The organism is Haloarchaeobius salinus, from assembly GCF_024464185.1.
In the GTDB taxonomy this organism is placed as follows: Archaea; Halobacteriota; Halobacteria; order Halobacteriales; family Natrialbaceae; genus Haloarchaeobius; species Haloarchaeobius salinus.
Genome location: NZ_JANHAU010000008.1, coordinates 1 through 56,803 on the forward strand (window position 1 = coordinate 1; position 56,803 = coordinate 56,803).

Genomic DNA, 56,803 nt, shown 5'->3' on the forward strand with positions numbered 1-56,803 from the left:
CGAATTCGAGTGCGGGATATACCAGGGTGGAGGCCGCTCGACAGACCTGTGTTGCTTCGGCTGTCTCGACCATTCCTGAGACTACGAGCTACAGCCTCAGTTAGGTTCGGCAACTACTGTGAAGGGCGGGGAGGATGTCAACCGTAAGCGACAACGTCGGGGGTCTGTCAGATACCGAGAACGAGGCGGGGGTCAGGTGCCGGGACGGTTCGGGAGTGTGTGGACCCGATCAGTCGCCGGTCAGTGCGTCCTGGCTGGCGGCGCAGTTGTTCGGGCCGAGTTCGAGCTCGAAGGCCTCGTCGTCGTCGGCCGACTGCTGGCCGAGGTTCGTCGCGATGATGTCCTGGTAGTTGGCCGGGCGGGGCGGCATATCGGCGAGGACGGTCTCGACGAAGTCCGCCTCGTCCATCGTGAGCGCGTCCATCTCCTCGCGGAGCTGGCCGATGGGGGCGGTGTAGGTGCCGTCCTCGGCGGGCTCGGCCGCGTCGCTGAAGTGAGCGCCGCCGACGAGCACGTCGTCGTCCTGCGTCAGCACCTTCGTCTGGAGCGTCTCGTAGAGCAGGCGTGCGGCGTCGGGTGCGCCCTCGTCGCCTTCCTCGAGGTCCGGGCGTGCGACACTCTCGACGAACAGGCCGTCGCCGGTCGCGAGCAGGCTGTCGCCGAGCAGGTACGAGGTCATGCCGCTCGTGTGCCCGGGCGTGTGGATGGTCTCGACGGTCGCATCGCCGACGGCGAACTCGTCGCCGTCCTCGGCGGAGACGAGCTCGTCGATGTAGGTGACGTCGCGCTGACGGGCGGCCTCCGGGATGACACCGGTGACGCCCTCGTCGTCGAGTGCGCGGACGCCTGAGATGTGGTCGGCGTGGATGTGCGTGTCGAACGCGTAGGTCAGCTCGGCACCGAGCTCCGCGGCGTCGTCGAGGTAGCGGTCGGTGAACGCCCGGAGCGGGTCGACGACCGCCGCCTCGCCGTCGGAGACGAGCAGGTAGCCGAGACAGCCGCTCGAGGGACGCTGGTACTGGTAGAGCGTCCCGGGTCCGTCGTAGCGAGAGACCTCCACGCGCTCGTAGATGCGAGCCCAGCCGTTCATGCCGTCGACCAGGTGGACGACGTCACGGCCGTTCTCGGCGAGCTTGCTGGCGACGTACTCGCTCGCGCCGCCCTTCGCACAGAGGACGACCAGCGGCTCGCCCTCGGGGACCTGCTCGAGGATGTCCTCCTCGAGCTCGTCCTCGAGGAAGTGGAAGTACGGGACGTTGGCGATCTCGACGTTCTCACCGTCGATGTGCCACTCGTCGAAGTCCCCGTTCATGCGGGCGTCGAGGATGGTGACGTCCTCGCCGGCGTCGATCTGCTCTTTCAGTCCGCTCGGTTCGATCTCGTCGACCTCGACAGCGGGTGTCGGGAAGTCGTCTGCATCCATGTTACACTCCACGGTTGGGGACTGGAGACCTTATATCTTGTGAATACTGTGCAATACAGTGGATTGTATTCCGGTGTGAACTCGAGAATACGGGGTTTTCGGGCAGTTTAGAGGCCACTATTGGAGATGAGGGCAGGAATAGAATTTCAATATTTGAGCAATACAGACGGGTGGCGGTCAGTCGCCGGCTGGTGCGGCGGGGCTGGACGCTGCCTCTTCCTTGCGCAGCTCGTGGATGGCGCTGTAGGTCACCGCACCGCTGACCAGGAGCGCAGCACCGAGGATGATGACGAGGCTGACGGTGTCGAGGATGGGCATCTCGAGGACACCACCGATCTCGCGGACTGCGACCGCGATGGCACCGAGTAACAGCATGACACCGAAGTACACCTTGATGTCGTCCTCGTTCACGAGACTCGTCGCAGCCGCACCGAGGCGCGCACCGAGGGCACTACCGGCGAGCAGCGGGACGACGATGCTCAGGTCGACCGCGCCCGACTGCGCGTAGAGGAAGCTGCCGAGACCGCCCGAGAAGACGATCTCGAACAGGTCCGTCCCGACCGCGACGGGGACGGGGACCCCGATGAGATAGAACAGCGCGGGCATCCGGATGAAGCCCCCACCGACGCCGAGGAACCCGGAGAGCAGCCCGGTGGCGAACGCCACGACAAGGATGAGCCAGAGCGAGACCCTGACGCCGCCTCGCAGCTTCATCATCGGCGGCACGCGGTAGGACTGGATCTTCTTCGCGATGTCGGGGATGTCGTCCGCATCGATCTCGCCCTCCGCGTCGTGGTCGACGCCACCGCCACCACCGCCCTTCAGCGCCTCGCGCGTGACGAACACACCGATGCCGCCGAGCAGGAGGACGTAGGCGACGCTGACGACCGTGCCGGCGAGCCCGATGTGCTGCAGGTACTCGAGCCCGACCTTCCCGACCTCGATGCCGGCCGTGGTGCCGGCGATCATCAGGATGCCGAGCTTGTAGTCGACCTGGCCGAGGTCTCGGTGTTTCAGGGTCGCGATGACCGAGGTCCCGAACACGAACGCCAGGCCGGACCCGACCGCGACGTTGGGCTCGTACCCCATCACAAGCAGCGCGGGCGTGACGAGGAACGACCCACCCATGCCGAAGAAGCCGAACAGGATGCCGATGAGCAGGCCGAAGCCGGTGAACAGCAGGAGCAGGTCCACGCCCACTCCCATCAGCTCCATCATCGGTCAGCACCCCCGGTGGAGGCCGAGCAACGGCGTCGCAGCAGGTCCGCGACCTTGCACTCGCCAGCGAGGACCCGGCGGACTGCACCGCCGACCAGGGACTCGAGTGCCCCGTAGCCGACGTACAGCAGGAGCGCCTCGAAGAGGACGATGCCGACGAGTGCCGCCGCGAGCGCGTTACCGCTGAGAGACTCAATACCTAGCATCTCTACTCACCCATCCGAACGGTCTTGTGTGGATATTGGATTTCTGCACGGTAGCACGTAATCGAGGAGGGTAGATAACGGTTTTGGGATTACCGCACAATACTATATCGCCATAACCGACTCATACGTATGCATAAGTTATGGGTGGCTATATCTGTCGACGGGCGGTAATGTCGGGCTGGGAGCGCCTCGAGTCGGTCCCGCACCGACAGTCACCGACCGGAGCTACGCCTCGAGGACCGACGCCAGCGCGTCCATCACGTGGTCGACCTTCTCGATCTCCGCGTTGTAGCCCATGTGCCCGACCCGGAGGATGTCGTCCGCGAGGTCGCCGAGTCCGGTCGAGAGGACGACGTCGTGCTCGTCCGCGAGCTCCGCCTGAATCGCCTCGGCCCGCCCGGGAAGGTGCAGTGCGGTGACCGTCGGTGCGCTGCGTTCCTCGTCCGGGTACAGCTCGAGCTCGAGTTCGTTCGCGCGCTCGCGGCAGTGTGCGGCCACGCGCTCGTGACGCTCGTAGACGGACTCGAGACCCTCATCGAACAGCGACGTGAGCGATTCGTCGAGGGCTGCGACGTTCGCCACGAGGTGCGTGTAGGGGAACATCTCGCTCGTGTCACGCCAGGGGAGCAGGTTCGTGTACAGCGAGTCGGGGTCCCGTTCGGTCGCCACCTCCCACGCACGGTCGCTCACCGCGACCGTCGTCAGTCCCGGTGGCGAGCTGAACGCCTTCTGGGATGCCCCGAGGTTGATGTCGATGTGTTCGCTCGGTACCGGCGCTCCGCCGAGCGAGGAGACCGCGTCGACGACCGAGAGCACGCCGTGGTCGTCCAGCAGTTCGAGCACCGGTTCGATGTCGTTGAGGGTCCCGGTCGGGGTCTCGCAGTGGACCATCGTCGCGAGCTCGTACTCGCCGACTTCGAGCGCGGCCTCGACACCCGCCAGGTCGAGCGGGGCCGTGTACTCGGCACCGACGAGCGTCGGGTTCCCACCGTAGCTCTCGACGAAATCCGCGAAACCGTCGCCGTAGAGACCGTTCGAGATGCACAGCACGTCGTCACCGGGCGCGACGGTCGACGCGATAGCCGCCTCCAGCCCGAGGATCCCCTCGCCACCCATCACGATGACGTCGTCGTCGGTACCGTACACACGCCCGAGATTCTCGCAGACGCCGTCGTAGAGTTCGACGAACGCGTCCTCGACGTCCGGGTTCGGCATCGGGTCGCTCATCCGCTCACGCACCCGCGGCGGAACCGCCGTCGGGCCGGGTGTCATCTGCATGGACCGATGTTCCCTCCGGCGGGGCTTAGCAGTGCGGGTCATCGGCGAGCCTGGTCAGCCATCGCCGGGGACGGGAAGGCACAAGGGCGCACCCCACACAGGAACAGCCATGAGCAAACTCTCTCCAGACGCCCTTGAGCGATACATCTTCTCGCGCACTGGCGCGCCGAACGGGTCCCTCCTCGCCGGCCCCGGCTACGGGGAGGATGCAGCAGCCGTCGCGACCGACGGGTCGCCGATGGTCGTCAGCACCGACCCCATCTCCCTGGCCGCGGACCGCATCGGCACGCTCGGCGTCGCGATCGCCAGCAACGACGTCGCCGCCTGCGGGGGGATACCGGAGTGGCTGGTCGCCACCATCTTCCTGCCGACGGCGGACGAGGGCCTGCTCGACGACGTGACCGCACAGCTGGACGCAGAGGCCAGGCGGCTCGGGATCTCCATCGTCGGTGGCCACACGGAGACGCTGGCCGCGCTCGAGCGACCACTCCTGTCGCTCACCTGTATGGGCCCCACCGACCGCTACGTCCCGACCTCCGGGGCCGAGCCCGGCGACGCGGTCGTACTCACGAAGGGGGCCGGAATCGAGGCGACCGCCGTGCTCGCGACCGACTTCCGGAGCGAGCTCGAAGCCGCAGGAGTCGACGCGGCGACACTCGAAAGCGCCGCCGATTTCTTCGACGACATCAGCGTCCTCCCCGAGTCGGCGGTGCTGGCCGCGACCGCGACCGCCATGCACGACCCCACCGAGGGCGGTGTCCTCAACGGCCTCGTCGAGCTGGCCTGTGCCGCCGAGGTCCGGATAGAGCTAGACCGCGAGGCGGTGCCCATCAGACCCGAGACGGCGGCCTGCTGTGCCGCGATGGACGTCGACCCGCTCCGCGTCCTCGGGTCGGGGGCGATGCTCGCGACCGTGCCGGGCGACGATGCCGAGCAGGTCGTCTCGACGCTCCACACCGAGGGTATCGACGCGACGGTCGTGGCGACTGTCGACGACAGTCCCCAGACCGACGAGGCCGGCGTCGTCTTCGACGGAAGCCACTACACCGGGAGTGTGGACGACGAGATGTACGGACTCTGGGAGTGACCGGCCCCCTCCAGTCCGCCCCACGTCAGGCCAGTCCCCAGCGTCGTCGGTGAAAACGATTAGGGGGACGCCGAACGTAGCCACCCGTAACGAGCCATGTACGATACGATACTCCTCCCGTTCGACGGAAGCGACAGCGCATCCGAGGTGCTGCACCACGCCGGTGAGATCGCCCACTGGGCCGACGCCACCATCCAGTTGCTCTACGTCGCCGACACGACACGCGACAGCGTCACCGTCATCGAGGGGCAGACCGTCGACGTGCTCGAACGGGAGGGCGAGGATATCGTCGAGGAGGGCGCAGAGATACTGGAGACGTTGGGAGTATCGTACGAGACCGATATCGTCCAGGGGAACCCGGCTCCGACGATCGCCGACTACGCCGAGCGGTACGACCAGGACCTCATCGTGATGCCGACCCACGGACGCGAGGGGCTCTCACGCTTCCTCGCCGGAAGCGTCTCCGAGAAGGTCGTCCGGCTCTCCCCGGTTCCCGTCCTCTCCGTCCGCATGCAGCCCGACGAATTGCTCGAGTTCCCCTACGAGAGCCTCCTCGTCCCGACGGACGGGAGCTCCGCCGCGGCGTACGCCGCCGACCATCTCGTCGAACTCGCAGCGTCGCTCGATGCCACCCTCCACGTCCTCTCGGTCGTCGACGACTCCGCCCTCGGAGCCGACATCCGGTCGACAGTCTCCGGAAGGGAGAGCGAACAGGCCGCTGACGACGCCATCGAGACAGTCGTCTCGGCGGCCGAGGACCGAGGACTGACGGACATCGTCACCACAGTCGAACACGGGCAGCCCGACGAGGGTATCCTCGACTACATCGAATCCAACGAGGTCCACGCCGTCGGGATGGGAACGACCGGTCGACGGGGGACGGACCGCATCCTGCTCGGCAGCGTCGCCGAGAAGACCGTCCGCTCCGCACCGGTCCCCGTGATGACCGTCGCAGAACCGGAGTGAGAACGGTCCCCGACGACATCTGGGTGTCCGCTGGCGTCGTTTCCACGCGGCCGGACTGGCTCTCTGGAGCGGCGAGGAGCAGACGTATCGACACCGACCGAGTAGCCGCTGGTGCCGTCCGTCACGCTGCTTGCTGTGACTCTCGCTGGCGGGACCTGACACTGAACCGCTCGCCGAGTCCGCAACCCCTCCATTCTAGTTTAGATACTATTCAAGTGGATGACTAGCGGATTGCCCCCGACTGTTGAATATCACTGCACTTGTTGGGCATATTCAGGATAACTTCCCACCATACCGAAATCGTTAATTGAGAATCCGTTCAAGTCGACGTCGATGGCACAAGCTACAGGCCGACTGCGACGCTATCTCGACGACGAACTCGGGGAGTGTCGCAGCGAGGACGTCGAACGCCGGCTCGACGAACTCGGCACGCTCGAAGCCGCAATCGGGACCGCGCAGGTGGATGCCGAACTCGATGTGCTCTCGGCACTCTCCAACGAGACACGATATACGCTCGTCCGCGTCCTCGTCGCCGCACGGGAGGAGCTCTGCGTCTGTGAACTGAATGCGGTCGTCGACGTGACCGAGAGCGGGCTCAGCCACGCGCTGTCGAAGCTCGTGGATGCGGGACTGGTCGACGGTCGGAAAGACGGCCGGTGGAAGAAGTACCGTGCGACGAACCGGGCTGTTGCGCTCGTCACCGTCCTCGAGGGGAGCGTAGGCGATGAGTAGCGTCGACGCCCACGAACACGGGCCGAACTGCGACTGTGAGAGCTGTGGTGACCCACGGTCGATGGACTTCCTCGATAAGTACCTCACCGTCTGGATCCTCGGTGCGATGGCCGCCGGCGTCGGACTCGGGTTCGTCGCCCCGTCGGTGACCCAGCCGATCCGGGACTTCCACCTCGTCGAGATCGGCCTCGTCGCGATGATGTATCCGCCACTCGCGAAGGCGGATTACTCACAGCTCCGCGCGGTGTTCAGCAACTGGCGCGTCCTCGGGTTGAGTCTCGTCCAGAACTGGTTGATCGGGCCGACGCTCATGTTCGGGCTCGCCGTGTTCTTCTTCAGCGGACTCGTCCCGGGCCTGCCCGCGCGTCCCGAGTTCTTCCTGGGACTCGTGTTCATCGGGATGGCCCGGTGTATCGCGATGGTCCTCGTCTGGAACGAACTCGCGGAGGGCTCGACGGAGTACGTCACCGGCCTGGTCGCGTTCAACAGCCTCTTCCAGATCGTCACCTACGGGGTGTACGTCTGGTTCTTCGGACTGTTCCTTCCGCCGCTGCTCGGTATGGAGACGCTCGTCGCGGGCATCGAGACGTTCAACGTGACGCCGATGCAGGTGTTCCAGGCCATCGTCATCTTCCTCGGCATCCCCTTCGTCGGCGGGTTCCTCACGCGGTACGTCGGTACCCGAACCAGGGGCGAGGAGTGGTACGAGGAGAAACTGGTCCCGAAGGTCGACCCGGTCACCCTCGTCGCGTTGCTGTTCACGGTCGTCGTCATGTTCGCCACACAGGGCGAGAACATCGTCGCCTCACCCGGTGACGCGCTCCTGATCGCCGTCCCGCTGACGATCTACTTCGTCGTGATGTTCCTCGTCAGCTTCGGGATGGGCAAGGGTATCGGTGCGGACTACTCGACCACGACGGCCATCGGCTTCACCGCCGCCTCGAACAACTTCGAACTCGCAATCGCGGTCGCCGTCGCGGTGTTCGGCGTCGGCTCCGGCGTCGCGTTCACGACCGTCGTCGGCCCACTCATCGAGGTCCCTGTCCTGTTGGCGCTGGTCAACGTGGCCCTGTACTTCCAGCGCAGGTTCGACTGGCGTGGTGCCACGACCGGACAGCTCAGCACGTCCCCCTCCAGCCCACCCGCTGAAGACGACTGAGGAGCGGATACCCGGTGGCGAGAAGCGAACCGAAGGTGGTCTTGAGACGATTTCGTCCGCTGGTTCAGCCGGTTGCGTCTCGAACCGACCGTACACTTTGAGGATTCGGGTTAACGACACGGGTTTCCGCTGGGTCCGTGAAGTATCTAGTCCATGTTCGTGCGAGCCGATGTCCCGACTGGACATGGTGGGACCACCCATGAGCAACTCAGAACAGCGGATATCGACCGAGACTGCACTGGAGCTGCTGACCAAGAAGCAGCGACGGGAGATCCTCCGCCGGGTGGCTGACACACCCGACGGGACGACTCTCGACGAACTCACGCAGCATCTACGAGGGACGGATCAACTGCAAGCAGACGGCAACGGTACCGTGCAACATCGAGGTATCGAACTCCACCACGTTCACCTGCCGAAGCTACAGGAGGCGAACGTGATCGAGTACGACGCCGACCAGGGCACCGTGCATCGAGGCCGGGAGTTCCAAGACGTTCTCGCACTGCTTGCGGCCGTCGACGGTCACCCAGAGAATTAAACGTCGGCTGTCTCCTGATCGCTCGTTCGCTCGAAGGGCCGCAGAACCTATCTGTTGCCTTCCGCTCCGGGGTCTCCATCGACGTGGATCTCCATACTCCCGTTCCCGTTCACCGAGACGGTGGTGTCCGCGTATCGGAATGAGACTGTTACTGGTGACGGCTGTCCGTCGAGTAGTGTATCGAGTGCATCCGCATCGAGAGTTCCCTGTAGCGGTGGGAGTTCGGTCATCGGTCGGTTAGTGGCTGCAGCAACTGCCTCCACGACCATCACACTGGGCTGGTCCGACTGCTGCCAGTTGCGACGAACCGTCGTGTGGCCCGCAGCCGTACTTTCGGTCCGATCTGTCGTCTCCGAGTCACCAATCCTGTTCGTTTCGTCACACATGTACTATCACCAGTTGTCGCGGAATGACCGACTGCGGGAGTAACCACAACCGCTTCCAGTTCCGGATAATGGACTCGGGCCGCTATAGCGTTGTCGTGAGTATCCGAGTTACAGCTCGTTGGGCGAGTCACGGTTGTCGTCGAGTTGCCAGGTGAACAGCGCTCGCAGGACGACCACCAGGCTGTTCGTCGAGCCTGCTCCCCAGATAGCGGTTTCGTCGCGCGGCTCGGGTGGGTGCTCTCCGTCACCGTCGACGAAGCCGCGGTCACGAAGTTCGTCGACCGCGTCGTAGACGCGCGTTCGGGGCACATCGGCGAGTTCACTCACATCCTGGGCGGTTCCTTCACCGAGACTGACGAGTGCGACGAACGTCCGGGCGGCGTAGGTACTGAGTCCAAGTGCTGTAAGCTGTTCGACGGCCGGACTGTGCGTGGTCGGATACGTCGTCGGACATTAACTCGTCTTCAGTCCCGTGAAAACCACCAAGTACGGTGGTTTGGCGTGTAGCGACAGAGAGGTTGGGACCAAATCTGTGACTACACGCCACCCTACTGTCCGTGCTACCAGTACATAGATGTACTGTGATTAAGTGGGTGAATTGAAGAAACACACCGCCTCTGCTGGTCTCAGAACCTCCGGATATCCAGTGATAGTGTGATTATCTGAATTACACCGCTGACTCTCGGTACGACGTACTAAACACCCAGGGGTCGAACGGGACACTCGCAGTCGAGGTTGGGACCAATGGACGACATTTCAAACCAAGAACGAGCGATCGAACTGCTCCAGCAACTCGGGCTCAAAGAGTACGAGGCGAAGTCGTTCGTGGCACTCGCCCGCCGGCAGCGTGGGACAGCCAAGGACATCAGCGAGACCTCCGAGGTGCCCCGAACGCGCGTCTACGACGCGATACGGGTATTAGAAACGAAAGGGCTGGTGGAGACCCAGCATTCAAATCCACAGCTGTTTCGGGCGGTCTCCATCGACGAGGCCGTCAACACCCTCCAGTCGGAGTACGTCGAACGGACCGAGTCCCTCCGGAGCACCCTGAGCGGGCTCGAGCCAGTCGATGATGGAGAACAGACGGAGTCCACCCACGAGGTGTGGTCAATCTCTGGGGACCAAGGCATTACGAGCAGGACACGACAGCTAATCGAGGGGGCGACAGAGGAGGTGATCCTCGTGATCGGCCACGAGGGTGTCTTCACCGACCAGTTGGTCGAACAGCTGCAGTCGGCCCAGGAACGGGATGTGACCGTCGTCATCGGGACTGTCGACGAGGAGCTTCGGACCGCAGTCCAGGATGCCCTCCCGAACACCGAGGTGTTCGTGTCGGGACTGGACTGGTTGAGCCGGTCAACGCTTCCAGGTGACGATACCGAGATCAGTCGGCTGTTGCTGGCCGACCGTGAGGCGATTCTGGTGAGTTCGTTCACCGAAACGATGGCGGACGGCCGTGAGCACGAACAGGGTGTCTTCGGCCAGGGATTCGACAACGGACTGGTCGCGATCACTCGACGGCTGATGGCGACGGGGTTGCTGTCCGTGAACGACCCCGAAACTGAGAAGACTTGAGTCCCGCTCGTGGGCGGCGTAGAGAACGGCAGATTTGTCGCCGATGCTACCGACTGCCGTCTCTCGGGGCGATGTCTTCAGTTCGATAGTACGACAGGAACGGCCGCTTGCGGTCGATTTGCAGCGTTTCTGATCGCTGATTCAGTTGAAATCACACATCACAGGCTCGCCAACCAAGTGTGGTCTTACCTTCACAACCCCGGAGGATGGTTTTGATGCGTGGCTTCTGTTCTTCCTTATGTACCGTGCAACCACCCCACTCGTCTGGGTCGACATCACCCCCAGCTCGAACCACAATTCGGCTGGGGAGTTCGTGCAATTGGCGCAATCGCCAGTAAGGAGCCTAATTATTTCTATTCCGTCGTTTCGAACTCGAACCGCGCCCCACCTTCAATTCCGTCGGACACAGTCACTCCCCACCCATGGGCTTCCAGGATTCGTTTGACGATGGTCAGTCCGAAGCCGGTGCCACCACTGGCTGACGAATGCCCTGGTGCGAACACGTCGTCGCGCTCGTCCACTGGAATGCCGGGGCCGTCGTCTTCGACATAGATTCCCTGTTCAGCGTGGCGTCCGACACGGACGGTCACGTCTGGGCCACCGTGTTCGATTGCGTTCCGGAATAGGTTCTCGAAGACGTGCCGCAACCGTTCCGGGTCGCCCTGGAACGTCATCTCATCGACGATCTCGATGGTCGCGTCGCGTGTGTCTACCGTCGCCCAGCACTTCCCGACGAGGTCGGTCAAACTGACCGTCCGCTTCTCGTCTATCGTGTTGCCCTGGCGAGCGAGCGTCAGTGTATCCTCGACGATTGCTTCTATCCGGTCGAGCGATTCCAATAGGGGGTCCAGATGCTCGCTCTCTACTTGCTCGGCGAGGAGCGTTGCACGAGCCTCCGCGACGTTGAGCGGGTTCCGCAAGTCGTGCGATATGACGCTTGCAAACTCGTCGAGTCGCTCGTTCTGCTGTCGTAGCTGTCGCTCCCGTTCGACGCGTCCGGTCACGTTCCGCGTGACTCCAACGAGACGGGTGATCTCGTCGTCGGAGACCACGGGAGCGAGCTTCGTCTGCCAGAAGCGTGCTCCGTCGTCGACCCGAAGCTCCTCTTGGTACGAGATTGGTTCGCCAGCGTTCACGCAGCGGTGATAGTTCGCCGCTAACGCAGCGCCGTCCGCCTCGCCGAACACGTCTCGTGGCGTCTGCCCGCGGACCTCCTCTGTCGTGATGCCAGTCTGGCGCTCGTAGGAAGGACTGAGGCGCTCGAACTCGAATCGGACGCTCTCACCCTCCCCTTCGACATTGATGAGGAAAATGGCGTCCTCCACGTTGTTCAGGAGCGCTTCGTACTCTTCGGCCAGTTTCCGAGTTTCGGCCTCGAACGACTTCCGCTCCGTTATGTCCCGACTACTCAACAGGACGCCATCGACGACGTCGTCGTCGAGGCGATTCCGTATCGTGGCCTCGATCCACCGCCACGATCCCTCAGCGTCTCGGAACCTGACCTCGACGGTCTCAGCTTCCGAATCGTTGGAAAGCACGGCTTCCATCGCTTCGGCGTTCCGGCCCCGGTCGTCGGGATGCACGAACTCGTACCCCTGGTGGCCGATCAGTTCGTCGGGCTCGTAGCCCAGTATTCGCGTGACAGCAGGACTGACGTAGGTGATCGTTCCGTCGGGATCGGCGACCGTCGCGAGGTCGTTGACCTCCTCCACGATCGTCCGATACCACTCGGTGTCGTACTCAACTTGGTCCTCGCGATTCGCACCGTCTTTCATTGGTCGTTGAAAAGACGGTGTATACAAAAAAGGACATTGCCACCGGTATGGTCCGAACAGTCTGACCGCGATGAGACGCATGGCACGAGTTGCTCGGGAGTCACGACATCCGCCGAAGTGCGCTAATCTGATGTAGTTCTCGAGGCTTCCAGGTTGAGATGCGTGGCGACCGCGGTCCGGAGGAGCTTGAAAAGCACCGCAGCGAACGCGGTCTCGTCGCTCCAGATGGCAGTCTCGACGGGCGCGCAAAAGGGCTCGTTCGTTCCCGCGGACGCTCAGCGGGAGCGATAGTTTTCGACGAAGAGCGCACGACCGGACTGTTCCCGCGGCGGCTGGAGGCGCTCCAGGAACCGGACCGTCTGGACCGCGTCCCGGACCGCGCCGAAATCGCGGACGACCGTCTTCGCCCCGAAACTCCGAATCGGCTCAGAGGAAGCGGAGTCATTGTGCCGGCGCTACACCGCCGCTGATAGATCGAAAACGAGTAGAAGAGCATCAAGAACGATTTCTTTGCGAAGATCTCCTCGGATGACTACGTCTCAGGCTACTCTACTTCGTGTTCGCGGTCTTGCTCTACAATTCCGGGGGGCTGCTGATTTCCTGCTGAAAGCTGGCGCTGACGGGGAGATGGACTACGAACCCGTGTTGACACCAGGTGAATGCGTCCAGATCGTCGTCTCGGCAGTGACTCCGACCGACTGACCGACTACTCCCCTGCTGGGTAACACTGTTCTGCAACACCAGAACTCGCACAATTTCGTACTTCCCTTGCTAGCTAGTGGCGTAGGGGTTCGGAATCTATGGTTGATCGGTGAGTAGAACCACGGGCGGACGGCGATCCGGCCTAGAACTGGCTCATCCCCCGAAACTCTGGAACGCCCCATGTGATCTGGTAGTTGAGACTAATGGTTTCGAAGCATACGGCGACACAGTATCGGGGGTGGGACAGGCATAACCGTCCAGCGCCCCTCCTAGTAGAGAGTCACACATGGATATCTCAGAGATTCTCACCCGAACGTTCACGGAGTTCGACATCGGCACACCGCTCTCGAAGGTTGCCGGGGCGTTCGAGAATCAGGAACTCGATGCCGTCGTCGTAACGGACGGTGACGAGTACCGCGGCCTCGTGAGTCGCCGCCAGCTGGCGTCCTCGTCCAACCAGCCGTCTGCGAAGGTCGGCTCGCAGGTACAGCACGTCCCGACTGTCGAGCGCACCGAGGACGTCCGCGAGGTCGCACGGCTCATGATCGGGAGCGACGCCAAGACGCTCCCCGTGCTCGACGACGGCCGTGTTGTCGGTGTGGTGACCGGCGATGCCGTCCTCGAAGCTGTGCGGCAGTTTCTCGACGCGGTGACTGTCGACGACGCGTACTCGACGGAGCTGATCAGTGCGACGCCCGAGACAACGATCGGGAAAGCACTCAATTTGCTTCGAGAAGCCGGGGTTGCCCATCTCCCAGTCGTCGACGGGAACGAGCTCGCGGGAATGGTGAGCCTGTACGACGTCATCGAGTTCACGACGCGAGGCGGAAGCAAGAGCCAGGGTGGGTCGTCGAGCGGCTTCGGTGACCGCGGTGGCGGGGGGCAGAACCGTGGCGGGTTTGGTGCGCGCGAGGGCGATGCCGACCGGATGCTCGACCTGCCAGTCCGGGACCTGATGTCCGACGCGGTGGTGACGGTAGAGCGGAACGCACCGCTCGACGAGGTCGTCGAGACGATGTTCGACCAAGAGATCTCTTCGCTCGTCGTCACGGCCGACGACACCGGTGAGCCGGTCGGTATCATCACGAAAACGGACGTCATCGAGGCGCTCACCTGGGAGCGTGACGACCGGAACGCCGTGCAGGTGTCCGGGCTCGACCTGCTGGAGGGGATGACCTACGACGACGTCTCGGCGTTGATCGAGAGCATGACCTCGAAGTACGGCGAGATGAGCGTGATCAAGGCCAACATCGAACTCCAGGAGCACAAGGAACAGACTCGAGGCGTCTCGCTGGTGCTAGCACGGATCCGACTGGTCACCGACCGTGGCTACTTCACTGCGGACGGTGAGGGATACGGTGCCTCCCACGCGCTTCGTCTCGCGGCGAACGCGGTCGAACGGCAGCTGCTCAAGGGGAAGACCTACGGCCAGTCGAAGAAGCGGCCGGACGCGGAGGAGCAGGAACGGCTCTACGGCTGGTGGCTCGGTGGATGAATACGCCAGGTTCAGCACACCTCCCGTTGGCTGTCCAGAGTAGTCGGTGATTGTACAATCGGAGACACGGATCGATGGGCCCAGCAGCGCGACCGTGGCCACAGTTCGGATCATCCCCTGGCGTCGTGTATCATTTGATTCCTTCTGACACTACCTGCGTGTGAAGGTGTTGATGACACGGCCCGTGCGATTCGAATGGGTCGACCACGAGTGGTCGGGAAACCCGCACCCGCACGAAAGTCACAGAGGAGCGCGTGCGAATCCGAAAGTTGCCTCGGTCGGTAGCCGGACTCCCAACGGAGTACTCCTCGCGCTTTCGCGCGCTTGTGGACTCGAAGGTCCGGATACCGACGTACTCGATTCGGGATGGAACTACAGATTCGTCTCTTGTCCCCCGTACAGACGGTGGCTGTTGGGTTCCGAGAGGCTTGAATCCGTTTCCCGCGGGCAGTGCTCTCAGTCGTGTGGGACGCTACTGTCGACCAGTCGGCCCCCACAGCGGGGGCAGGTGGACGCGTCTCTGGGCTCTTCGATGCCGTCTCCACAGTCACGACACACGTAGAGTGTCGACTTGGAACCGGGGTAGGTAGTGGGTTTCATGGGCTTGGAACCGCAATCGGCTGTCTCTGGGGCTGTACACCGGACATCCGGATCTGGGACCGTTCGTGTACTCGGTCGATAGCCGATACCGGGGTGCTGGACGCGCCAGTCCGGTATCGAGCGTGATGCCGTCTGTTGTGTCACGTGTCGTCCCGTGACGCATTTCCCTCGACCAGTGCTGTGAGTGACAGACAGCTCTGGCAGCCGTAGATGTCGTCCTCGTTGTCCCCGAAGACACGGGCAAATCGTGACGTTGCGAACGCACCGCAATCGTTGCATACTGGCATTGTTCAATCACTTGGGAGGGCCTGGCAGGGACGAATCTGTGGTCGGTCGTTATCGGCCTCGCCCACGTTCTTCGCGGTCTCGATGTCGTTCGTTGGCCTGTGCCACGTCCTCGGAAGTGAGGTCGCTTCCACCGCTGCGGCGGGCACGGCGAGCCGCTGATTCGGCGACTTCCGCAGGTTCCTCGGTTGCCGCCTCCCGCAGTGCCTCTGCAGCCTCCGCATCTGGATCGACGTCGTCCTCAGCGGCTTCCGAACGGACCTTCGTCGCCTTCCCGGCGTCGACTGCTTCCCGTGCTCGACGCCGCGTTTCTCGACGGGATCGGAACGGATCTCGTACCATGTGTACTCTCTCCGCTGCTGAGCGGACACCGGAACTAACGCTCTCCGACTGCATCAAGTGCGAACATTTTAACGAACGAACAATTTCTGATTAACTGGGTGACGTCGGCCTCGGGAGCCTCCAACGACCGATGTACTGGTACGGTAGACACGTGCACTCGGTGGGTGTGACTCACATAATCAAAATCCCCTCACGTATTAAAATCGCCACAATTGATGGGTCTCGGTGGAGAGTAACCCAGTATGACGAACCACGATCTCGACAGGTGTCTCCAGCTCGTCTCCGACCAGCACCGACGTCGAATCATCCACCACCTGCGCCACGGGGCTACCGAAACCACGACGTTCGACGACCTCGTCGAGCAGATATCCAGTCAAACTCCCGACTCCAAAAACGGTCCACTACAGGACCGTGAAGAACTCGCCATTCAACTCCAACACACTCACCTGCCGAAGTTGGCAAACCACGGTGTTGTCGACTTCGATCACAGGAACGGGACAGTCCGGTACCGTCCTGACGAACAGGTCGAGACGGTACTCGACTCGCTCCCTGAGGAAGTGTCGCTGCCGAGTCCCTGACGCCAATACTCCCCGCGAGAGACACCGAGTCTTCCGGGTCGATGACTCGATATCGGATTCGGCCGGTGGTACTCTTGGCCAGCGAACTCGACCGAAACGGTAGCGACTCCATCAGACGAGTGGTGCCCGTCGGAATCGAAGAGCGCATCTAGTGCGTCCGTATCGACCGAGATGTACAGCGGTTCGAGTTTCGTTGGCTCACTGAACGACGCCCTTCGCGTCGGTAACCGGCCGTGACCTCCCCCTCTAGCGGCGGCAATCGTGAGTGAGACCGCCAAAACGTTGCTACGGGTACTCGGTCACGTCGGTTCTGATGGGACGGACTCGTGTGGATGGTTGGTCTGCTGGATCGGATACCGTCGAGTTCACTCCACAGAGTCGAGTCGCCAGGTGAAGATAGCCCTCAGCACCACGACCAGACTGTTCGTATCGCCCTCGCCCCAGATGGCGGTCTCCGACCGCGGATCGGACGGGCTCGCGTCCGTGCCGTTGACGAGCGCACTCACGAGGGTTTTTTGCCCGTCGACCAGCATGAGCCGTCCTGCCGACGTGTCCGACCAGACCCACAGCGACTCGAACATCGTTGCACCGGGGATCTCGTCCTGGATACGTTCCTGGACCTCCGTCGACACGCCACCGAGTTTGATCGAAACGCCCCGGTCGGCGGCCTCACCTAACCCCTCTATCAGGTCCTCGGTGAGCAGTTCTTCGACGGTCATGTAGACGATTTCCTCCTCCGCGCTGACGAAGAAGTCCAACACCCGCTCGGTGACCGGTGCCTGTCCGTCCACCGTCCAGACGCCTCGCTGTTCGGCCCGCCGTTCGACAGGTTCGAGTTCACCCAGTGCCGTCCGGAGGATTTCCGTACGGTGCTGGAGATCGTGTTCGAACGTCCGACTCGCGGTTTCGGCGGAGATCGCCCAGAACTGCTTGGGCGAAGATTGCTCGATATCGACGAGTCCCCGCTCATGTAACTCCTCGATCGCGTCGTAGACGCGAGTGCGGGGCACCGCCGACACCTGGCTGACGTCTCTAGCCGTCCCCGTGCCGAGGCTCGCAAGCGCGACGAACGTCCGTGCAGCGTAGGCACTCAACCCGAACCGTTCGAGTTGCTCGATCGCGGCGGTCTGGGGGTCTTCGATTGGATTACTGCTCATCTATCAGGTGAATGTGGGTCATTGTGAACCCAGCCACGGAGAGTGGCCGGGGTGGCACGCAACAGTCGGTGGTTGGGACACAGAACTGGACTGCGTGCCCGTTGATGGCTTGGCTCCCATCCCGTATATCTCTTTTGTGATTAAACGAGTTACTATTCGAGACATCCGATTTCCGTGCCTCTGTGTGTTGAACTCAAGTCTGCTTTATTGTCACTGGAAAGTTCACAACAGTTCCCCAAGCTCGTATAATATGCGGATTCAGTCGATGTCGTCCCCCGTGTCGCCTTCTATCCGTCCTTACCGTCATGACAGGAGTGACAATACCTATCCGTGCTGGGAGCAAACCATTCAGGGAATCACTGGGTACACCCAGTAGGTTGGGACACATGACCAAAGATGAAGGTTTGGAGGAAGCAGTCGAAGTCCTCCAGCAACTCGGCTTGAAAGAATACGAGGCGCGATGTTTCGTCGGCCTGTCCCGTCTCCACGCGGGCACAGCGAAGCAACTGAGTGAGATGACCGAGGTTCCCCGAACGCGCGTGTACGATGCGATTCGAGTGCTGGAAGCGCAAGGCCTGGTCGAGATCCAGCACTCGAGCCCGCAGCAGTTCCGGGCGGTTCCGCTCGACGAGGCGACCGAGACGCTGCGCGACCAGTACGAGGAGCGCGTCGAGCGCCTCCACGATACCCTTGATGCGGTTGAAGTCGTCGAACAGGACGACGAGACCCCAGTCCAGCAGATATGGGCGATGTCCGGACGGGACGCGATAGAAAATCGGACGGACCAACTCATCAAGGACGCATCCAACGAGATCGTTCTCGTCGTCGGCGACGAATCACTCTTGACGGATGATCTCGTCGCCACCCTCAACGACGTTGGGAACGGGATTGACCTTCTCATCGGCGCGCTGACGGAGTCGCTCCAGGATCAGATCCAGATAGCTGTGCCGGACGCTACGACGTTCATCTCCGGCCTGGAGTGGCTCCACGGCGAGGACGGCACTGCAGACGAGACGGCAATCGGCCGGCTCCTGCTGGTCGACCGCTCGACGATTCTCGTGAGTTCACTCGTTCCCGACACCAAGGACGAACGAGCGATATTCGGCGAAGGATTCGGGAACGGGCTGGTCATCATCGCCCGGCGGCTCATGGCACAGGGGTTGTTGACCGCCCGCGATCCAAAGCAGTGATCTCGTGACGAGCGGCTACTGGCTACTCCGTCAACGGATGCAACTGTCGGTGGATTCTTGAGCGCGTTCGTCGCAGGAACGGTCTTCGAGCAACTGGAGGGTAAGATACTCGCCGTTGTCGATGGTGATGCAACAGTCGTCGTACACGAACGAGAGGCGTCCACCCGTCCGAGGCGCTCCGTCGTACCGCGGCTCGAACAACGAATCCAACGCAGTCGGATCGACGACATCCGCCAGTGGTCGAAGCGAACATGGTTCTCGGCCTTCGACAGCGCTCACCACGCGTACGACGGCCGTGCTGACCGATTCATCCGGGCCGATTTCGTACTCCATAGTGTTGATTCGGGCTAGACAGACAAGAACTCTGGAGTTATTCACCCAATTTATCAAAACAGGACTCGGGTGGACGGGCTGGATGCGCATGTTGGCACCGCCAGGGTCCGTGGAGTACGGTTATCGGGGGAGATTCGGTTGGGGCAACGCTCCAGTGCAACTGCCTGCTCACCGCCAGTCCTATCGCCGATATCTACCTTCTCAGACCCACACTCTCGGGAGTTCTTCCGATACGACGCGGTAGCAACGGTCCATGTACCGGTTAGCTATTCTCGAGAGGGTTCGCCTCGATGACGCCGTCACAGGTGACCGTCAGCTCGAATCCGTGATACCTGAAGGAGATGTGGTCACAGGTACTGGGGCTGATAGGTGACCTCATCGCTAGTTCGTCGAGCGCAGCTGTCTCGATGACAGATTGGAGCGGTTTCAAGTTCTCCGGCTCTTTATCGAGGGCGGCTGCAACGACGGCAACGACCGCCAAGCTCGTGGAGTTACGGCTACTGTCGTAGGTAGCATGGAAAGATTCGCTCTCAGCATCGAATTCAAGCGGACTCAGTGACTCTGCGTACTCTGCACTTGTGGCCAGCGTTTTCGGATGCTCCATCGCTCAAACAGAATCCGTCTATGGGGTTGAGAGTGACTTTTGCTCTTGCCATACATTTATCACACATCTGATTCCGTGCTTACCCTTCAGGAGTGATTAGCGTGCTCGCTACGAGTCGTCGCATCCCGCGTTGTAACCGGGACGATACCGCCTGCCGGGTGATTCCAAGCTCCGCTGCGAGATCGGCTTGCGTGGCGTCGCGGGGCGAGTCGAAGTACCCATTCGAGTACGCCAGTACCAGTGCTTTCCGTTGCCCATCGGTTAGGTCGTACTCTCGATCGGACTTGAGTGATGAGATCGCGTGGAGTTCAGTCAGCTCGTTCGGGATGCCATGGTCCTGGCAGTACGTCTGGAAGTCGGAGAGGTCCTGTTGCTCGCTTGCTCGGACTTCGAACGTCCACTGCTTTTCTTTCCCGATACCGGAAAGGAGCGTGATCTCGGTGCTGACGATCGCTGTGAGAATGCTCTCGTGGGCCAGGTTCCAGTCGATACGGATGAACATCTGTTTCTCCAACCGGTCGATTACCTTGACCTGGTCGATCCCGGTATCAGCACTCAGATCTGTCGTGAGTTTGTCCGTGTCATCGGCGGAAATCCAGAAGTAGGGGATGACAGCTTCGCCCGTCGGCACAATGCGATCTAACTCGATTGTGACATCCGTTAACTGCTCAAACACAGCGCTCAACGGGAAATCTGCATGCTCCACGGTGAACGAGGCTTCGATGGCCATACCAACTGACTAGTGGGCCACACTCTTGGGTGAGTCGCTCCTGTGTCCGTGAAGGAACGCCCGACAGTCTATCCCCTGTACTGACCCTCCCAGATCGAGACTACGGAGGACCTCGTGGAGCGTACCGTCGTCACCCGCGACAGCCAGTCGATCACCCGTTCGCGACAGCGTCCTGCGCGAGCTGCACCGCGTGTTCGTCGTGTGTCGTTTCCTGGGTCGTAGAGTTCCGTTCGATTGCGGACCGACGAACGGCGTCGACGTGGACTGCCGTTCCACTCGTCGGATTGAGGATCGCACTGTTCGTCACCGTCCGAGTGGGTCGAGGTGGACCCGTTCTGGTCGTGAGGTGCTGGATTCATGTCGTCAGCCATCGTCGTTCTCGTCCACCTTCCACGTCCCCGGATCCCCTTCACGGAACTCTCCTTTTGCATGCCGTTCCCGGGGCCATAGCGCAATTACACTGGCGGCTATGTAGTAGAGAGCGATCGTAGTTACGACGAGAGTTCCAGGGACGACGGCGATGGTGGCTGTCGTCAGTGGACTCTCGTTCGGCGCGAACGCGGTTATTCGGAACAGCCACGCGACGAGCAGAACAGCCAGCAGTGGCAGGTAGATTCGCCGAAGACGGTTTGCTGTGGCTTCCAATGTGGATACTTTCAGCGTCGGTGTCCGATAATCTTGGCTGAGTTTGGTCCGCCAATCCTCGTGTTCAGCCCCCTCCGATGGGTCGAGTGCGGTTGCAAGCAAGTTCTGCTGGAAGAGACGCACTCGTGAGCGATAGACATCGTAGTCACGGTACCGCCGTGCTTCCATAAACAGGAAGAATGAGAGCGCTAGAACACCGATGAGGATGATGTAATGTGGGTTATCGGGACTGGAGAACGCCCACGTGAGAATCGCAGCCACGACCGTTACCCCCCACGTTGTCGTCTGGTCGAGACGTGACCGCCATGTGGTCTCCCGGTCCAGTTCGCCGCGATAGGCATCACCCAGTATCGAACTCATCTCCGTGCTCTGGTCGGCGATCTCGCTGCCAAGTTCGGCCTCCTCCGCTAGTTCTGAGTCGTCCGGCGTTTCATCGGCCATACGGAGCGGTACGGTACCAGCAGTGAAAGAGGTTCCACGGTCCGACTCTTCGTCGCTCTAGCGTACTCCGGTGTCGTTGAACCCCTCTCTACGCCTGGTGGTGTGCTGGGAAACCAGACTCTCACCGCCCCCCACGAAGATTCGTGTGAGACCGTGCTCGGCCGGGTGTCAACGCTAGAGGGATTCAACAGAGCCGAAGGGGCTTCGGCCTGACCGGCCGAGTGAACCACTGTCACGGACCGGTTCACCCGGTTACTCAAAAACAGGACGACAGTGAATACGTTGCGGGTTTAACTGCCACGGAGACGTAGATGAACTATGCTAACACCACTCGTGGCTCTAGACGGTGCTGTCGCGGTCCAGGCGGTACCGTTGCAGTTCGGAGGGAGTTTCATCGAGCTTGCGATCCTCTTCTTGATACTCGCGGTCGTCGCAGCGGTGCTCGGTGCCCGCGGTGTCGCCGGGCTCAGTATGGACATCGCAAAATGGCTCGTCATCATCTTCGTCGTCCTCGCTATCGTCACGTTCGTTCTGTAGACTCAGGATGATGCCTGTCCAGACCGTTCGAGGTGGCGACCGTTGATAGACGTCATGGCCGCCCTCGGGTTCGGGTTGTTGTTCGCGCTCCCAGCGTGGGTCGTCCGGGACGGCAGAGCCCGTGCAGCTGTTCCCGACCGGGTGCATCACCGGCTGGAACGACGAGTAGAGCGAGAAGGGGCTCAGGAAGGTTCGATTTCGCCTCGTTCATTGAAACGGATTGGTATGACGGTGTACGCACCAACCACCGGTACGCTGTGTCGGTTCGAGGCCACGGATGACACGGCACACAACCACCTCGAACACCAACGATAGCGATGGCGTATCAGACTACAATCGGCTGGTCGCTTCTGTCGTCGGGCATCGTAACCATCGTTCTCTGGCTCATTCCCGGAGACTCGGTCTGGTGGGGAGTCGGTCTCCTCATCCTTGGACTCATCGTGCTGTACATCCGCCGTAACGATATCGAGGAGGCGCTCTCCGCACTGACCGGGTGATGGTTCGACTCGGTACAGCGACTTCCAGTTGCGGTGTTCCGAAGTGTGCGCGACAGCCTCTGTCCGTACCCTCCGTCAGTCGTCGTAGAGTGGCGTGTACCGTTCACGACGTCCGCCGATTTGTCCGGTGCTCGGAACTGACTCGCGACGTTCCGACGGGAAGCGCTGCGAGCTCCACCTGCTCCATCCATCCCCCGTGGACTCAGGTGTTCCCGGAGCCGAACCGACGCCGGAAGAACCCCGAAAGCGAGTCGAAGTACCCGGAGCCACCGGCGGCCACGATCAGTCCGCCGACCGTGTTGAACAGCATGTCTGTGACGATGTCGTCGACCCCATAGACGACCAGCGGTGCCTCGATACCGAGTACCTGCGATAGCTGTCCGGTCGAGAACTCGAGGAGCTCCCAGACGACGGAGACAGCGAGGACGAACACGACGATGAACACGGGACGGACACTGGCCGGGACGTGAAGTTCCTCCGAGTGCTGCTCGAACCCACGGAAGACCGCGTATCCCAGCCCGGCGACCACTATCGCTGAGACCGTGTGTGTCACGCTGTCGAACCAGGAGAACCACGTGTACGGGCCGAGCGACCCGAGACTGTGCAGACTGACGGCGATGGTAATCCACAGGACCAGCGCGGGACTCATCGTGTACTCGTACTCCCGGCGGATCGCGGCCGGGATCAACGTGAGTGCCAGACCGAACGCGCCGTTGACAGCCATCCCCGGACGGAGCGTGACTACCCCGGCGAGGAAGATCCCCACCAGCACGGACTGCAGCAGTCGGGTCAGCAGGCGTTCACTCCGCTCGGAGAGGCCGATAGACTCGGAGAGCGTCATGATGCCTCCTCCGGGACGACTGGTCGGTGACGTGAACCGACGTGTTCGATACGGTCGAAGTACCACATGAAGAGCTGACCCATGACCAGACTGACGATCATCACGGTGACGAGGTCCCACTGGAGTTCGGCCTGTGAGTGGATAAACGAGGTGCCGAACCACTGGTCCGAATAGTAGCCGACGATCGTCCACCAGGACTGGAAGGCGATAGTCGTCATAACGGCGAACAGCACCGCAAAGCGTCGACTCATCTCCACGTCGGTGAACGAGTCGAGCTCGACGACAACCGCGAGCGCGACGGACGAGATGGCGACGTACCCGGTGACCTCCGGGGCGACGCCGAACGTCCGCGCGGTCACTCCGACAGCGACGACCAACCCGAGTGGCCACGGGAGCATCACACGCCAGTCCCGCCGTAGTACCGCCGGAATCACGAGGATTCCGGCAGCGAACAGTGCGAGCAAACCCCAGAGTAACGGCGTCATGAGGAGGCTAACGCCGGCGACCAGGATCACGACACCGACGAAGACCCATCCAAGCGTTGCGTTCGTTGTCACGTTTCGTGCGAGCGAGTGTGTGATAGGCATTGGTAGCGGGGGTTTTTCTCACGGCCGACTAGTCCAGCGAGAAGATTCCACCCGACGCGGTCAGCCGTGCGACGGTGGAGAGCCGGAACATGTAGGCGGTCAACACGAGGTAGGGCGCGATGGAGACCGTGAACGCCACCGCCACGAACGGCTGTAGCAGCGGGATGCCGAACATCAACCCACTCGGGATAACCTGTCCGTTGATCGCGATGATCATCGAGGCGTTGAACAGGATGGCAGGGAGCGCGACAGTCAGCAGCGTCTGGGACAGCTTCGAGACCTCCTTGGTGTAATACAGCGTTTTGAAGTACTCCTTCCCGATGGCGAACAGTTCGAACGCATCCATCAGGTCCTCGAAGCGTTCGGCCGAGGTATCGCTGGAGGAAATAATCGTCCGGGACCCCTCGATGTGTGAGCCGTAGTCGAACCCGAGTCCCTTCCAGAGGATGGCGAATTCAGCGCCGGACGTCTCATCGACTGCCCCGAGCTGTCTGGCGGCGTCCGAGACCACCCCCGAGTACTCGTCGATCTCCTCGATGAGCTCCTTATCGGCACCGTCCAACTCGTCGGCGAGCGCGTCCGCGCGGGTGCTGATGATCCTGGACATGACCGTGAGAAACGACCCGGGGTCGGTCGGGTCCTCTCCGGCGGTGGTCAATTCACTGAGGTCCCGGCGGAAGTTGATCGCGCCCTGGACGCGGTCCTCCTGGTTGGTGACGGAACTCATGTCGTGTGAGAGCACGATCGAGTTGATCGAGACGACGATGGAGACCAGGAGGATCATCCCGCTCAGGAACGTGTTGAGAATTGTCTGGATAGTAGAGGTGTCCGTCAGCAGCGTCTGCATCTCGAAGGTCCACACCGTGGAGATACCCATGAAGGTCGCGAATACGAACGTGAGCAACGCTCCCGTCACTGCCAGCCGGTCCCCCTCGAGCAGGATCCACCGCTTCAGTGCGAATCCGCTGCTCCGACTCGGGACGGGAAACCAGTCCCGCCAGCGGCTGAACCTCTCGGCGATACTCATGATACCGGCCTCTGAGCGCTACGGCTGGGGGGACTTGCCCGTAATCGAGAATGCATACGATACGGTACGGTCCACAGCCGCAAAATCTTGCGGGTGTGTACCAAGGATGGTTGCGTACGTGGTGGCGTCGCAGGTCACGCGCCGCACCTCCGTTCACCCGCCGGTGTCGAAGGTCTAGGGCCTGTCACGGAAGAGTGCGAGATGCCGGAGCGCCATCCGATTCTCGGCACCGCCGGCGAGCGAGCCCGACAGCACACCGAGCGTACTGATGAACGCCCCAACACGGACAAGGTCGACGAGTCCGACGGTGGGGTCCTCGAGGCTCGGCCAGTTCGTCATCAGGTTCGGTGGGAAGACGGCGAGTTCGATCAGGAACATGATCGACCCGACGATGAGGAAGAGCCCCATCATCGCCACGACGAGGATGAGAAACACGGTCACGTTCACCAGTGCCATGTGTTCGGTGAACACCTGGCTGTCTTCTCGCGGGAACGTCAGACGCTGAACGTACAGGAGATGGACTGCGGCAGCGATGATGCTCCCCATCGCGAAGAGCGCAGCGGTACGGTTGGTCAGGTTCAGCCCGACGTCCCACGCCTCGGCGCTGAACACGAGTATCAGAGCCGGCGTCACCGCGGCCGTCGAGAGGCGAGGTAGTGAGAACGGGAGCAGCGGTGCGCGACTCTGTATCATTGTCGTGGCGACGATACCCGGATTCCGCACGAGGCTCACCGCGTGAAACGCCAGCCGTCGAAGCCGGCCGCGCGAGACATCCGCCTGGGGGATGTGGCTCGCAATCCCGTCGAGATGCTCCGTGACGTCCGCATCGAACGGCGGGACGCTCCGTCGGGACGGGTCGAACGAGAACGGAGCCATCACCCCGCCATCATTGTGGTCCGCACGGAACACGTGCCCCAGGAGATGAACGAGGAGAGTCGCAGCGTTCCAGCGGACGGCCGGTGAATCGAGCTCCCGGACCGCCTCACGGTCGTGAGTCTGCAGGAGTCGTCGCGTCGAGACGACGACGACGCGGGCGAGCGGGGAAGCCAGTCCCTCGACGGTTCGCTCTTCGCGCGTGGTGAGTGGCACATCGGTCACGACGACGACCACGTCGTACGGGCGTTTCGTCATGTGAAGCGCGGCTTCGTCGAGGAACTCCGACGGCCGTCGGGAAGCACGGTCGGTGAGCGGGGCCGGATCCGCACAATGGACCCGCCACGCTGCGTCCGTGGCTGCCGCCAACTCGTCGACGCCGTCGCGGGCCATCCGCTCGGCGAACGACCGGAGCGGCTCGACAGCTCCACCAGGTGAGTGCGCGACGAGGACTCCCACGTCAATCCGTGACTCGGCCTCGTCGTCGCGCCAATCATACACAGCCGGCTGGTCGGGCTGGTCCGCTGCATCGCCCGCAGGTGCCCCACCGCCTGAGGAGTTCCGTTCGGCGTCGGAGATGTCGTGAGTCATCGTCTGAATGTCTACTAGTGCCGGGCAGACTCACAGATACGCATCGTCCCACTCGTCGGCCAGGTGAGAGTTGCCACAGTCCCCGCACTCGAGTCGGTCCTGCCCGTCGGCGGAGACGTTCGTGCTGCCACACTGTGAACAGAAGTAGCCGTACGCGTCCTCCTCGTCCTCCGCAGCGTACACCGGGAAGAACGGGGCCTCCCTGCCGGGAATGCTCTCGTCGCGGTCGAGGGGTCGGTCGACCCCGTCGACGGTGACGGACGCAGGGACGGCGACGGTGGGTTCGGACGATGTCTCCGTCCCTTGACCCTCGGCGAACATGGTGACACCGAACTCCTCCCCGCCGACCATGATCCGGTCGTGGCCGCTCTCTTTGAGGCCGAACCCCTTGAGGAACTCGCCGCCCTCGACAGCATCCTCGAGCACAGACGCCGCAATCGGCCTCTCGACGAACTCCTCGCGAACGCGATCGATCAGTGCCGTGGCGATGCCCCTGCCCCGCGACTCCGGGTCTACGTGGAGCCACCGGATAGTCGCTCGTGTTCCGACTTCGACGGTGATGAACCCGGCAACCGTCGTTGTGTCGTCGACCGTCTCGTCGACGACGAGCACCGTCGTATCAGGGTCGGTGAGCAGGTCTTCCAGAGACGTATCGTCGAACTCCTGTTCGAGTATCGTCTCGATCTGCTGAGGGCTGAGCGAGTACGACGATTGCAGGGAGTCGCGCGCTATCGCTCTGATACGTTCCCGGTCGTCGGACTCCGCTGGGCGAACCTCCATACGGTATGTTATCGTCGAACAGGGATAAGTCGTCGCCCGGTCCGTTCGTCGACGGTGGTCGGAGCGTGCCTCGTGGCGTCGAACGCCCGGGAACCCACCGTCCCGAACGACGCTGGCGACCGGCGCAGTTCGCGTGTGAACGTGGGAGTCGATCAGCTGAGCATGAGCGGTCCCATCGAGAGCGTCTGCTTGGCGAGCGTCGCGAGCCGCAGGATGTAGGCCGCGAACAGGAGGAATGGTAGCGTCGAGACGGCAAACGCAGCGCTAACGACCCAGAGAATGCTCTCGATGCCGAGGAACGTGCCGGTGAACGTCGTCGCGTCGACGAAGACGACCATCCCCCCAGCGACGGTGAACGCGATAACTGCGGCGTACAGGATGGCTCGTGAGAGTTTCACCAGTGCCCACTGGATGTAGAGGTCCTTGACGTACTCGCGGACCACCCCGTACATCGTAAGTGCCTCGAGCAGATCCCTGAACGCGGTCCGTTCCGCGTCGGTGAGGGAGTCCTCGTACGCCATCCCCAGCCGGCGAACGTCGTGCATCTTCCGGTCGTAGCTGTAGTCGAGTGCGGGAGAGACGACGTCGAAGGTACCGAAATCCGTGTCTTCGAGGTGGCCGCGTGCGTGGTCTGCGTTCTCCAACAGGTCGGTGACGTACTCGTCCACCTTCCTGTAGAGCTCCTGGTTTCCAGTTTCGGAGACGGTGTCTCGCAGTATCTTCGCTCGCTGTTCGCTCGTTTCGATGAGTGCGTCGAGGTAGTCCGCAGGGTCGGCGGGCGTCGTCGTCCCGAGGAGGCTGTCGGTGTTCTGGCGGAAGTCCATCGTCACGTCCATCCGACCGCGTTGTTCGCCGAGGGAGCCGATTTCCTGGGAGAGGACGAGCTGATTGATCGTGACGACGAGCGTCGTTCCGGTGATGATCGCGCCGACGAGACCGGCGAACACCGTCTCAATCATGTCGCTCGACTGCATGGTAGAGAGCAACGACACCGGCTTCAGCACGCCCCAGATCATGAACACGAGGAAGATCAGGAACGCGAGCGCGCCAGCGACGACCCACCGGTTAGCCCCGAGCAGCAACCAGAACCAGTACTTGTTGACGTCCGTCCGTTCACGTAGCGTGCTGTCCGTCGAGAAGTCACTCATGAGAGACTGGGCGTTTGAACAGCAGTAGTTTCGTGCCGCCACCGTCGTAGCTGATAGTCCCTGTGAGTTCCCAGCCCGCTGCACCGAGCCGGTTGAGTTCGTCCGTCGGATCGACCGTCTCCCGCTTGGTCAGGCCCTTCGGCGGTTCGAGCGTCTTGTACTCCCATTGCTGGTGCATTTCGGTTCCCATGATTCGTATTCGTCTCTCAGGGTGATGACTCTGCTGACGAGCCGCTTCTCGCCGTGTACTGATTGAGAACGGAGCGGTGTGCTCGTGCTTCGTGCATCTGGCAGTTCGAATTACTCACGAAACAGACTCTCCGATGGGACCACCGATTCCCACCCGAGTCGGCTCTGGTGTTCGAGACCCGGGTCGGGAACAATAGATTGGAATCCCAGACGGGAGCCAGGCGGAACTGTAACGCCTCAGCGCTGGGATCCGCGGAGGAGCAGCGGCTCGATGGCGAGTGTCCGTTTCGCGATGGTGAGGATGCGAAGGACGTACGAGACGAACAGCATGAATGGAACGAGCGTCACCGCAAACGCACCGCCCACGACGAGGATGATGTGATCGAAACCGAGTGTGCTTCCCGGGAACGTCCCCGCATCGACGATCGCAACCATGATACCCGCAACGGCCACTGCCGGGACTGCAGCATAGAGGATCATCTGAGACAGGCTGATGAGTGCCCACTGGAAGTACAGCGTCTTGATGTGTTCCCGCGCCGGGCCAAAAAGGGACAGCGCTGTTTTGAGGTCGTCTAGCAAGCCGTGTTCTTCCTCGGTGAGGCTCTCTTCGTATTCGTGGGCGAGCCGTTCAACTTGGAAGATTTTCCAGCTATAGTTGAAATTCAGTGCGGCGAATAACACATCGAACGTGCCGAACTGCGCTCCGTCGAGTTGGTCACGTACCGCGCCAGCGTTCCCAGTGACGCTCTCAGTGAATTCATCGACCTCATCTCGGAGGTCCTCATCAGCGTTCTCGCCAATAGACTCTCGAAGAGCCGTGGCTCGTTGTGCCGTGACCCCGATGATCTGCCTGAGGAATTCGGATGGATCGGCAGGACTCGGAGCCCCGATCAATTCTTCGGTGAAGTCCCGGAAATCCATCGAACTGGCCATGCGCTCGCGTTGGTCGCCGAGCGGGCCGTTCTCCTGAGTGAGGACGAGCTGACCGATCGTGACGACGAGCGTCGTCCCAGTCACGATGACCGTGATCATCGTCGAGAACATCGTGTCGATCATGTCGCCGGACTCGATCTGCAGTGAAAACGGTGGATGGAGGACAGTAACGGCGATAACGAACACGACGAACACGGCACAGGTCAGGACACTGGAGACGAGAAGGCGGTTCGCGCGAAGCAGCACCCAGAGTCTTATCCGACTCCCCCCAGTGCGCTCACGCATCGTGTTGGCCGTACTGATGTCGGTCTCGTCAGTCATACTGGCTCACCTGACCGGGCAGGTCGCTTGAATACGAGGTACTTCGTGCCGCCTCCCTCGTAGTCGATTGTCTCCACAAACTCCCAGCCCTCCGCACCGAATTGGTTCAGCTCCGCTTTCGGGTCCTCTGCTTCTTTTTGGGTCTCATCGCGTGGCGGGCGAAGCGTCTGGTACTCCCAGCGGGTCGTTTCTGATTCGGACATCACGACTAGTAGGGACTGCAGCCTTCTATACCCCGCTCGACTACCGGGGTGGAGCGGATATCTCGACCCTGTTGAAACCCTCAATCGGTGACAGGTTCCAGCGGTCGTGGTGAAGACAGCAGACGGTGGTCCTTCATATCAACGACGAAACAGTCGTTAGTGAGGTGTGCCTATCGAGCGTCGATGAGTTTCTTCCTCCCCGTAGAGCGGATGAGAGTCACCAGCGACGTCGATCCCTCCGAGCGCACCACGCTTGATCGTACGTGATGCGACGTGGCCGACCAGTTCCACCGATTCCGGATGGGCGCATCCATGTGCGCAATCGTCGCCGTCCCGGGCGGGACGGACGTCGTCGCGATGAATCGCGCCGGACGCGACAGCACGTCGCCATCCCAGTAGAGGCGCGACCGGACGTTCTCGATGGCATCACAGAAGCTGGTCGGGTTCCGGCCACCGTCAACGAAGAAGAACCGAATCTCCTCGTCAGTCTCGACACTCGGACGGCAGCGCGAGAAAGTGATATCCCGGCGGCCCGGCCACCGTCGCCGCGACTACGAGCTGGCCGGTGTCCCCGCGACGGCTGTCGTCTCAGGCCGGAGACATCGAATACCCCGGTTCCCTGTCGGCCAGCTTCTGGACGTCCGCTTTCAGTCGACCGGCCTGTTGCAACCGTCGCGTTCGCGCCTCCGAGTCGCTGAGCTTTTGCGGCCCGGAGAGGCTGGACGAGAGTGGCTCGTACGCCGCGGTATCGAAGCCCAGATCCCGGAGATACGAATCGACGTCCGGGGATTCGAGCCCGGATTCGATCGCTTCTCGGCTCAGTTCACGGAGAGCCTCGAACTCCGGGATCCGGATACGGTCCCTCTCGATCGTCGGCGTTCCGTACTCGACCGAAGCCGTCTGTGTGTGCGAGACGAGGTTCTCGACGTCGGTCGCGAGTCGGATAATCTGGCTGGGGAGCGTGGCGTCCGGGGCCCGCCACTCGACAGTCGGCTGGCACTCTCGAAGCCGGACTGGGTTCAACACCGTATCCTCGGGCGTGAACAGTTCCTCGACCGTCTCGGGGGACACACCTCTTTCGGCAGCCAGCTGCTTGAACCGGTCGTACTTCTCGTCGACGCGATCGCGCCACTCCGCGAGGCTGTCCGCGTAGTCCCACAGGTCGGTGTAACAGCGGAACTCGTCTCCACAGACCGTCCGGTATACGAGTGCGCGCGCCGAGTTTGGTCCGCGTATCCCGGTGTAGTAGGCCGAGGAACTCACCAGCGCGAGTGCCGGGTCAAGCGCAGTCAGGAGGTTGAGCTGGTCGAGGACGTTCTCCTGCTCGAAGTGGATGTGCGTTCCGGCGCAGTTTTTCGCGCTTTGGACGCCGCTGCCGTAGATGGTCTCGAAGGCGCGGCCACGCTCGCAGTTCGCCGGGGCGTCCGACGTGGTCAACGGCGTACCGAGCGGAACGAGGCGTTTACTGGCGCGCTCCGCGGCCAGGACCGCCGTCTGAAGCGTCGACTGAAGATCGCGTCGCAGGCCACGTTCGCTCGTGTGCGGTTCCGTCTTCACCTCGATGAGCGGGTCGATGAACTCGGGCTCTATCTGCCGGTGTGCTTCGGTTATGTCCGTCCCGTCACACAGTCGTCCCGCCTCGTCGACGACCCACAGTTCCAGTTCGACACCAATGCGTAGTGTGTACATGAATTACCTCCTCGCCGCCTGGGTCGCCTCGTTGGCACCCATGAGACGAAAGAATAGTCGCTGGCCTTATCTAGATGTGACATATTCACACAGACTGGGACTGTTGCTCACACACCGTGTTTTTGATTAAGCGAATAACGCGATCGGTACACGATAGTCGCCATTGAAACTCATTGCACACCGGCTCGCGAGAGGTCGGTCGGAACCGGGCGACTGCGCCCGGTTCTGACTGCCAGCATGCGAGTGGTGTGTAAAGTATTCCACGAACAGCGGTTCGAGACCGGGGTCGTCCGGCGGACCACGTCCATTCAGGCGGTCGAAGCGTCCGATCCGAGGAGGACCGGGAAGATATCTCGGTAAAAGTGGATGAAGACGACCAGTACGACGGGGGCGAGGAATATCCCGTACCAGCCGAATGCCACTGCACCGAGCACGTACGTCATGAGCATCAGTCCCATGTTGAGTTCGCCCTTCGAGACGTACGACCGGATGAACATGTCGGGGATGATGTCGACCATTACCAGCGTCACCAGGAAGAAAACCACCGGGAACCAGAGGGGGCCCCCGTCACCTGCCACACTTTGCCAGACGAGAAAGCCGGTGTAGGGGAAGTAGATGAGTTTCGTACCGATGGCCGGAATGAGGGTGGCCACACCGGTCAGGAGCCCCAGGAGGATCGGGAATCGGACGCCCATCTCGGGCGGAGCGGCGACAGCCAGGCCGTAGAAGACACCGACGGCGATGAGACCGGTCGCCACGATCGTGATGAGGTTCCCCGTATAGATCGTCGTCAGGTCGTCATCCACATCCTCCATGAAGGTCACGGCGGCGGGCTGGTTCTCGAAGCTCCGCCGGAACCAGCGGGCTATCTTGTAATCGTCACGCAAGAGGTAGAACGCGAGCGTGAAGATGACGAACAGACGCAGTAACCAGGCCACAGCCGCAGCACCGATCCCCTGCACCGTGGAGGCGTTGGTACGGAGGATATCGAGGACCCCTCGTCCGTCAGCCCCCGGAACGAGGTCGAGATAGGGCTCCAGCACCGTCCTGAACTGTTCGAGATCCGTGACCGCGAACAGCCGGTCGACCTCGTGAACCCCGACGAATACCGCATACGCCAGGATGATGAGAACCGGCAACCCGACGGTCAGGAGCGTGAGTATCGCACTGAGGTTCGAATGACCACTCCGTTGGTCCACCCAACGGTAGATCGGTCGCGTCGCATAGTAGAGGAAGAAACCGACGACGACCGCACCGACGAACGAGTACAGGACGTACGCTACCGCCACCGTTATCACCACACCGACGAGGATCCAGCCCACCGAATCGTGCCGGCCAGTCAGCGGAGACACCATCCGATTCAAACAACCTCCTGGACGGAACCCGCTAGTGGGGTCAGTGGTTGCTCCCACTCTCTGCCGTTGTCGAATACCACCCGATCGGATTGAGGGTGGGCCAATAGCCGGTGTAGACATCGGGCCTCACCGTTCACTCGGACCTCGCGATACCGGTTCTGACCAACCGGTGACGTAGCGAGCGACGGAGAGCCACCATCACCGGATCGAGTAGCGTCCCAGACGAGAACCCCCCGGCTGTAGCCGGAGGATGTCGGCTCTGTGCCGGCTGGCGTCGTCTCCTCGTTCAGGAGAACCAGGGGAGGAGGCCCTTCTCTATACATAGCTGGCTGTAGCCTTGACCACGTAGTAGTCGATCTGGAACTCCTGCTCGTCGAAGGTTGTAGCCCACTGCCACGTCTCGCCAGTATCGAGGCGCTCGTGGCTGCTCTGTTCGCTCGCCGAGTCCAACAGTTCGTCCTCGCTCTCGTTCCTATCGTGGAGGGTCACCTCGACCACTACGTTCTGGAGCGGGCGGTCGCCCGTGTTCCTCGCGTCGCCCGCCACTACGAGCCCTTTCTGGCCCGCCCGCTGGAACGTGAACCCGTCGATGATGAGTTCCTCGGACTCCTGTGGTGTGACTGTCCCGACCGGATCTTCGAAGGGGCCTGGATTCTCCGGCGCATTGCGCACGAGAGTTACCGAGACATCCGCCTCATCACCATCGGAGGCGGTACAGCCCGCGAGACTGACGGTTGCCGTTCCAACACCTACCGTCTGAATGAATTGTCTTCGCTTCATTGTATTTGATGCGCGGCCTGGTAGGCATCTGTATACTGCTGGATTTTTCGGTAAAGCAGGTAGCCGAAGCCCCCCACGTACAGTACCACAAAGACGAAGAAGGCGAGAAGTTGTGGGAGGCCGGTCACGGCCTGGATCAGCCCGCTGCCGATTCCCACTGTGGTGTTGTAGGTCGCGTGGATCACCGCGGCGATGATGAGCCCTTTCACGATTATCGGACCGCGGTTCCCAGGGTTGAACTTCGCCAACCCGAGGTAGTAGCCCGCGAACGACGAGTAGATGACGTGCCCGGGCCCGGCTAACGCGCGGGTCGCAGTGATATCACCGCCGATACCGATCAGGTCCAGACCCAGAGACAGCCCGCCGACCTCTCCGACGACCCGACTGATGTAGATGGCGTTCTCGATGGTAGCGAACCCCAGTCCGGCGACAGCGCCGTACACTGCGCCGTCGATAACGGCGGCGAACCGGGCGTCGTTGTACGCATAGAGCCGTACAGCGAGCAGTTTCACCGACTCCTCCACGGGACCCACGACGATGTAGAAAAACAGCACCATCCCGATACCACCGAGCGCCGCGAAACCCGGCTGAAGCAAGCTATTGAGAACGGCAGCGAACCCCGCGGTGAGTACGCCAAGGATGAAGGTAGCTGCGAGCAGCGATAGCGGTTCGCTGGTCGTTACATCACTGTACCAGACGTACCCCGCCAATGCCAGCGCGGGCAGGGCGGAGAGGAGCGTTAGTACGCCGAGTGAGGGATCGCTCAGAATACTGAGTCCACCGACGGCGAGGAATATCACTAGGGCGAGCAGGACCAGGAGAACCTGACCGGTCCGAACCGCCACCCAGTAGACCGCGACCGAGGCACTATCGAGGAGTGACCGCCGTTCCCACGATGCGATCCCGTAGAGGTCCTGCTCGTCGTCCGCGGCCTCGACAGGGTCCGTATCTTTTTCTGAGTCTTGCATGTGGTTTCTGTCAGAAAGTGGTTCGCTTTTTCAGCGAAGTAAAGAATGAACCTAGCAATCGATGCCTCACAGACCCTTAGTTAGGTATGAACTCTGGACGAGCGTCAAACCACAGTTTGTCTCAGTTAATCAACTGTGAGGCCTGGAGTGACAGAACGACGTTCTCATACTAACTACACGCTCTGTACGCACCTTTGGAAACGCTGCTGGCAGAACAAACCTCCGCTGGCGACAGAATGATTACTCGTAGACGGTAGGATGAGCTAGATATGTGCTCGAGGCCTTCTTCAAACGTCCGAAATCACGTGCGTAAGGTGGTGAACGATAGGCACATGTTTCTGACGGTGGCTTGTAGGACGAAGGTACCAAGCGCCCTACCGTCGAATTAGAGGGAGAACTGTTCCTTCGCCCGCTTCTTTCGGTGCCCTCAGAGGGTGTATTCGGTACGGGGATGGTCATTCCACCATCACTCAGGTGGCAGGTCACTTCTCTTCATCAAGCCACGCCTCCTTTGCGTCCTCGGCCGACTCACCGACCTTCCGACCACGGAAGCCGAATATCTCACCGTATCCCGACTGCGACATCAGGACCGGAACGAACGATTCGTCGGCGAGGAGAAACCCCTCCTCCGATTTTGCGTATGCTTCTCCCTCCTCAACTCGCTCGAAGTTCCGTGCGAGCAGTTCGTACGTTTCGTCCCCGGGCGGCTTCTCGATTTTGTCGAAAATCTCGAAGTAGTTCGTCACAGGAGCATGCATCGGAGGCTCCTCCGAGACCGCACCCTCGTTGTTGAGGAACGCCTGGATCAGCATCTCGGCTTTCGCGACCGAGTTCGGTTGCTGGACCTTCCCAGTCTCGATAGAGACGACCGGTCCAGTCGAACTGAACGCTCCGTCGACGACTGGCGTCTCATTGATAACATAGGCAATCGGGAGCTGTGAGACGATCTCAAGCGCGCGGGGCTTCCCCTCTGAGACGAATGCGACCGGCTCGGGGGTCGCATGGGTCGTATGGAAAGAGATGGTATCGCAGTCGGCCGTCTCCGCCACGAGTTGGGCGGCGAGGCGCCGCTCACGGTCGTTGGCTTTCGGGTCACCCGGGAACACCCTGTTCATGTCCACGTCGAGAAAGCGGCGATGCAAGATAGACGCCGGCGGATTCGCGACGATGAACTTTACGGCCCGCTCAAATTCGGGCGACGGCTTGAGGATACGCTGGATCGCGCGGGCGCCTGTCGGTTCGTCTCCGTGCATGTTGCAGACCACAGCGAGATCCGCGTCGCCCGGGCCGAATTCCACAACGTCAGGGGCAATATCCTGGTCGAACATGTAGTCGATAATAGACTCTACATGCGTAAAGTCCCCCCGCCAGTTGGATCGTTCAAAGCGGTGCCAACGATGAATACGCGCCCTGTATCTTGTACGCCAGTTTTATAATAAACTGGAGGTTTCAATAAATGCAACATTTACTGATTGGGATGTGGGATGCTTGGACGCCCAGCAGTACAACGCGCAAGCACTCTGACACCCAAGAAGACATTTGATGACTGATACTCCCTCACGCCGCCAGGTCGTTGCGACGATAGCCCAGGTTGGGCTGGTTGTTGGGAGCGGCTGTCTGACGCTCAGCCCCACAGTCACGATGGAGACGACCGAGTCGGCAATGGTCGAGCAACTCTCGGTGACCGAGCTCTGAGTCAGCAGGAGTGTCGCGACGACGGTGACGTTGACGCCGGCAGCAACCACGACGACTGGCGTCATGAAACTCGTCGTGTTCGCCGAACGTCGCAGTACGTTCGACTCGACGACGGTAGAGAGTGGGCAGAGGAGTGTGACGATGTATCTCCCCACAAAGCAGAACGCAACGCTCACCGCAGTGAGTGCAGTCAATGGGATTGTCGTGGAAAGACGTACGCTCGCTATCGGTGGGAACGAACTCTTCTAAACTCGAAGCTGCGGGTGCACTCTGTCGAGATGATAACGGTTGGACCAGTCAGTGCGCCACGGTTATAGACCCACAGGATTACACGTGCGTAGCCCGTAATACGAGTGATGGCCAACAGAAGTCCGGTGAAACGACTGAAACAGAATCGATGGATGACAGTGAATATCGCATCCATACTCGTGCAGGCCGGCTTCGCACTCTGGCGGGGGAACAAGAACCGCGCTGCACTCCTCCTCGGAACAGCAATGATCGCTTCTCGTTATCGGAGACTCTCGTACATTATACAGGGGGCGATCACAGCAAATGATATTCGCAAGAAGTTCACCGCCAGTCAGTAGTATTGACTGTCTTTCCCCGTTTCACATTGGAGAGGGACTCGAAGCAATTAGAAAGGGTACACGAAGGTATCCATAGCTGGTCCGGCCGGACTCTCACTGGTGTCTCGGTCTCCGCTTGGAAGCTGTTCTGGACTGTGTCGACGGGTGTGAGATTTACGAGAGCGCTTACTGGGGCTTGCAGACGAATCTGGGGTTCCGTGAGAACCTCGCTGCCAACGAGTGCGCTCGTGGATTCAATACGAGTCGGCACGTGAGCGGACGCCGTTAGGGCACGCCCATCGCGACCAGATTCGCGATTCCTAAGTGTCAGAGAATCGTGTGATGTACCGACAGGCAGTCAACAGCCTCCTGAACGAGATCGCGGAAACAGAGCAGTACAACAAGATCGCCTGTCTGGCGGCCGATCCGAAGCAGTTTCTGTTCACTGGTTCGTCCGAGAAGACGCATTACAGGTTCCTATACCCGCTGTAGTCCCACCTCCCACAGCCACCCGATTTAATATAGTAATATGTGATTTATAGATTCTCCATCTGCCAGAAATCGGTCGGGAGACCCTCTAGAAGGGCGGAGATCGGCGTTCCAGAATCGAGAGTAGATTGGGTATGATTAGTATAGTAATCACGACCACTTTACAGTACCCCGTCGCCGTCGAGGAAGCGCGAATGCTGCAAGCGCCTCACAACGGCGCTTCCCCGGGGGGTAGAGGCACCGAGACCGGGGCCGAAGAACGGTGGACAGCCGGTGGATGCCCGACCGACCGCTTTCGACGCCACTCGACGACAGCTTCGAGCGCTACCCCCAGGACAAGGGGAAAGGCCGCAGTGGCGATGGCGGGAACTACCGACGAAACGCTGCACACGAGCTCGAGCGGTTCGTCAAGTGGGCCGCCGGCGACCGCGGCGCCGACGACTGGACCGCGATCTTCCCCGACGACGTCGACAGCGAGCCGACCTTCGACGACCTCGATGAACACGTGTTCCGGGAGTACACCCGGCATCTCGGTGGATATCAAGGACTCAAGCAGAACACGGTACAAACCTATTTCTGCTATATCTCTGCGTGGTGCGGGTGGTGTGTCAACGAGGGCTATCTCGAGGCACATTACTTCGGATTCCCTGTCCGAACCACGCTTCCTTGAATATGTTCGGAGGACCACCCATGCGACTCGAGGCCATACGATGATCTATGCCCGGGTTCCCATCTCCGTTCGGAGGCGAGGACGGCGGTCTCTTTGATTCCGACGATGAGTTCGTCCCCGATAACGTCCCGACGCCAGGGCCGTTTCTCGACGGGCAAGACGTCCTCGCCGGGTCGGACCACGTCATGTTCCACAGATTGACGCATGAACTCTTCGAGGAGCGGAAGGTGTACGATATGACGTTCAACTACAACCTCGCACGGTTGAACCTCGATACACGCCATCCCGGCGCAGGCTATCGGTATGCGGTGGAGTCGTCCGATGCCGACGACGCCATCGACGCCGACGACATCGAGACCGTACTGCGAGCCGAATTCACCCCCACGACACCGTTCTGTCCGCAGACGCACACCCTGACAATCGGATCGTTCAGGGCCTGGAACGGCCTGTCGGATCGTCACGAGTACGACCTCGTTCGCGTCAGGGCAGCGCCAATGCACCACCAGAGTGAAACGATCAACGAACAGCTCGTGGAACTCGAAACGACGTTCCTCGAGGAGGGCGACCCCGAAGCAGCACCGACCGAAGCCCGCGAGGTCGGCTCGAACCCGATGGAGCGCGCGATGAAGGAAGAGGGGACCAGTCGCGGTCCCCAGGCACCGTTCTGAGACGGAGGCGAGTGTAGCGGTCCCCACATCGAGTCCAGTTGCACGACGCCGGGAACCACCTGGACATCCTCACGAGAAGTGCGATGGTACCGACGGCTAGGTGTGACCTCCTCCTCACCGTATACGGCGAGGCTTCCCGTCCCGCAGTTGGGATCGATCAGTGCCGTCAGATGGGGCAGGACTCCGATGGCTGTCGCTTCGCGTGGCGAATTCAGCAGAACATAGCAGGGACGTGTATTGGACGACAGGTCGCGAAGCTGGTTTCATGAGTGCCGACCTATACGAAGACGCGGGAGTTCGATGCGAGGCCGGTGCCAGCGCGACGGACTAGCCGCTCAGTCATCGCCTTCCTCCCCACCGTCCAGGATGGCGGGGATCCGTTGCTCCGCGAACCACTGCCACTCCCGGCCGACCGAGTCCTCCGCTTCGATGTTCCATGGATCGCCAGTCGTTACACGGGGTCCCTCGAGCCACGAGACGACGAGATTCCAGACGAAGATGATCTGGCCGACCGCGAGGACGAACGCGCCCACCGTCGCGAGCATGTGGAGATCGGTGAAGTACGAGAGCGGTCCTACCGTCACGTCGTAGGCGGCGTAGCGGCGGGGCATTCCACCGTAGCCGAGCATCACCATCGGGAAGAACGTGAGGTTCGTCCCAACCATACTGAGCCAGAAGTGGATGGCCGCGAGCCGACGCTGGTACCATCGCCCCGTGAACAGGGGGAACCAGTAGTAGACGGCTGCGAAGACGGCGAAGGCGATGCCGCCCATGATGACGTAGTGGAAGTGCGCGACGACGTGGTAGGTGTCGTGGAGGACGAGGTCGACGGGGATGGACGCCTCGAACACGCCGGTCACCCCGCCGATGATGAAGTTCGCGATGAACCCGATACAGAACAGCATCGGTGCCCGAAGCCGGATCTTCCCGTTCCACATCGTCGCGATCCAGTTGAACGTCTTCACCGCCGAGGGCACCGCAATAGCGATCGAGACGGCCATGAACGACGCCCGCAGTCGCGGGTCGATGCCGCTCGCGAACATGTGGTGGGCCCAGACGCCGAAGCTGAGCACGCCGAGCGCGAGCGTAGAGTAGACGACGAATTTGAACCCGAACAGCTTCCGGCCCGTGAACTTCGGCAGGATGTAGCTGACGAGCCCCATCGGTGGGAGGACGAGGATGTACACCTCCGGGTGTCCGAAGAACCAGAACAGGTGCTGCCAGAGGATCGGTGAACCACCCTCGACGGTGAAGAAGGTCGTCCCGACGTTCCGGTCGAGCAGGAGCATGACCAGCGCGCTCCCGAGCAGTGGGAACGCGAAGAGGATCTGTGCGGACTGGACGAGCACCGTCCACGAGAACATGTCGAGCGTCGCCCAGCCCGTCTCCTCGTCCCGCTCCGTGAAGATGGTCGCGATGAAGTTGATCGCCCCCATCGTCGCGCTCACACCGGTCAGGTGGAGTCCAAGCGCCATCAGGTCGACACCAGGGTTCGACTGCTCGATGGACAGGGGGGCATACATCGTCCAGGCAGTCTGGGCACCCTCGATTCCCTCGATGAACGGGCCCATCAGTAGACCGCCCCAGATGAGCAGGGCACCGGGCGGCAGCAACCAGAACGCGATGGCGTTGATCCGCGGGAAAGCCATGTCGTCTGCCCCGATGAGCAGCGGCAGGAGGTAGTTCGAGAACGCAGCGAGGATCGGGGTCCCGAACAGGAACAGCATCGTCACGCCATGGCTGGTCAGGAGTGCGTTGTAGAGACCGTAGCTGAGGACGTCGACCGGTGGGGTGAGGAGTTCGACCCGCATCAGCAGCACTGCAATCCCGCCCCAGGCGAACGACAGCACAGCGAACAGTCCGTACAGGAGCCCGATATCCTTGTGGTCCACCGTCGTCAGCCAGCGGACGAGCCCATCCGGTTTCTCCACGTGTGTGGGCTCCTCACCGTCGGTCCCGTATACACCGCCGGCCAGCGCGTACGACTGCCAGTTTGCGCGCCGCGAGATGACGCCGAGGGCCCCAAACAGTATGACGGCTGTGACAACCGTGAGAAGGAGTTCACTTCCGTATGCCATTGGAGGCCCGTTTCCGACAGATACCCAAGGCCGTTGTCGGGAATATGTTCGCGACGAGCCCCCACCGGATGGGTTCAACAGTACCAGTCAGAAACCGAGGACCCGATCACGTCAGTTCCCGGAACGGTCAGAGCGGTTCCCAGTCTCGCGGTGAGTCGTTCAGCCGCTCGTGACTGGTTTCGGTGACGACGACGAGATCCTCGATACGGACACCGAACTCTCCCTCCAGATAGACGCCGGGCTCGACCGAGAACACCATTCCGGGTTCGAGCTCTCTATCGTTTCCCGCAACGATGTACGGTGGTTCGTGCACCTCCAGCCCGACGCCGTGGCCGGTGCGGTGGACGAACTGCTCGCCGTAGCCAGCCTCCTCGATGACCTCGCGGGCGGCCGCGTCTATGGCCGCGGCGGTGACGCCGGGTTCGACGGCGTCGACGGCGGCGTTGTGGGCTTCGCGAACGACGTCGTGGACTTCGTCGAACCCGTCGGGTGGGTCGCCCGCCAAGACGACGGTCCGGGTCTGGTCGCTCGGGTAGCCGTCGACGCGGGTGCCGAAGTCCAGCACGACGGGGTCGCCGGCCTGTATCTCGCGGTCGCCGTGGCGGTGGTGTGGCTGCGCGCCGTTCGGACCGCTCCCGACGATCACCTCGAAGGAGACGCCGTCCCCGCCGAACTCGGCGAGCTGGGCTTCGATCTCCTGGGCGAGCTCGGTCTCGGTGAAGCCGACGGCCTCGTCGCCCAGCCGACGGACTGCCATCACGGCCCGGTCGGCTACCTCGCCGGCCGCCCGGAGCGCGTCGAGTTCGTTCTCGTCCTTCCGGATGCGCAACGGTGCGAGCACGTCGCTCGCGAGGCCGAACGAGGCGTCGGGCAGGACCGCCCGGAGGTCCTGGCTGAAGCGGGCCCACATGCGGTCGTCGACGAGGAGACTGCCGCCGTGGAGGTCGCGCTCGTCGGCGACCTCCCGGACGAGTGCGAGCGGGTCGTCGCCGTCGTCCCAGACGCGAACGTCGTCGACGACCGACCCGCCGAGGATCTGGGACTCGTACATCGCCGGCGCGACGAAGACGGGCTCCTCGTCGGGTGTGACGAACAGGAGCAGGTGTCGCTCCATCGGCTCGTCGGTGAACCCCGAGAGGTAGCCCATGTCGACGCTCGGGAACAGGACGGCCGCGTCGGCTCCCTCGCTGGCGAGGGCTTCCTGGCAGGCGGCGATTCGCTCGCGGTGGCTCACGGCTCCGACTCCTCCGTCCAGACGTCGGCGTTCTCGTAGTCGTCCGCGATGCCCCATCGCGCGATCTCGTCGACGGGCGGCGACTCGTAACCGCCGCGCTTGCTGTGGGTCCAGCCGAGGTCGGCGAGTTCGGCGAGCAGCTCGGCGAACTTGAACGGGGCCGTCACCGCGTCGAGCACGGGGACGCCGAGGTCGTCCTGCAGCTCCTCGTAGAAGCCGTACTCGGCGGTGCAGCCGAGGATGACGACCTCCGCGTGGTCCTCCTCGACGGCGGCCGTCGCGGCCTCGCGGAGCCGTCGCTCGGTCCGGTCGGGGTCGTCCTGGAAGTCGAGCACGCCGAGGTCGACCGGCCGGAACGAGGCGAGGTGGTCGCCGAAGCCGTACTGCCGGACGCGGTCGCGCATCTGTGGCACCCACTTCTGTCTGCCGACGACGACGGAGAACGAGTCGCCGAGCGTCGTCGCGAGGTGGGTGGTCGCCTCGGCGGGGCCGACGACCGGCATCGACTCGCTCACCTCGCGGGCCTCCTCCAGCGCGAGGTCGTAGAAGCAGCCGATGACGGTCGCATCGTACCCCTCGTTCTCGGCGCGCTTGACCCGGTGGAGCACGTCGGGCGTGACGAGCGACTCGTAGTAGTGGTACTCGACGTGGTGTGGGCCGCGGTCGAGTGCAGTCACGTCGACGGTCGTCTCCGGCCGGGCCGCCTCGGCGAGGATGTCGCCGATGTCGCCCGAGAAGTCGGCGTGTCCGACGGGGTCGATCCAGAGGATGTCCGTCATCTACCTGCCCCGCAGTTCGGCGGTCTCGTCGTGGTCGACCTCGCCGGCTTCGGTGATGGCGACACCGTACTGCTCGCGGGCTGCCTCGCGGGAGACGTAGCCGTCGGCGACGTCCTCGCGGACCGCCTCGGGGTCGCGGTCGAACGGTTCGCCGTAGCCGCCACCGCCGGCGGTCCGGTTCGAGATGACCTCGTCCGGCATGAAGTTCCCGCGGAACATGCCGGCGTGTTTGACGCTGTCGTCGTCGTAGAGGTCGTCGTTGTCGACGAGCACCTCGATGCGTTCGTCGAAGTCCTCGCGGTCGGAGTCGAGCACGACGACGTTCTTCTCGCCCGGGCTGCCGCCGTCGAGCCCCCAGTTCTCGGTGCGGGTCTTCTGGATGATGGAGAGCGCGCCGACGGGTTCGAGCACGCGGAAGTCCCGGCGGATGCCGAGCCCGCCGCGGTGCTTCCCGGGGCCGCCCGAGTCCTCCCGCAGCGAGAGCTGGTCGAACCGGATGGGCGCTTTGTTCTCGAACACCTCGACGGGGATGTTCCGGACCATCGTCTCGCTGATGTGCATCAGCGCGTTCTCGCCGTCGTGGCCGACGCCGGCACCCCAGCCGACGCCCTCGTTGTTCGCCTCGACGAACGGCCGGCCCGTCTCGGGGTTCTCGCCGTACAGCATGATGTCGGCCAGGTCGCCGCCCGTGCTCGCGGGGACGCGGTCGGGCATCCCCTCCGCGAGCGCCTGGTACACCACGTCGATGGCGACGATGCCGGTCCAGACGGTGAACGTGGGTGCGGGATAGCTCGCGTTGAAGATGTTGTCCTCGGGGACGTGCATCGTCAGGGGCTCGTACTGCCCGCCGTTGGAGTCCTCCTCGGGCGTCGTCAGCGTCTTGAAGCAGAGCTTGCAGATGGTCTCGGACATCCCCGGCGGGATGTTCAGCGGCTCGTCGACCTCGGGCGAGGAGCCCGAGAAGTCGACGCTGAACTCCTCGCCGTCGATGGTGACCTCGGCCGTGAGCTTGATGAGGTCGCCCGGCTCGCGGTTGACGCCGTCGGCGTAGCCGGTCGCCGACCACGTGCCGTCGGGCAGTTCGGCGACGGCCTCACGGGCGGTGCGCTCGCCGTGGTTGAGGATACGCTCGATGCTGGTCTCGACGGTCTCCGAGCCGTACTTCTCGTACAGCTCCTGCAGGCGCTTCTCGCCGGTGCGGACCGCGGCGACCTGCGCGTTGAGGTCGCCGACGACCTTCTCGGGCATCCGGGAGTTGAACCGGATGATGTCCATGATCTCGGGGTCCGGCTCGCCGTTCTTGTACACCTTCGTCCCGGGGAACAGCACGCCCTCCTGGTGGACGTCGGTGGAGTCGAGCACGTAGCCCGAGTCCTTCGCACCGAGGTCGAGCCAGTGGGCGCGACAGGTCGTGTAGCCGATGAGCTCCTCGTCGTAGAACACGGGCGCGAACAGGAGCACGTCGAGCGTGTGGGTGCCGCTCCAGTACGGGTAGTTCATGATGAACACGTCGCCTGGCTCCATGTTCTCCTCGCCGACGTGGTCGACCGCCTTCTCGATGCCGTAGTCGTTCGCGCCGAGGAACAGCGCGAGCCCCGGCGAGTCCGCGACGAGGTTGAGGTCGCGGTCGAACACCGAGATGCCGAAGTCGAGGATCTCGTAGATGATGGTGTTGTAGGCGGTCCTGATCAGCGTGCGCTGCATCTCGGTGGCGGCCGACGTGAGGTAGTTGCGGACGACCTCGACCGTGGCCGCGTCGATATCCTGTTGGGTGCTCATTGTTCGCCTCCGGTGGTGATGACGATATGACCGTACTCGTCGACGGTCGCGTGCTGGTCCGAGTGGAAGACCAGCGAGGTGGTCGGTTCGGTGACGACCGCGGGGCCGGCGAGCTCGTCGCCCGGCGCGAGCGTCGCGCGCTCGTAGACGTCGAACTCGGTGAACTCGCCCGCGGCGAAGCAGTACGCCTCGCGGGTGTCGGTCGGCTCGAGCGCGTCGCCCGTGCGCGGCTCCTGTTCGTCGAGCGTCGGCTTGTCGTTCTCGCCGACCGCCCGGACGCGCAGGTGGACGACCTGGACCGGGTCGTCCATCGTGTGACCGTAGCGCGTCTCGTGCTGTGCCTGGAACCGCTCGGCGAGCTCGTCGAGGTCATCGACGCCGTCGGCGTCCACCTCGACGGTGTGCTCCTGCCCGAAGTAACGCATCTCGACGGCGCGTTCGAGGCGCTGGTCGGCCTCGGCGACGCCCTCCTCGGTGAGCGTCTCGCGGCCTTCGGCCTCGAGCTCCTCGAAGGCGGCGTCGAGCGTCTCGAGTTCGACGTCGTCGAGGACGGCGATCATCGTCTGCGAGAAATCGTAGACGACGTCGGCCATCAGCATCCCCCACGCGGAGAAGACGGAGGGTGCCTGCGGGACGAGTACCTCCTTCACGCCAAGTTCGCGCGCGAGCAGCGGGACGAACATCGGGCCCGCGCCGCCGTAGGCGACCATCGAGAAGTCACGCGGGTCGAGGCCCTTCTCGACGGTTATCTCGCGGATGGCTCCGACGGTGTTCGCGAGCGCCACGTCGAAGACGCCGCGACTGGCGTCCGGGACGGACGTGTCGAGTGGGTCCGCGAGCACGCCCTCGATGCCGGCGATGGCGTCGTCAACGGCGGTGTCCATCTCGCCGCCGAGGAAGTCGCCGGGGTCGAGGAAGCCGAGGGCGAGCGCCGCGTCGGTGACGGTCGGCTGGGTACCGCCGTTGTCGTAGCAGATGGGACCGGGGTCCGCGCCCGCGCTCTCGGGGCCGACCTTCAGCAGGTCGCCGTCGAGCCAGGCGATGGAGCCCCCGCCCGCGCCGATGGTCCGGATGTCGTACACCGGGATGAGCATCGGCTGGTGTTCGAGCGTCGAGTCGTACTTCACGACGGGCGAGCCGTCCTCGACGACGGCAGCATCGAGACTCGTCCCGCCCATGTCCACGGTGATGAGGTTCTCGCGGTCGGTGGCGTCGCCGACGCGGGCCGCGCCGATGAGCCCGCCGGCCGGCCCAGAGAGGATGGTGTGGACGGGCGCGGTCTTCGCGCTCTCGGCGGTGAGCGTGCCGCCGCCGGACCGCGTGACGAAGAACGAGCCGTCGAAGCCCGCGCCGGTGAGCGACTCGTCGAGGGTGTCGACGTAGTTCTCGAAGATGGGCTTGATGTAGCTGTCGAGGACGGCCGTGCTCGTGCGCTCGTACTCCCGGTACTCGCCGGTGATGTCGCTGGAGACCGAGACGCTGACCTCGGGGTGAGCGTCGCGGACGACATCGGCGGCGGCCTGCTCGTGCTGGCCGTTCTGGTAGGAGTGCAGGAAGCAGATGGCGATGGCCTCCACGTCGTGCTCCGCGACGAGTTCGTCCGCGGCCTCGCGGACGGCGTCCTCGTCGAGCTCCTCCACGACGGCCCCGTCCGCGTTCAGGCGGCCGGGCACGCCGAGCCGTCGTCGACGGGGTACCATGGACTCCGGCTTCTGGTAGTTGATGTCGTACATCGAGTCGCGTTCGAGGTTCGTGCGGCCGATCTCGTGGACGTCGGTGAACCCCTCGTTGGTGATGATGCCGATACGTGCGCCGTCGCGTTCGAGCACGGCGTTCAGCCCGAGTGTCGTCCCGTGGACGAACGCCTCGGTCGCCTCCAGTTCGGCGTCGACCTTCTCGACGGCGTCGAGCACGCCACCCGATGGCTGGTCGGGTGTCGTGGCCGCCTTCTCGAGCGTGAGGTCTCCCGTCTCGCGGTCGAACGTGATGGCGTCGACGAACGTGCCGCCGATGTCCACGGCGACGCGCTGGTTGGTGTTATCTTGTCTCACGAAGTATTCGTTTCGTGTATTCGTATATATTGCTTTCCCCACCTATCGCCGAATCGTATTTCTCTACGCTCAAAACGGTCCATATATCCTTAGTTTACGTACAGATAGTAAATATCAGGTTCGGATTTGTTGATACTATCCAGTAGTATTAAGCCACCGGGGTGGTAGATAGCTACCATGAGTAACAATAACAACCGCAGCTTCGACCGCCGTGACTTCCTGAAATACGGGAGTGCGGCGACGGTCTCGACCATCTTCGCCGGCTGTACCGGGAACCAGTCGGCTGACAGCACGACGAACGATTCGGGTGATGGCTCGCCCGATACGGACACCTCGGACGACAACTCGTCCGGCAATGGGAGTGGCGGTGGTGCGTCCTTCGAGTACGTCACCACGGTCGCACCGAGCTCACTCGACCCGATGAAGGGCTCGGACAACCTCGAGACCATCCTCCTGCACAACGTCTACGACCCGCTGGTGTACTACACGGACGAGACGCCCCCGGACATCGAGCCCTGGCTGGCCGAGGACTGGGAGGTTGCAGACGACGGTCGCACGTACACGTTCAACCTGCGCAGCGACGCGACGTTCCACAACGGCGACCCCGTCACCGCGTCCGACGTGCAGTACTCCGTCCAGCGGATGATGGAGATGCAGAACGGCTTCTCGTGGATGTGGTCGGGCATCCTCTCGCCCGAGAACGTCACCGCCGTCGACGAGACCACCGTCGAGATGGTCACCACCGAGGTGTTCGCGCCGTTCCTCTACACGCTCCCGTTCCTCTACGTCGTCAACCAGGAACAGGTCGAGGCGAACGCGGCAAGCGACGGGAACTTCGGCGAGCACGGCGACTACGGCACCGGCTGGCTCGAGGACAACGACGCCGGCAGCGGCCCCTACGTCCTCAGCGAGCGCGAACGCAGTCGCCAGATCGTCATCGAGCAGAACGACGACTGGTGGGGCTCCTTCCCCGACGGCCGCTACAGCAGTGTGACCACCGAGATCGTCCAGGAGTCCGCGACCGCCGCGGGCCGGATGCGCGAGGGGGCGGAGATGTCCGACCAGTGGCTCCCGCTCCAGACGTACAACGACCTCGAGGGGGCCGACGGCGTCCGCGTGCACGCGAAGGCGACGTTCAACCCGTTCTACATCTACATGCACACCCAGCGGGCACCGCTCGACGACGTGCACGTCCGGCGGGCCATCTCGTACGCCTTCGACTACGAGGCCGCGCTCAACGACGTTATGGCGGGTGACTCCGACCACCTCCAGGGGCCGCTCCCGGGGGCGATGTGGAGCCACACCGCGGACCTGCCGACGTACGAGCAGGACCTCGACGCCGCACGGGCCGAACTCGACCAGTCCGACTACTCCGCAAGCGACCTCGATCTGAACTACACGTACGTCTCCGGGCTGACCATCGAGGAGAGCATGGGGCTCTTGCTCCAGTCGAACCTGCAGGAGCTCGGTGGGTCGCTCACCGTCGAGCGCGCGCCGTGGTCGAACATCACCGAGATGGCGGCGAACCCGGACACCACTCCGGACATGCTCGCCATCTACCTCTCCTTCAGCTACGCCGACCCCGACACGTTCCTCTACCCGGCCTGGCACAGTGACTCCCACGGCTCGTGGACCAGCGCCGCGTGGTACCAGAACGACGAGGTCGACCGGCTGCTCACCGAGGGTCGCCGGACCGTCGCACAGGAGGACCGCATCCCGATCTACGAGGAGGCACAGCGCCTCATCGCCGAGGATGCTCCCGCGCTATTCGTCATGAACCAGGCGACCCGGAACGCGCTGTCCGAGAGTGTCCAGGGCTTCCAGGACAACGGCATCACGGGCTACCGCCAGACGTTCCACCGGTACCACCAGGGCTGATTCGCCAGTATGGGCCACAGAAGCTACCTGATAAAGCGCGGTCTGTCGACCATCCCGATGTTCGTGGGCCTCTCGGTGCTCATCTTCACCCTGGCCCGCGTCATCCCCGGCAGACCCGCACGACTGGCGCTCGGTCCGCGCGCGAGTGACGAGGCCGTCCAGAACCTGCGCGACCAGATGGGGCTGGACAAACCGCTCTGGGAGCAGTACTTCGACTACGTCGGCGGCGTCGTCCAGGGCGACCTCGGACAGTCGCTCATCTCGAACCGCAACGTGGCGACCGACCTGCTGGAGTACTTTCCGGCGACGTTCGAGCTGACGACGCTCGCGATGATACTCGCCATCTTCGTGGGTGTCCCACTCGGCGTCATCGCGGGCCAGCACAAGGACCGGTGGCCGGACAACGCCAGCCGCCTGTTCTCCTTCTTCAACGTCTCGCTGCCCCCGTTCTGGGCGGGTATCCTGCTCCAGCTCGCCGTCGCGTTCCAGCTGGGCTGGCTCCCCGCGACTGGTCGGGTCGGCGACGTGAGCCCGATGCCGGTCGAGACGACGGGGCTGCTCCTCGTCGACAGTCTGCTGGCGTTCAACGTGCCCGCGTTGATCAGCTCCAGCCAGCACCTCATCCTGCCGGCCATCACGCTGTCGCTCGCACCCATCGCCGACATCGCCCGGATGACCCGGTCGAGCTTCATCGAGGAGTACGACAAGGACTACGTCGAGGGGCTCCGCACCCACGGCATCCCCGAGCGCCTCATCGCGTACAAGTACGTACTCAGGCGGTCGTTCGCGTCCACGCTGACCATCATCGGGCTGGACTACGGCTTCCTGCTCGGCTCGGCGTTCGTCGTCGAGATCGTGTTCTCGTGGCCGGGGATGGCCTCCTACGGCGTCGAGGCCATCCTCCAGAAGGACATCAACGCGATGGTCGGCGTCACGCTCGTCGTCGGCGCGTCGTTCCTGCTCGTGAACTTCGTAGTCGACGTGCTGTACGGGGTCTTCGACCCGCGCGTCTGGCACGAGGGTGATTCCCAATGAGTGACGGCGAGACCGTCACCGCGGACGGCCCGGGACTGTTCGAGCGCCGGCGGGAAGACCTCGACCGCGTCGTCTACCGGTTCAAGCAGAACCCGATGTCGATACTCGGCCTGTTCATCATCTTCGGCTTCGTGTTCGTCGCGGTGTTCGCGCCGTACATCGCGCCGTACCCCGCCGACGCGGGCTACCAGGGCCAGCCGGCGGTCCACTTCGACAACAAGTTCGCGGAGCCGAGCGCCGCGCACCTGTTCGGCACCGACCAGGCCGGACGCGACATCTTCAGTCGGGTGCTGTTCGGGACGCGCCTGTCGCTGCGCATCGGCGTCGTCGTCCTGGCGGCCGCCGTCTCCATCGGCGTGCCCGTCGGCCTCGTCGCCGGCTACCTCGGCGGCGGCGTCGGGATGGCCCTGATGCGGATCACGGACGTGTTCCTGTCCGTACCACCACTGGTGCTCGCACTGGCGGTGAGCGTCGCGCTCGAACCCAATCTAACCAACGTGATGCTCGCCATCGCGGCGGTCTGGTGGCCGTGGTACGCCCGCCTCACGTACGGGGAGGTGCTCTCCGTGAAGGAGGAGACGTACGTCGAGGCGAGCCGCGGCATCGGCGCGACCTCGGCGCGCACCATCTTCCGGGAGATCCTCCCGAACGTGCTCGCACCCATCACGGTGAAGATGAGCCTCGACATGGGCTACGCCATCCTCGTCGCCGCCTCGCTCGGCTTCCTCGGCCTGGGCGCACAGCCGCCGACGCCCGAGTGGGGGACGATGGTCAGCCAGGGACGCGACTACATGCCCGCGCAGTGGTGGTACTCGACGTTCCCCGGCCTCGCCATCTTCCTCATCGTGCTGGGGTTCAACTTCCTCGGCGACGGCCTGAGAGACATGTTCGACGTGGAGGTGCAGTGAGATGGCGGACCCCATCCTCTCCGTCGACGACCTCTCCGTCGAGTTCGAGACGTACGAGGGGCGTCACCACGTCCTGAACGGCGTCGACCTCACCGTCGAGGAGGGCGAGACGGTCGCCCTCGTCGGCGAGACCGGCTGCGGGAAGTCCGTCACCGCGAAGTCCATCATGGGCACGCTACCCCGCCCACCCGGCGAGATAACCTCGGGCAGCATCACCTACGACGGCACCGACCTGCTCGCCGACGCCGACGCCCACGAGCGCATCCAGGGCGAGGAGATGAGCATGATCTTCCAGGACCCGATGACGTACCTCTCGCCGGTGTACCCCGTCGGCTCGATGATGGCCGACGTGGCGACCTACAGCGGCGGGAAGGACGTCTCCTGGCTCGGCATGCTGCAGAACCTGCTCGGCCGGCGGGCGAACCGCGCCGAGATCCGCGAGCGTAGCATCGAGCTGCTCGACCGGATGCGCATCCCCGACCCGGAGGGCACGCTGGACCGCTACCCGGTCGAGCTCTCGGGCGGGATGCGCCAGCGCGTCATCGTCGCGATGGCGCTCATCAACGACCCGACGTTCCTCATCGCCGACGAGCCGACGACCGCGCTCGACGTGACGGTGCAGGACCAGATCCTCGGCCTCCTCAGGGAGCGCGTCGAGGAGCGGAACCTCTCGATGCTGTACATCACCCACAACCTCGGCGTCGCCCGCGAGATCGCGGACCGCATCTGCATCATGTACGCCGGCGAGATCGTCGAGGTCGGGACGACGGAGGAGATCTTCGACGCGCCGCTGCACCCCTACACCCGGGGGCTCCTCGACAGCATCCCGAAGCTCACCGGCTTCGAGGGCGACGGCATCGACGGGCAGATCCCGGACTACACCGACCCGCCTGCTGGCTGTCGGTTCCACCCGCGCTGTCCCGCCGCGATGGCGGGCACCTGCGACGTGGAGCCGGTCGAGTCCCACACCGTCGGCGACGACCGGGCCGTCGCCTGTCACCTCTACGAGGATGGCATGTCCTTCGGCGAGGCGGCGACCGTCGCAGCCGAGGAGGCCGATGGCGTCGCCGAGGACGCGCCGACGGCTGAGGCCGGGGGTGAGCCATGAGCGGCGACCCCCTCGTCTCGGTGCGGGACCTGGAGAAGTACTACCCGGTCGAGACGGGGCTGTTCAGCCGGACCGAGTCCTACGTGAAGGCCGTCGACGGCGTGAGCTTCGACGTCATGCCCGGGGAGACGTTCGCCGTGGTCGGCGAGTCCGGCTGCGGGAAGACGACGCTCGGCAAGACCGTCGCCCGTCTCTACGAGGCGACCGGCGGGACCATCGAGTTCGACGGCCGTGACGTCACCGACCTCGACGGGAAGGCGCTCCGGCAGCTCCGTCGGGATATCCAGGTCGTCTACCAGGACCCGTCGTCGTCGCTGAACCCGCGCCGACGCATCGGTGCTATCGTCAAGGAGCCGCTGGTCGTCCACGGCGTCGGCACGAAGGCCGAACGCGACGAGCGCGTCGCCGACCTGCTCCGGCGGGTCGACCTGCCGGTCGAGTTCCGCCATCGCTACCCGAACGCACTCTCTGGCGGGCAGAAGCAGCGCGTCGCCATCGCCCGCGCGCTGGCGGTCGAGCCGAAGTTCGTCGTGCTCGACGAGCCGACGAGCGCCCTCGACGTCTCGGTGCAGGCGAAGGTCATCTCGCTGCTCGACGACCTGCAGGACGAGCTCGACCTCACCTACCTGCTCATCAGCCACGACCTCAGCCTCGTGAAGAACGTCGCCGACCGCATCGGCGTGATGTACCTCGGTAACTTCATGGAGGTCGCCGACAGCCGGACGCTGTTCGAGAACCCGGTGAACCCGTACACCGAGCAGCTGCTGTCTGCCATCCCGGTCGTCGAGAGCGGCGAGCAGTCGCTGAAGCCGCCGTCCGTGGAGGTCCGAGGCGAGACCCCGGACCCGAAGGACCCGCCGCCGGGCTGTCCGTTCCACCCGCGCTGTCACCGCGCGTTCGACGCCTGCGACGCCGTCGACCCCGAACTGGTCGAGGTCGAGGACGGCCACCAGACCCGGTGTCTCCACGACCCCGGACCGAAGGCCCAGGCGGTGGCCGAACACCGCTCCGATGACGTGACGCGGGAGGAAGTCACCGAGGAGTAGCGGACGCACGGGTACGGCGGGCGGGGGCACCCACCACCACCATCACCCATTGTCTGTCAGCCGCCTCGCCCGCCCACCGGTCGCAGGAATGACCGATGTCATTCTCAATTCGGTCGTCGATATACGCCTCTTAGAACTATTCAGAACTATTTGGGCACATTTTGAGCACAGTTCAGAATAATATCGCACGATAAGTTTATAGTAAGTGCCGTTCTGTTATACGCCATGCCACAAGATACCACCCGTGTCGCCGTCGATATCGGGGGGACGTTCACCGACCTCGTGGCGGTGCGAGACGGTGGACTCACCCTCGCGAAGGCGTCGACGACACCGTCGAACTTCGCCGGCGGCGTCCTCGACGCCGTCGAGAAGGGCGGCCTGCCGCTCGCGTCGGTCGACCAGTTCGTCCACGGAACGACCGTCGTCATCAACGCCATCACCGAGCGGACCGGCGAGGAGACGGCGCTGCTGACGACGGCCGGCTTCCGCGACGTGCTCGACGTGACACGCGCGAACCGCCCAGACATGTTCAACTACCAGTACGAGAAGCCCGAGCCGTTCGTCCCCCGGCGGCACCGCTGGGAGGTGCCCGAGCGCGTCGACCAGGCAGGCGAACCGGTCCAGCCGCTCGACGAGGACGCCGTCCGCGAGGCCGCCCGCGAGATCCGCGACGCCGGCTTCGACACCATCGCGGTCAGCTACCTCCACAGCTACGAGAACCCCGACCACGAGCGCCGCACACGCGAGCTCGTCGAGGAGGTCCACCCCGACGCCTACGTCACGCTCTCGCACGAGCTGACGAAGGAGTACCGGGAGTACGAGCGCACCAACACGGCCGTCCTCAACTCCTACGTCCGCCCCATCGCCGACGAGTACCTCGACACGCTCTCCGGACGCCTCGGGAACCAGGGGTTCGACGGCACCACGTACGCGATGAAGTCGAACGCGGGCACCGCGAGCTTCGACGAGGCCCGTCGTCGCCCCGTCGAGATGGTCGAGAGCGGCCCAGTCGGGGGCGTCTACGGCGCGGCCCACGTCGGCCGCCAGCTCGACGAGCCGGACGTCGTCAGCTTCGACATGGGCGGCACCACGGCGAAGACCTCGGTCGTCCGCGACGGCGAGGTCACCATCGACACCGACTACTGGCTCGAGTCGTCGCCCCGCGACGAGGGCTACCCGCTCAAGATCCCGGTCGTCGACATCGTCGAGATCGGTGCGGGCGGCGGCTCCATCGCCTGGACCGACGCGGGCGGCTCCATCAACGTCGGCCCCGAGAGCTCCGGTGCGGACCCCGGGCCGGCCTGTTACGGCCGCGGCGGCACCGAGCCGACCGTCACCGACGCCAACCTGCTCACCGGCCGGCTCAATCCGGACTACTTCCTCGGTGGCGACATGCGCCTCGACGTCGACGCCGCCGAAACCGCCCTCGAACCGCTCGCCGACGAGTTCGACACGAGCGTCCGCGAGGCCGCCCACGGCGTGCTCCGCGTCGTCAACTCCAACATGGCGAACGCGCTCAAGCAGGTGAGCATCCGCCGCGGCCACGACCCCCGCGACTTCGTGCTGGTCGCGAGCGGCGGCGCGGGCCCGCTGCACGCCGCGACCCTCGCGCGCGAACTCGGCGTGAAGGAGACGGTCGTCCCCCGGGCACCCGGGCAGTTCTCCGCGTGGGGGATGCTCGTCACCGACCTCCGGAAGGACTTCGCCCGGACCCGGGTCATGCCGTTCGACGGCGGCCACGCCGACGAGGTGGCTGCGACCGTCGCCGCGCTGGAGGCCGAGGCGCGCGACGCCTACGCCGCCGAGGACGTCGACGAGGACGAGCTCGTCCTCGAACGCTCGGTCGACCTGCGCTACGCCGGGCAGGAACACACCGTGAACACCCCGCTGGGCGACGGCCCGGTCGACGCGAGCGAGATCGCAGCGACCATCGAACGGTTCCACGCGCGCCACGAGCGGACGTTCGACTTCCGCCTCGACGACCCCTGCGAGGTCGTCAACGTCCGCCTGACCGCGTCCGCACCGATGCCGAAACCAGCCGTCGAATCGCTCGACGTGGCCGGCGAGCCCGCCGACGCGGTGAAGCACACCCGCGAGGTCGACTTCGCCACCGAGGGCATCCACGACGCCCGCGTCTACGAGCGCGACGCCCTCCCGACGGAGACGTCCATCGACGGCCCCGCGGTCGTCGAGGAACCCGCCTGCACGACGCTCGTCCACCCCGAACAGACGTTCGAGGTCGACACGTTCGGAAACCTACACATCAGCTAACCATGTCACAGCAATCCACCACATCCGACAGCGACGTCGACCCGTTCACACGCGAGGTCGTGACGAACGCCCTGCAGAGCGCCGCCGAGGAGATGTTCCTCAACCTCGGGCGCACCGCGAAGTCGAGCGTCATCTACGAGACGCTGGACTACGCCTGCGGGGTCACCGACGCCGACGCGAACGTCGTCGCACAGGCCAACGGCGTCCCGGGCTTCCTCGGGACGCTGAAGTTCTGCGTCGCCGACGCCGTCGAGAAGTTCGGACGGGACGGCTTCGACCCCGGCGACGTGGTGCTCCTGAACGACTACCACGGCGGCACCCACCTCAACGACGTGGCGATGGTCGCACCCATCTTCGTCGACGACGAGCTCGTCGGCTTCACCGCATCGAAGGCCCACTGGACCGACGTCGGCGGGAAGGACCCCGGCTCGTGGACGACCGACGCGACCAGCGTCTTCCAGGAGGGTGTCCAGTACCCGATGGTGAAGCTGTACGAGGGCGGCGAGCGCAACGACGCTGTCTACGACATCGTCGTCGCCAACACCCGGATGCCCGAGGTCACGCTCGGCGACATGGAGGCCCAGCAGTCCTCGATGGGCGTCGGGGCCGAGCGCGTCGTCGAGGTGTACGAGCGCTACGGTGTCGAAACCGTCCAGCACGCCATCGAGGACAGCTTCGACGCCGGCGAACGCCTCGTCCGCGACGAGATACGGAAGCTGCCCAACGGCACGTACACCGCCGAGGACAAGCTCGACGGCGACAGCGTCTCCGGCGACCCGGTCCACGTCGAGGTCGAGGTGACCATCGAGGACGAGACGGTCGCGCTCGACTACACCGGCACCGACCCGGAGGCGGACGGCCCCATCAACGCACCCTACGCCGCCTCCGTCTCCGACGTCCGGTCGTTCTTCCAGGCCATCACGCTCCCGGACGCCGACACCAACGAGGGGTTCTTCCGGCCGCTCGACGTGACGATCCCGGAGGGGACGGTGCTCAACGCCACGAAACCAGCCCCCATCGGCACCGACTGGGAGGGCTCCGCGATGGCCGCGGACCTGCCGTGGAAGGCGCTCGCGCCCCACCTCCCGGACCGGCTCTCGGCCGGGCACTTCCTCAGCGTCTGCGCGACCATCGTCGGCGGCCACGACGACCGCCGGGGCGAGGAGTTCCTCGTCGTCGAACCACAGCCCGGCGGCTGGGGGGCGAGCCCCGGCAAGGACGGCGCGGACGTGCTCGTCTGCTCGGGCGACGGCGACACGCTGGAGATGCCCGTCGAGGTGATGGAAACGCGCTTCCCGCTGCTGTTCGACCAGGCCGCCCTCGACACACCCCAGACCGCCGGCCACGGCGAGTTCCGTGGCGGCACCGGCTTCGTGCAGGACTACCGGGTCTACAACGAGTCCGGCGGCTTCATCACCGCCGGATTCGGCCGCTCCGAGTTCCCGCCGTGGGGCGTCGACGGCGGACAGGACGGCGACGGCAACCACATCGAGATCGTCCGAACTGACGGCGAGGTCGAACGGCACAGCAACCTCACCAACCACCAGCTTGCCGACGGCGACGTTGCCCGACTGGTGACGAGTTCGGGCGGCGGGTGGGGCGACCCACGCGAGCGCGACCCGGAACGCGTCCGCGAGGACTTCCGCGACGACTACATCACCCGCGAGACGGCCCGCGAGGTGTACGCCGTCGTGCTCGACGAAGACGGCGGCATCGACGAGGCAGAGACGGCGGCGCTCAGGGACGGAAGTGCGGACGAACCGACCGCCGGGACAGGAGGTGAGGAC

At 63.3% G+C, this 56,803-nt stretch carries 52 protein-coding genes and 5 pseudogenes (1 of these 57 cut by a window edge); 24 read left to right on the forward strand and 33 right to left on the reverse strand.

The annotated features are described in order from the left end of the window. Window positions 1-229: 229 nt before the first annotated feature. The 4 genes and pseudogenes from NO345_RS18680 to NO345_RS18695 form a co-directional block, all read right to left on the reverse strand. Window positions 230-1,423 (reverse strand): MBL fold metallo-hydrolase, encoded by a 1,194-nt coding sequence (locus tag NO345_RS18680; RefSeq protein ID WP_256301796.1) that lies wholly within the window; start codon window positions 1,421-1,423, stop codon window positions 230-232. 177 nt (window positions 1,424-1,600) lie between these two features. Then, complete coding sequence (locus NO345_RS18685; protein ID WP_438266781.1) at window positions 1,601-2,641, reverse strand: sulfite exporter TauE/SafE family protein; 1,041 nt, start codon at window positions 2,639-2,641, stop codon at window positions 1,601-1,603. Between the two features lie 59 nt (window positions 2,642-2,700). Then, window positions 2,701-2,847: pseudogene (locus NO345_RS18690) on the reverse strand (DUF7512 family protein); the annotation flags it as partial. A 225-nt stretch (window positions 2,848-3,072) separates the two neighbouring features. Next, a complete protein-coding gene (locus NO345_RS18695) occupies window positions 3,073-4,125 on the reverse strand; it encodes a pyridoxal-phosphate-dependent aminotransferase family protein (RefSeq protein WP_256301800.1) in 1,053 nt (350 codons plus the stop codon). Window positions 4,126-4,234: 109 nt separating this feature from the next. On the opposite strand from NO345_RS18695, the gene NO345_RS18700 reads away from it, so the two are divergent. The 5 genes from NO345_RS18700 (at window position 4,235) to NO345_RS18720 (ending at window position 8,604) form a co-directional block, all read left to right on the forward strand. Beyond that, complete coding sequence (locus NO345_RS18700) at window positions 4,235-5,212, forward strand: AIR synthase family protein (protein WP_256301802.1); 978 nt, start codon at window positions 4,235-4,237, stop codon at window positions 5,210-5,212. A gap of 96 nt (window positions 5,213-5,308) precedes the next feature. Continuing rightward, window positions 5,309-6,178 (forward strand): universal stress protein, encoded by an 870-nt coding sequence (locus NO345_RS18705; RefSeq protein ID WP_256301804.1) that lies wholly within the window; start codon window positions 5,309-5,311, stop codon window positions 6,176-6,178. A 333-nt stretch (window positions 6,179-6,511) separates the two neighbouring features. Further along, the gene (locus tag NO345_RS18710) at window positions 6,512-6,910 is read left to right on the forward strand and encodes an ArsR/SmtB family transcription factor (protein ID WP_256301806.1); all 399 of its coding nucleotides are present in this window, start codon (window positions 6,512-6,514) and stop codon (window positions 6,908-6,910) included. Beyond that, the gene (arsB, locus tag NO345_RS18715) at window positions 6,903-8,069 is read left to right on the forward strand and encodes an ACR3 family arsenite efflux transporter (protein WP_303647106.1); all 1,167 of its coding nucleotides are present in this window, start codon (window positions 6,903-6,905) and stop codon (window positions 8,067-8,069) included. The genes NO345_RS18710 and arsB overlap by 8 nt, the downstream gene beginning before the upstream one ends. Before the next feature lie 199 nt (window positions 8,070-8,268). Further along, window positions 8,269-8,604 carry a DUF7344 domain-containing protein gene (locus NO345_RS18720; RefSeq protein WP_256301808.1) on the forward strand — a complete coding sequence of 112 codons (336 nt, stop codon included), beginning with the start codon at window positions 8,269-8,271 and terminating at the stop codon, window positions 8,602-8,604. 47 nt (window positions 8,605-8,651) lie between these two features. Here the strand turns inward: NO345_RS18720 and NO345_RS18725 are convergent, their stop codons facing one another. Both NO345_RS18725 and NO345_RS18730 read right to left on the reverse strand, forming a co-directional pair. Further along, a complete protein-coding gene (locus tag NO345_RS18725; RefSeq protein ID WP_256301810.1) occupies window positions 8,652-8,990 on the reverse strand; it encodes a HalOD1 output domain-containing protein in 339 nt (112 codons plus the stop codon). A gap of 108 nt (window positions 8,991-9,098) precedes the next feature. Next, window positions 9,099-9,338, reverse strand: a pseudogene (locus tag NO345_RS18730) (helix-turn-helix domain-containing protein); the annotation flags it as partial. Between the two features lie 396 nt (window positions 9,339-9,734). On the opposite strand from NO345_RS18730, the gene NO345_RS18735 reads away from it, so the two are divergent. Beyond that, complete coding sequence (locus NO345_RS18735) at window positions 9,735-10,565, forward strand: TrmB family transcriptional regulator (protein WP_256301812.1); 831 nt, start codon at window positions 9,735-9,737, stop codon at window positions 10,563-10,565. Window positions 10,566-10,918: 353 nt separating this feature from the next. On the opposite strand, the gene NO345_RS18740 is transcribed toward NO345_RS18735, so the two are convergent. Next, complete coding sequence (locus NO345_RS18740) at window positions 10,919-12,340, reverse strand: PAS domain S-box protein (protein ID WP_256301939.1); 1,422 nt, start codon at window positions 12,338-12,340, stop codon at window positions 10,919-10,921. Window positions 12,341-12,498: 158 nt separating this feature from the next. Between NO345_RS18740 and NO345_RS20015 the strand changes: the two genes are divergently transcribed. The 3 genes and pseudogenes from NO345_RS20015 (at window position 12,499) to NO345_RS18750 (ending at window position 14,537) form a co-directional block, all read left to right on the forward strand. Continuing rightward, window positions 12,499-12,810, forward strand: coding sequence for a hypothetical protein (locus NO345_RS20015; RefSeq protein ID WP_256301814.1), 312 nt, complete (start codon window positions 12,499-12,501; stop codon window positions 12,808-12,810). Beyond that, window positions 12,734-13,042 (forward strand): annotated as a pseudogene (locus tag NO345_RS19920) (transposase); the annotation flags it as partial. The gene NO345_RS20015 and the pseudogene NO345_RS19920, both read left to right, overlap by 77 nt. 286 nt (window positions 13,043-13,328) lie before the next feature. Beyond that, a complete protein-coding gene (locus NO345_RS18750; protein ID WP_256301816.1) occupies window positions 13,329-14,537 on the forward strand; it encodes a CBS domain-containing protein in 1,209 nt (402 codons plus the stop codon). A 740-nt stretch (window positions 14,538-15,277) separates the two neighbouring features. Here NO345_RS18750 and NO345_RS20020 read toward each other — a convergent pair. Beyond that, window positions 15,278-15,424 (reverse strand): DUF7563 family protein, encoded by a 147-nt coding sequence (locus NO345_RS20020; protein WP_438266782.1) that lies wholly within the window; start codon window positions 15,422-15,424, stop codon window positions 15,278-15,280. Window positions 15,425-16,006: 582 nt separating this feature from the next. Here NO345_RS20020 and NO345_RS18755 point away from each other — a divergent pair. After that, window positions 16,007-16,342: a DUF7344 domain-containing protein gene (locus tag NO345_RS18755; protein WP_256301818.1), complete on the forward strand. Its 336-nt coding sequence runs from the start codon at window positions 16,007-16,009 to the stop codon at window positions 16,340-16,342. Here NO345_RS18755 and NO345_RS19925 read toward each other — a convergent pair. Both NO345_RS19925 and NO345_RS18760 read right to left on the reverse strand, forming a co-directional pair. Continuing rightward, window positions 16,249-16,620, reverse strand: coding sequence for a HalOD1 output domain-containing protein (locus tag NO345_RS19925; RefSeq protein ID WP_368407900.1), 372 nt, complete (start codon window positions 16,618-16,620; stop codon window positions 16,249-16,251). The two genes, NO345_RS18755 and NO345_RS19925, sit on opposite strands and share 94 nt — an antisense overlap. Window positions 16,621-16,707: 87 nt before the next feature. Beyond that, entirely contained in the window at window positions 16,708-17,499 is a 792-nt protein-coding gene (locus NO345_RS18760; protein WP_256301820.1) for a TrmB family transcriptional regulator, read from the reverse strand. Window positions 17,500-17,885: 386 nt separating this feature from the next. Here NO345_RS18760 and NO345_RS18765 point away from each other — a divergent pair, with 386 nt between their 5' ends. Continuing rightward, complete coding sequence (locus NO345_RS18765) at window positions 17,886-18,689, forward strand: TrmB family transcriptional regulator (protein WP_256301822.1); 804 nt, start codon at window positions 17,886-17,888, stop codon at window positions 18,687-18,689. 30 nt (window positions 18,690-18,719) lie between these two features. On the opposite strand, the gene NO345_RS18770 is transcribed toward NO345_RS18765, so the two are convergent. The 4 genes from NO345_RS18770 to NO345_RS18785 form a co-directional block, all read right to left on the reverse strand. Further along, window positions 18,720-19,022 carry a HalOD1 output domain-containing protein gene (locus NO345_RS18770; protein WP_256301824.1) on the reverse strand — a complete coding sequence of 101 codons (303 nt, stop codon included), beginning with the start codon at window positions 19,020-19,022 and terminating at the stop codon, window positions 18,720-18,722. A 262-nt stretch (window positions 19,023-19,284) separates the two neighbouring features. Continuing rightward, window positions 19,285-19,626 (reverse strand): HalOD1 output domain-containing protein, encoded by a 342-nt coding sequence (locus NO345_RS18775; RefSeq protein ID WP_256301826.1) that lies wholly within the window; start codon window positions 19,624-19,626, stop codon window positions 19,285-19,287. Between the two features lie 79 nt (window positions 19,627-19,705). Beyond that, window positions 19,706-20,356, reverse strand: a complete 651-nt coding sequence (locus NO345_RS18780) for a helix-turn-helix domain-containing protein (RefSeq protein ID WP_256301828.1) — start codon at window positions 20,354-20,356, stop codon at window positions 19,706-19,708. 363 nt (window positions 20,357-20,719) lie between these two features. Then, the gene (locus tag NO345_RS18785; protein ID WP_256301830.1) at window positions 20,720-21,442 is read right to left on the reverse strand and encodes a DUF2270 domain-containing protein; all 723 of its coding nucleotides are present in this window, start codon (window positions 21,440-21,442) and stop codon (window positions 20,720-20,722) included. A gap of 318 nt (window positions 21,443-21,760) precedes the next feature. Here NO345_RS18785 and NO345_RS18790 point away from each other — a divergent pair, with 318 nt between their 5' ends. Then, window positions 21,761-21,979, forward strand: coding sequence for a DUF1328 domain-containing protein (locus tag NO345_RS18790; protein ID WP_256301832.1), 219 nt, complete (start codon window positions 21,761-21,763; stop codon window positions 21,977-21,979). 317 nt (window positions 21,980-22,296) lie between these two features. Then, window positions 22,297-22,476, forward strand: a complete 180-nt coding sequence (locus tag NO345_RS18795; RefSeq protein ID WP_256301834.1) for a hypothetical protein — start codon at window positions 22,297-22,299, stop codon at window positions 22,474-22,476. A gap of 202 nt (window positions 22,477-22,678) precedes the next feature. Here the strand turns inward: NO345_RS18795 and NO345_RS18800 are convergent, their stop codons facing one another. The 14 genes from NO345_RS18800 to NO345_RS18865 form a co-directional block, all read right to left on the reverse strand. Beyond that, on the reverse strand, window positions 22,679-23,317 hold the full coding sequence (locus NO345_RS18800) for a DUF2238 domain-containing protein (protein ID WP_256301836.1): 639 nt from the start codon (window positions 23,315-23,317) through the stop codon (window positions 22,679-22,681). Further along, complete coding sequence (locus tag NO345_RS18805) at window positions 23,314-23,874, reverse strand: hypothetical protein (protein WP_256301838.1); 561 nt, start codon at window positions 23,872-23,874, stop codon at window positions 23,314-23,316. The genes NO345_RS18800 and NO345_RS18805 overlap by 4 nt, the downstream gene beginning before the upstream one ends. A 58-nt stretch (window positions 23,875-23,932) precedes the next feature. Then, window positions 23,933-24,931, reverse strand: a complete 999-nt coding sequence (locus NO345_RS18810) for a DUF7972 family membrane protein (RefSeq protein ID WP_256301840.1) — start codon at window positions 24,929-24,931, stop codon at window positions 23,933-23,935. A 174-nt stretch (window positions 24,932-25,105) separates the two neighbouring features. After that, on the reverse strand, window positions 25,106-26,395 hold the full coding sequence (locus NO345_RS18815; protein WP_256301842.1) for a zinc metalloprotease: 1,290 nt from the start codon (window positions 26,393-26,395) through the stop codon (window positions 25,106-25,108). Between the two features lie 30 nt (window positions 26,396-26,425). Further along, window positions 26,426-27,175 carry a GNAT family N-acetyltransferase gene (locus NO345_RS18820; RefSeq protein ID WP_256301843.1) on the reverse strand — a complete coding sequence of 250 codons (750 nt, stop codon included), beginning with the start codon at window positions 27,173-27,175 and terminating at the stop codon, window positions 26,426-26,428. A 152-nt stretch (window positions 27,176-27,327) separates the two neighbouring features. After that, window positions 27,328-28,323 (reverse strand): DUF7972 family membrane protein, encoded by a 996-nt coding sequence (locus NO345_RS18825; RefSeq protein WP_256301844.1) that lies wholly within the window; start codon window positions 28,321-28,323, stop codon window positions 27,328-27,330. Continuing rightward, on the reverse strand, window positions 28,316-28,513 hold the full coding sequence (locus tag NO345_RS18830) for a DUF4177 domain-containing protein (protein WP_256301845.1): 198 nt from the start codon (window positions 28,511-28,513) through the stop codon (window positions 28,316-28,318). The genes NO345_RS18825 and NO345_RS18830 overlap by 8 nt, the downstream gene beginning before the upstream one ends. 236 nt (window positions 28,514-28,749) lie before the next feature. Next, window positions 28,750-29,766 carry a DUF7972 family membrane protein gene (locus tag NO345_RS18835; protein ID WP_256301847.1) on the reverse strand — a complete coding sequence of 339 codons (1,017 nt, stop codon included), beginning with the start codon at window positions 29,764-29,766 and terminating at the stop codon, window positions 28,750-28,752. After that, window positions 29,763-29,969 carry a Sp36 family protein gene (gene sp36 / locus NO345_RS18840; RefSeq protein WP_256301849.1) on the reverse strand — a complete coding sequence of 69 codons (207 nt, stop codon included), beginning with the start codon at window positions 29,967-29,969 and terminating at the stop codon, window positions 29,763-29,765. Before sp36 ends, NO345_RS18835 begins: the two co-directional genes overlap by 4 nt. A gap of 588 nt (window positions 29,970-30,557) precedes the next feature. Continuing rightward, entirely contained in the window at window positions 30,558-31,658 is a 1,101-nt protein-coding gene (locus tag NO345_RS18845; protein WP_256301851.1) for a glutamate--cysteine ligase family protein, read from the reverse strand. A 308-nt stretch (window positions 31,659-31,966) separates the two neighbouring features. Then, window positions 31,967-32,980, reverse strand: a complete 1,014-nt coding sequence (locus NO345_RS18850) for an AI-2E family transporter (protein ID WP_256301853.1) — start codon at window positions 32,978-32,980, stop codon at window positions 31,967-31,969. A gap of 348 nt (window positions 32,981-33,328) precedes the next feature. Further along, entirely contained in the window at window positions 33,329-33,793 is a 465-nt protein-coding gene (locus NO345_RS18855; protein ID WP_256301854.1) for an FxLYD domain-containing protein, read from the reverse strand. Further along, entirely contained in the window at window positions 33,790-34,761 is a 972-nt protein-coding gene (locus tag NO345_RS18860) for a PrsW family intramembrane metalloprotease (protein ID WP_256301856.1), read from the reverse strand. The genes NO345_RS18855 and NO345_RS18860 overlap by 4 nt, the downstream gene beginning before the upstream one ends. 482 nt (window positions 34,762-35,243) lie before the next feature. Next, entirely contained in the window at window positions 35,244-36,089 is an 846-nt protein-coding gene (locus NO345_RS18865; RefSeq protein ID WP_256301858.1) for a M14 family metallopeptidase, read from the reverse strand. A gap of 430 nt (window positions 36,090-36,519) precedes the next feature. Here NO345_RS18865 and NO345_RS18870 point away from each other — a divergent pair, with 430 nt between their 5' ends. The 4 genes and pseudogenes from NO345_RS18870 to NO345_RS18885 all read left to right on the forward strand — a co-directional run bounded on the left by NO345_RS18870 (window position 36,520) and on the right by NO345_RS18885 (window position 38,849). Beyond that, on the forward strand, window positions 36,520-36,705 hold the full coding sequence (locus NO345_RS18870) for a hypothetical protein (RefSeq protein WP_256301860.1): 186 nt from the start codon (window positions 36,520-36,522) through the stop codon (window positions 36,703-36,705). Window positions 36,706-37,182: 477 nt separating this feature from the next. Then, window positions 37,183-37,448, forward strand: a pseudogene (locus NO345_RS18875) (transposase); the annotation flags it as partial. A gap of 340 nt (window positions 37,449-37,788) precedes the next feature. Then, window positions 37,789-38,148: pseudogene (locus tag NO345_RS18880) on the forward strand (phage integrase SAM-like domain-containing protein); the annotation flags it as partial. Window positions 38,149-38,228: 80 nt separating this feature from the next. Further along, window positions 38,229-38,849, forward strand: a complete 621-nt coding sequence (locus NO345_RS18885; protein ID WP_256301862.1) for a DUF7998 family protein — start codon at window positions 38,229-38,231, stop codon at window positions 38,847-38,849. Between the two features lie 335 nt (window positions 38,850-39,184). On the opposite strand, the gene NO345_RS18890 is transcribed toward NO345_RS18885, so the two are convergent. The 5 genes from NO345_RS18890 to NO345_RS18910 form a co-directional block, all read right to left on the reverse strand. Next, window positions 39,185-40,927, reverse strand: a complete 1,743-nt coding sequence (locus NO345_RS18890; protein WP_256301864.1) for a cbb3-type cytochrome c oxidase subunit I — start codon at window positions 40,925-40,927, stop codon at window positions 39,185-39,187. A gap of 127 nt (window positions 40,928-41,054) precedes the next feature. Next, entirely contained in the window at window positions 41,055-42,161 is a 1,107-nt protein-coding gene (locus tag NO345_RS18895) for a M24 family metallopeptidase (protein ID WP_256301866.1), read from the reverse strand. Then, a complete protein-coding gene (locus tag NO345_RS18900; protein WP_256301868.1) occupies window positions 42,158-42,940 on the reverse strand; it encodes an aspartate/glutamate racemase family protein in 783 nt (260 codons plus the stop codon). The genes NO345_RS18895 and NO345_RS18900 overlap by 4 nt, the downstream gene beginning before the upstream one ends. After that, window positions 42,941-44,719, reverse strand: a complete 1,779-nt coding sequence (locus tag NO345_RS18905) for a hydantoinase B/oxoprolinase family protein (RefSeq protein WP_256301869.1) — start codon at window positions 44,717-44,719, stop codon at window positions 42,941-42,943. Continuing rightward, complete coding sequence (locus NO345_RS18910; RefSeq protein ID WP_256301871.1) at window positions 44,716-46,770, reverse strand: hydantoinase/oxoprolinase family protein; 2,055 nt, start codon at window positions 46,768-46,770, stop codon at window positions 44,716-44,718. The genes NO345_RS18905 and NO345_RS18910 overlap by 4 nt, the downstream gene beginning before the upstream one ends. 177 nt (window positions 46,771-46,947) lie before the next feature. Between NO345_RS18910 and NO345_RS18915 the strand changes: the two genes are divergently transcribed. The 7 genes from NO345_RS18915 to NO345_RS18945 all read left to right on the forward strand — a co-directional run. Further along, window positions 46,948-48,648: an ABC transporter substrate-binding protein gene (locus NO345_RS18915; protein ID WP_256301873.1), complete on the forward strand. Its 1,701-nt coding sequence runs from the start codon at window positions 46,948-46,950 to the stop codon at window positions 48,646-48,648. 9 nt (window positions 48,649-48,657) lie between these two features. Continuing rightward, entirely contained in the window at window positions 48,658-49,683 is a 1,026-nt protein-coding gene (locus NO345_RS18920; protein WP_256301875.1) for an ABC transporter permease, read from the forward strand. Next, window positions 49,680-50,591 (forward strand): ABC transporter permease, encoded by a 912-nt coding sequence (locus tag NO345_RS18925; protein ID WP_256301877.1) that lies wholly within the window; start codon window positions 49,680-49,682, stop codon window positions 50,589-50,591. Before NO345_RS18920 ends, NO345_RS18925 begins: the two co-directional genes overlap by 4 nt. Before the next feature lies 1 nt (window position 50,592). Beyond that, a complete protein-coding gene (locus NO345_RS18930; RefSeq protein ID WP_256301878.1) occupies window positions 50,593-51,699 on the forward strand; it encodes an ABC transporter ATP-binding protein in 1,107 nt (368 codons plus the stop codon). Then, a complete protein-coding gene (locus NO345_RS18935; RefSeq protein ID WP_256301879.1) occupies window positions 51,696-52,745 on the forward strand; it encodes an ABC transporter ATP-binding protein in 1,050 nt (349 codons plus the stop codon). Before NO345_RS18930 ends, NO345_RS18935 begins: the two co-directional genes overlap by 4 nt. A gap of 225 nt (window positions 52,746-52,970) precedes the next feature. Next, the gene (locus tag NO345_RS18940) at window positions 52,971-55,016 is read left to right on the forward strand and encodes a hydantoinase/oxoprolinase family protein (RefSeq protein WP_256301881.1); all 2,046 of its coding nucleotides are present in this window, start codon (window positions 52,971-52,973) and stop codon (window positions 55,014-55,016) included. A 2-nt stretch (window positions 55,017-55,018) separates the two neighbouring features. After that, window positions 55,019-56,803 carry the 5' portion of a hydantoinase B/oxoprolinase family protein gene (locus NO345_RS18945; protein WP_256301883.1) on the forward strand. The gene runs 6 nt beyond the window's last position, so 1,785 of the gene's 1,791 nt are visible here — the first part of the coding sequence; the start codon lies at window positions 55,019-55,021; the stop codon falls past the right edge of the window.

Bases quoted from the DNA above. Each gene is read 5' to 3' on its own strand.
- NO345_RS18680 (WP_256301796.1), bottom strand. From the start codon at position 1,423: ATGGATGCAGACGACTTCCCGACACCCGCTGTCGAGGTCGACGAGATC.
- NO345_RS18685 (WP_438266781.1), bottom strand. From the start codon at position 2,641: ATGATGGAGCTGATGGGAGTGGGCGTGGACCTGCTCCTGCTGTTCACC.
- NO345_RS18695 (WP_256301800.1), bottom strand. From the start codon at position 4,125: ATGCAGATGACACCCGGCCCGACGGCGGTTCCGCCGCGGGTGCGTGAG.
- NO345_RS18700 (WP_256301802.1), top strand. From the start codon at position 4,235: ATGAGCAAACTCTCTCCAGACGCCCTTGAGCGATACATCTTCTCGCGC.
- NO345_RS18705 (WP_256301804.1), top strand. From the start codon at position 5,309: ATGTACGATACGATACTCCTCCCGTTCGACGGAAGCGACAGCGCATCC.
- NO345_RS18710 (WP_256301806.1), top strand. From the start codon at position 6,512: ATGGCACAAGCTACAGGCCGACTGCGACGCTATCTCGACGACGAACTC.
- arsB (WP_303647106.1), top strand. From the start codon at position 6,903: ATGAGTAGCGTCGACGCCCACGAACACGGGCCGAACTGCGACTGTGAG.
- NO345_RS18720 (WP_256301808.1), top strand. From the start codon at position 8,269: ATGAGCAACTCAGAACAGCGGATATCGACCGAGACTGCACTGGAGCTG.
- NO345_RS18725 (WP_256301810.1), bottom strand. From the start codon at position 8,990: ATGTGTGACGAAACGAACAGGATTGGTGACTCGGAGACGACAGATCGG.
- NO345_RS18735 (WP_256301812.1), top strand. From the start codon at position 9,735: ATGGACGACATTTCAAACCAAGAACGAGCGATCGAACTGCTCCAGCAA.
- NO345_RS18740 (WP_256301939.1), bottom strand. From the start codon at position 12,340: ATGAAAGACGGTGCGAATCGCGAGGACCAAGTTGAGTACGACACCGAG.
- NO345_RS20015 (WP_256301814.1), top strand. From the start codon at position 12,499: ATGCGTGGCGACCGCGGTCCGGAGGAGCTTGAAAAGCACCGCAGCGAA.
- NO345_RS18750 (WP_256301816.1), top strand. From the start codon at position 13,329: ATGGATATCTCAGAGATTCTCACCCGAACGTTCACGGAGTTCGACATC.
- NO345_RS20020 (WP_438266782.1), bottom strand. From the start codon at position 15,424: ATGCCAGTATGCAACGATTGCGGTGCGTTCGCAACGTCACGATTTGCC.
- NO345_RS18755 (WP_256301818.1), top strand. From the start codon at position 16,007: ATGACGAACCACGATCTCGACAGGTGTCTCCAGCTCGTCTCCGACCAG.
- NO345_RS18760 (WP_256301820.1), bottom strand. From the start codon at position 17,499: ATGAGCAGTAATCCAATCGAAGACCCCCAGACCGCCGCGATCGAGCAA.
- NO345_RS18765 (WP_256301822.1), top strand. From the start codon at position 17,886: ATGACCAAAGATGAAGGTTTGGAGGAAGCAGTCGAAGTCCTCCAGCAA.
- NO345_RS18770 (WP_256301824.1), bottom strand. From the start codon at position 19,022: ATGGAGTACGAAATCGGCCCGGATGAATCGGTCAGCACGGCCGTCGTA.
- NO345_RS18775 (WP_256301826.1), bottom strand. From the start codon at position 19,626: ATGGAGCATCCGAAAACGCTGGCCACAAGTGCAGAGTACGCAGAGTCA.
- NO345_RS18780 (WP_256301828.1), bottom strand. From the start codon at position 20,356: ATGGCCATCGAAGCCTCGTTCACCGTGGAGCATGCAGATTTCCCGTTG.
- NO345_RS18785 (WP_256301830.1), bottom strand. From the start codon at position 21,442: ATGGCCGATGAAACGCCGGACGACTCAGAACTAGCGGAGGAGGCCGAA.
- NO345_RS18790 (WP_256301832.1), top strand. From the start codon at position 21,761: ATGCTAACACCACTCGTGGCTCTAGACGGTGCTGTCGCGGTCCAGGCG.
- NO345_RS18795 (WP_256301834.1), top strand. From the start codon at position 22,297: ATGGCGTATCAGACTACAATCGGCTGGTCGCTTCTGTCGTCGGGCATC.
- NO345_RS18800 (WP_256301836.1), bottom strand. From the start codon at position 23,317: ATGACGCTCTCCGAGTCTATCGGCCTCTCCGAGCGGAGTGAACGCCTG.
- NO345_RS18810 (WP_256301840.1), bottom strand. From the start codon at position 24,931: ATGAGTATCGCCGAGAGGTTCAGCCGCTGGCGGGACTGGTTTCCCGTC.
- NO345_RS18815 (WP_256301842.1), bottom strand. From the start codon at position 26,395: ATGACTCACGACATCTCCGACGCCGAACGGAACTCCTCAGGCGGTGGG.
- NO345_RS18820 (WP_256301843.1), bottom strand. From the start codon at position 27,175: ATGGAGGTTCGCCCAGCGGAGTCCGACGACCGGGAACGTATCAGAGCG.
- NO345_RS18825 (WP_256301844.1), bottom strand. From the start codon at position 28,323: ATGAGTGACTTCTCGACGGACAGCACGCTACGTGAACGGACGGACGTC.
- NO345_RS18830 (WP_256301845.1), bottom strand. From the start codon at position 28,513: ATGGGAACCGAAATGCACCAGCAATGGGAGTACAAGACGCTCGAACCG.
- NO345_RS18835 (WP_256301847.1), bottom strand. From the start codon at position 29,766: ATGACTGACGAGACCGACATCAGTACGGCCAACACGATGCGTGAGCGC.
- sp36 (WP_256301849.1), bottom strand. From the start codon at position 29,969: ATGTCCGAATCAGAAACGACCCGCTGGGAGTACCAGACGCTTCGCCCG.
- NO345_RS18845 (WP_256301851.1), bottom strand. From the start codon at position 31,658: ATGTACACACTACGCATTGGTGTCGAACTGGAACTGTGGGTCGTCGAC.
- NO345_RS18855 (WP_256301854.1), bottom strand. From the start codon at position 33,793: ATGAAGCGAAGACAATTCATTCAGACGGTAGGTGTTGGAACGGCAACC.
- NO345_RS18860 (WP_256301856.1), bottom strand. From the start codon at position 34,761: ATGCAAGACTCAGAAAAAGATACGGACCCTGTCGAGGCCGCGGACGAC.
- NO345_RS18865 (WP_256301858.1), bottom strand. From the start codon at position 36,089: ATGTTCGACCAGGATATTGCCCCTGACGTTGTGGAATTCGGCCCGGGC.
- NO345_RS18870 (WP_256301860.1), top strand. From the start codon at position 36,520: ATGAAACTCGTCGTGTTCGCCGAACGTCGCAGTACGTTCGACTCGACG.
- NO345_RS18885 (WP_256301862.1), top strand. From the start codon at position 38,229: ATGCCCGGGTTCCCATCTCCGTTCGGAGGCGAGGACGGCGGTCTCTTT.
- NO345_RS18890 (WP_256301864.1), bottom strand. From the start codon at position 40,927: ATGGCATACGGAAGTGAACTCCTTCTCACGGTTGTCACAGCCGTCATA.
- NO345_RS18900 (WP_256301868.1), bottom strand. From the start codon at position 42,940: ATGACGGACATCCTCTGGATCGACCCCGTCGGACACGCCGACTTCTCG.
- NO345_RS18905 (WP_256301869.1), bottom strand. From the start codon at position 44,719: ATGAGCACCCAACAGGATATCGACGCGGCCACGGTCGAGGTCGTCCGC.
- NO345_RS18915 (WP_256301873.1), top strand. From the start codon at position 46,948: ATGAGTAACAATAACAACCGCAGCTTCGACCGCCGTGACTTCCTGAAA.
- NO345_RS18920 (WP_256301875.1), top strand. From the start codon at position 48,658: ATGGGCCACAGAAGCTACCTGATAAAGCGCGGTCTGTCGACCATCCCG.
- NO345_RS18925 (WP_256301877.1), top strand. From the start codon at position 49,680: ATGAGTGACGGCGAGACCGTCACCGCGGACGGCCCGGGACTGTTCGAG.
- NO345_RS18930 (WP_256301878.1), top strand. From the start codon at position 50,593: ATGGCGGACCCCATCCTCTCCGTCGACGACCTCTCCGTCGAGTTCGAG.
- NO345_RS18935 (WP_256301879.1), top strand. From the start codon at position 51,696: ATGAGCGGCGACCCCCTCGTCTCGGTGCGGGACCTGGAGAAGTACTAC.
- NO345_RS18940 (WP_256301881.1), top strand. From the start codon at position 52,971: ATGCCACAAGATACCACCCGTGTCGCCGTCGATATCGGGGGGACGTTC.